Genomic DNA, 56568 nt, shown 5'->3' with positions numbered 1-56568 from the left:
ATCCAGTTCGAAGATGATATGACAATAGAAATTCACATCATAAGATTGCTGGCTGGTTGAGATCGATCCTAATCGTACTGAGCCACCGGTCGGTGAACTCGGATCTCCATAAGCCTGTGCAATCGGAACTGGAATATTAATCGGACGAAGGACAGTAAAAACTAAACTCTCTTTGCTTCTCTGAGGTTGTTTTAAGGTCTGGAAGCCTAAACTTCGTAAGTTTAGGTTTTGCTGGATCTGATCAGCGGATTGGCCCACATAAGGCTGTAAATAGTCTTGTAGTTGTACAGATCGCCATCCTGCGGTTGCACATCCTTGTAAACCTAAAATGAAAGCAGCCAGATATATTTTATAATTTGCCATTTTATTGTCCTTAATTTTTAGCCCATCTCTCTATTCTAACGATATAGACAAACAAAGACAAAAACGTACAAACTTGTCTACTTTTGGGTAATACTAAAGAGAAGCAAAATATGCTTAGATGAGCCCGAGAGTTAAGAGATGTGGAAAGTTTGATGCACAGGTTAATATTCGGATTGATGGGTAGTGTGATGGCGACACTAAGTTATGCGGATAATTGTGATAAGACACGTAATGGTTATGATGATGTTTACTGTACCAATAAAGTCTATGTGAGTGCGGATACTGATTTAAATAAAAACTATCAACTATTACGCAAATACCTGAATGAAACACAAGAAAAAATTTTAAAGAAATCCCAGTTGGCGTGGATCCGTTATCGTGATGTTGAGTGTAGTGAAGACTTGCAAAGCACGGCGAATATTCAATGTCGTTTGAACATGACCCAAGACCGTAACAACTGGCTACAAGAGCGCTTACGTGAGTGTGAAGCGGGTGCGTGTAAAACTACACGCTTAAGCGAATAAGTTCAGGTTATGTCCTGTTGGAATAAAAAAAGCCACATAAAGATGTGGCTTTTTTGCATTCACTAATCTGACTTAGCGTGCACGATAAGTGATACGACCCTTGGTTAAATCATAAGGTGTCATTTCAACTTTTACACTGTCACCTGTCAAAATACGAATATAGTGTTTACGCATTTTACCAGAAATGTGAGCAATAACTTCGTGACCGTTTTCTAAACGTACACGGAACATCGTATTAGGAAGCGTTTCGGTGACAACGCCTTCGAACTCAATGAGTTCCTCTTTATTGGCCATAGCCTACCTGATGATCAAATTGGGAAGGCGCAAATTATAGTCAATTTATTTAAAATTTACAAGATCAAGTCGCGGTAAGGCTGTCAGATATTAACCGAAAGAAACTGTCGGACAATTTGGTATTTTTTTTAACAAAATAAGCAGAATATTGTTGTCAGTTTGGTCAATCAACGTTAATCTAAAATTGTTGTTCATTGTCATAATAACGTATCTACAGGGAAGGGCACTGCGTGGGTCAGCTAACAGATGCATCAGTTGTATTGCGCTTTGGTTATCAGGCAATTCGTAAAGCAGGATTACCAACCGAAGAGATTTTAACAAAAGCCGGCGTGGCGCTAAATCAGGTTGATACCAATGCGAGAACGCCACTGAGTGCACAAAATGCCTTCTGGATTGCGGCACAGGATGTGAGTAAAGATCCGGATATTGGATTACATCTCGGCGAGCATTTGCCGTTATATCGTGGGCAAGTCATTGAACACTTATTTATCAGTAGTGAAACTTTTGGTGAAGGCTTAAAGCGCGCTTTGGCTTACCAGCGTCTGATTAGTGATGCCTTTGATGCCAAGTTGATTATTGAAGATGGTCGTTGCTATTTGACCAATGGTGAACAGTTCTGGTCGGATAATTTGGTCAATCGCCATTTTTCTGAATGTGCCATGTCTGGCATTTTACGTTTCTTTAAATTTATTACCGAAGGGCAGTTTGAGCCGATCTACATTGATTTTAATTTCAGTGAAGGCGCTGCCGATGATGAATATTTCAGAGTTTATGGTTGCCCCGTCAGCTTAGGACAAAAAGAAACCCGTCTTTATTTTGATGCTGCGGTACTGGACTATCCATTGTGGCAAGCTGAGCCAGAATTACTGCAATTGCACGAGCAACTGGCGATTGAGAAATTGCAGGAACTTGCGCGATACGATCTGGTCGGTGAAGTGCGCCGTGCGATAGGTTCAACTCTAGAAAGTGGTGAAACGACACTGGAAACGGTTGCTGCACAATTGAATATCACGCCGCGTCGTTTAAGAACGCAATTGAGTGAAGCCAATACCAGCTTCCAGCAAATTCTTTCAGACTATCGTTGTCGTCTGGCGAAAAAGCTTTTGGCCAATACCAGTGAAAGTGTGGAACGTATTGTGTATTTAACTGGTTTTTCTGAACCAAGTACTTTCTATCGTGCTTTTAAGCGCTGGACCAATGAAACGCCTGTTGAATATCGTAAGCGTAAACAGCGTTAATTGATTTCAAATGAAACAAGCCTGGTCAAATTGATCAGGCTTTTTTTATGTACTTAGTAGAGTGCATTATTCAGGTAAGTTAAGCCATTGCGGCCCTAAAGGCATCTTCGGTAATTCAAACTCATCTGGATAATAGGCCTGAATAAAATAGAGACCATCGGAAGGGGCGGTAATACCAGCAGCGGTACGGTCTTCTGCTGCAAACATGGTATCGATATGGTCGATGTCATACATGCCTTGACCGATTTCAAGCAGGCAACCCATGATGTTGCGTACCATGTGATGTAAGAAACCATCTGCCTGAATATCTAAAACTAAATAACGGCCATGCTCAAACAAGCGGCAATGTTTTACATGACGCACAGGTTGATTCGACTGACACGCCGCAGCACGGAAGGTTTCGAAATTATGCGTTCCTTCAAACTTGGATGCAGCCGCAATCATTTTCTGGACATCAAGTGTTTGATAGAGATGCGTGACTTGCTTGTATAGCAACGCAGGGCGAGTAGGGGCGTTATACACCACATAACGATAACGACGCGCTACTGCCTTAAAACGGGCATGGAAATTTTCATCCATGCATTTAATCCACTGAATGGAAATATCTTTGGGAAGTTGACTGTTGGCACCACGAATCCAGCCAAGTTCTGGACGGATCGCTTCGGTATCAAAATGCGCCACCATATTGGTTGCATGCACCCCTGCATCGGTACGACCCGCGCCATGTAACACGATGGGTTCATTGGCAATGGTACTCAACACTTTTTCTACGGTTTCCTGAACAGTGATCACGCCAGCCTGTTGGGTTTGCCAACCACGGTATTGAGTACCGCAAAATTCAATACCAATTGCATAACGTTGCATGTTCTAACCTCAATATTAGTGTTGATGCCAATGTTCGAACCATTGTTCGTGGGTCGGGTATTTTAAATACATTTGCAGGGCTTTTGCATATAAATCGGCATGGCTATGGCAATCATTGACCAAAACTTTGGCAGATTGAATCCATGAGCTGACTGCATAACGCTGATCCAACTGTCCGAAGGTGACCTGTGTACTAATAATTGGCAGACATTGCTTCTGATAAAAAGCGTCAAATAACGCAAGAATTTCATCATTGACGGCAATATTGCCTGTTCCGAAACCTTGTAAAACCAGAAAGTCAGGTGGAGCAGCCACAAGATTTTTTAACTGCATGATGAGCTGCTCTTTTGCAATCGGCTGTAACATCAGATTGAGCATGCTCAGTTGTGCTGCTTTTTCGATATGCTCATTGTGGATGACAAAAGGATCAGCCGTGGTCTTACAACTTTGCTCAGCCTTGATCCCGACAAATGCATCCAGCTCAGTTGTATGTGCTTTTAGCGTGGTTTGGGCATGGAAAATTTGTTGATGAAAGGCCAGATAAACACCGCTTGCTAAGCTCAATACCTGCTCTAGGGCCAGATATAAGTTACCGATTGCATCGGTAAACTCGCGTGTGTCATTGCCCTCAATATTCAGTAATGGATATTGGCTGCCCGTAATAATCGCATGGCAAGAATGGCCTAAGAATCGTGCCAGTGTAGCAGCAGCATAACTGAGCGTATCCGTACCGTGAATAATCACAAAATGCTGGAAGCCATTCAGTTGTAGTTGCTGGATTTGTTGGACCAGTTTGAGCCAATCGGTTGCAGTACAGGCACTGCTGTCTTTAATACTGGGTGCAGCGAAGCATTCGACCTGTAAATGTGGTGGGATCACCTTGCCAAGTAGTGGTAAAAAGTCCTGTTCTGGCATTGGCATTAACGGTTCGCCAATACAGCCAAAAGTTCCACCCATATAGATTAAAGCGATTTTTTTCATCATAAAAAAAGCAGTCTTAGAGACTGCTTATATTAGACTGATCAAATTCAGGAAGCTATTTTATTCAGTAAAATTTCTGAACGTTGTTGTTGCTCTGGATTGAATGCTGAGGTGTTTTTTAACAATTCACGGGTAGACTCATAGGCGCCCAGTTCAACATATTGTTCAGCCAGTTCTAAATTGAGCTGCGCTTCATTCAGTTGTTGCAAGTCAGGGAATGATTGCACCAGTGGATCATGACTTGCTGAAGTTTGAGATGGTGCTGGAGTAAATTCAACTTTAGGTTCAGCAACAGACGCTGGTGTTACAGCTTCAAATGAAAACTCAGTCTTTTCAATCGAGGTTTTTTCTTCAACCTGCGCTTGAGACGGTTCAAAATTGAAATCAAGGCTCGGTGCTGTTTCTGTACTTTGCTGTTTGGCTTCAGGTTGATTTGCAACAACCTCTAAATCCGCAAAGTTAAAGTCTAATTCTGGCTTGCTGTCTGCAACTTTGGTTTCTTCAGTCTTCGGTGTTGCTGAGTCCAGATTAAAAGAAAACTCAAGTGGTTGCTGTTGTTTTGCTTCAGGTGTTTCAACTGGTGCAGGAGCTGGTTCAACAGTTTCCTTTTGTTCAAATGAAAAGTTGAAATCTAAAGGCTGTACTTCAGGTGCGGGTTCTACTGTTCTGGCTTCTTCCGCAGGAGCCGTATATTCAGATTGTAAATCGTCAAAAGACTGTGCTGCTGGTGTTTGAACTAATGCATCGAAATCTGCGCTATTGTTTTGAGCGACAGGTTCTGTGGTCGTATGCATTTGATGAAAGCTTGCCGAATTAAAATCAATAGAGTCAGGCTGTTTATTCTGTAGATATTCACGATGTTTGATTTCAGCGGCTTGCGCAATATCTTCAAGTTTCAGTGCATGCACATGCTTGATCAGTTGATCAATTGCAAAATCATCTTTCTGTTTAAGATGAATCTCCAGTAAAAAAAGATAAAGCTCATGTTGAGAATTATCTTGTTTTAAAGCCTGATTGATTTGTGCTTCAGCGGCTTGGAAATTGCCACTATGTATTTGCTTTTCAAGCTGTTGGCGAAGGCTTTCAGAAATTGCAGTGCTAACTTGAGGGGCAAGTTCTTGTTCTTCACGAACTAAAGCCGTGCGTGAAGCCGTTTTGGTCGCAGATTTTTTCGGTGTTTTAGCTGTACCTTTCTTTGGTGCAGCATTGGCTTGATTACTTTCACGCTTTTTTAAAAAGATCGCAACCACCAGCACAATGACCAGTAGTACGATGATTATATTTGACATGATCTTTACCCCTTAAAGATTGAGCCGCTTTTATGCAAATTTATGAGAATCTTCTCGTAACCTAGCGTGTTGACTTTTTAGTTTCCTGCTGCACTTTTAACTGATCTTGTAGTTCGGCAAGCCGAGCATTTAACAGCTGAATACGTTGTTCCTTTTGATGCAGTGCCAGTTCTAACTGTGTTACGTTTCTTTGTAATGTAACGGTTTTTTCCCGTGCTGTCATAACTTTTAATGACAAGTCTGCACTGGTTTTTTGTTGTAATGTGTCTTTTTTGGCACTTCCCGTACTTGAATCTTGATTACTTTCAGCGACTAAGGACATTTCTGCCTGTTGTAAGCGATATTTGGCTTTAGCAGCGGCAGGGCGTTGGGTTTGAGCTGCGATTTGATTGATATTCTTATTCTGCTGCGTTGCTGTCGCGCTGAAATTAAAGTTCAAATGTGAACCTTGTCTGAGTCGATTTGCATTGCCTCCAATAAAGGCATGCTCATTTTGTGCCTTGATTTGATGCATCACCTGAGCGACAGGTTGCTGGGTTTGTCCTGCAATACGTTGTGCAATACTCCAGAGGGATTCATTGCGTTGTACAACATGTTGTTGTGCGGTTTCAGCTGATGTCGTTGGCGTATTTTGAACAGGTGCTTTTTTCTTCGCAGGGGCTGAAAGCTCTTTGGCTTGATATTGGGCTTTGGTTATCTCGCCATCTTCAACAGATTTTAATGCCGTATTTTTTAGCTCATTTGCAGGTGGAGCAGTCTCTGTTGCAGGTGTCGCTGCTTGTGCCGTTTGAATATTTTCCTGTTTAATTGCAGGAGCTTCAGTTGCTTTCTCTGCTTTGCTACTTACATTCGATGCTGTTTGTTGGAGTGATGCTGCTACAACAGAAGGTTCTACTTTTGCAGGCACAGCAACGGATATTGCGGCTGCTTCAGGTGCAGAAGATTGCTGTTTCTTTAATGCTGGCGGCAAGGCAAAGGGCGCATTTAATAGCGTTTCCTGTTTAGAGACTGCTTTGGTATTGGTATCTGCAACATTGAAACGGGTACTTTCAGGCAGGTTTAAGGCAATATCTTTTTCACTAACAATAAATTTAGGTGTGAGTGACTTTTCATTATTACTTTTTGCGCTGAGCGGTGGCTTTGCTGCCTGACGCATAGACTGTCGAATATGCTTTAAATGAGAAGCACCACCTTCTTGGATTTTGATAATGATGTTTAGTTCAGCATCCGTCATTGGACGGGAAGAGGTGATCACAATGACACCTTCTCCCTGATTGTTGCGACGTGTAAAAAAGTTCAGGTTTGAAGGGGGCTGATGTGCGGCACCAATCATCAATAAGTCTTCAGGCGTTGCTAGACTCACATCAAATTTCGAGTTGATATCAGCTTGATGGAAACTCATTTCCGCATAAAGTAACTCACCCGGAGCAGACTGAATTTGCAATGGATCAAGTGTAATTGCATAAAGATGTTGCGAAGAAATTATGGTTAAAATGGCAATTTTTAATTTGTTATAAACAGTCATCTCGATCCATGAAAAAGTGATGTTATGGTCAGAAAAAAGTATACATTACCGTGATGTAAATGAATTGTAAATTCTTCATTTTCCATCCACATAAAAAAGCCGATCAAATGTGATCGGCTTTTGATTTTTCGGGATTTTTGCTTAAGCGTTCTTGTATTCAACCAGAATACGAAGCATACGACGCAATGGTTCAGCAGCGCCCCAAAGTAACTGGTCACCAACTGTGAATGCACCTAGATATTCTTTACCCATATTCAGTTTGCGTAAACGGCCCACTGGAACAGTTAAAGTTCCTGTTACTGCAACTGGGGTAAGATCAGTCATTGATGCTTCGCGTGTATTCGGAACCACTTTTGCCCATTGGCTAGAGTTACGAATCATGTCTTCGATCTCGTCCAGCGCCACATCTTTTTTCAATTTCAATGTAATCGCTTGAGAGTGACAACGCATCGCACCGATACGGACACAGTGTCCATCGATTGGAACAATTTGCTGGTTACCGAGGATCTTGTTGGTTTCAACCTGACCTTTCCATTCTTCTTTTGATTGACCACTTTCGAGCTGTTTGTCGATATATGGAATCAATGAACCTGCCAATGGCACGCCGAAGTTTGCTTTCGGGAAACCTTCGCCACGTTGCAAGTCTGCAATTTGACGATCAATATCAAGAATCGCAGATTTAGGGTCATCCAGTAAGTCTTTGGTATTGTTATACAGATAGCCCATACCTGTGATCAGTTCACGCATGTTTTGCGCGCCTGCACCCGATGCTGCCTGATAAGTCATTGATGTAGCCCACTCAACCAGATTGTTCTGGAATAATGAACCCAAGCCCATCAACATCAGTGAAACAGTACAGTTACCGCCAACAAATGTTTTAGTGCCATTCACTAAACCATCTTTGATTACGTTCAAGTTCACTGGATCAAGTACGATGATTGCATCATCCGCCATACGCAAGGTAGAAGCTGCATCAATCCAGTAGCCATCCCAACCTTCAGCTTTGAGTTTCGGGAAAACTTCAGATGTGTAATCACCACCTTGACAGGTTAAAATGACATCCATTTGCTTCAGACTCTTAATGTCCGTTGCATCCATAAGTGCTGGGGCAGTCTTACCACCAAATGCAGGCGCTTCACCACCTGCATTACTGGTAGAGAAATAGAATGGCTCAATATGAGCAAAATCATTCTCTTCAACCATACGTTGCATAAGGACAGAACCAACCATCCCACGCCAACCGACCAGACCTACTTTCATGTCATTGTGCCTCGGTATGTAAAAAAATTAAAAGGGGTTTGAGTGTATCAAAAGCGTCCACAACTGCAAGCGTTACCTCACTAAAACAGTCTGTTTATTGAGTGGAATATCTTGTTTATATTAGATAGAAAATTGATAAAGCTACAGCTTTATTGTAAATCTATGCTATCCCAAAGAGAAAAATGAACATGATGTGGATTCAGATTTGCGCAGCAGTGGTGATATGGCTTTCATTTTGGTCTTTGATCCCTCGAGATGAGTGGTGGTTTCGGGGGGCGGATTTTCCCAGATTACAAATTTTGGCATTGGGGATTTTGACCGCTTGTGTAATGTTATTTGGTGTATCGGACTGGACTTTGAGCACGGAGCTGTTTTTTCTTGGTTTAATGGCTGCGATTGCCTATCAGCTCAAAATGGTTTTGCCCTATACGCCATTATGGAAAAAGCAGGTTCAAAAAGTAAAGAAGGCGCAGTTAAAACCTGAACAGCAAGTTTCATTACTGGTTGCGAATGTACTGACTCCAAACGATAAATATCATCTTTTGCTAGCGCATATTGAAAATCTAAAACCTGATGTGGTGCTGACCCTTGAGTCGGATGCTGCATGGCAACACGCGCTGAGCAAAATCGAAGCAGATTATCCTTTCCGTGTGCCTGTGCCTTTAGACAATCTATATGGAATGCATCTGTATAGTCGTTTGCCGTTAAATGATACCGAAGTGAAATTTATCTTAAGTGACGAGATTCCTTCGATTCACACTTGTCTGACGTTAGCGTCGGGTGTGCAGGTCAAGTTGTACTGTTTACATCCTAAACCTCCGAGTCCAACTGAGGCCAAAGACTCAACTTTAAGAGATGCCGAACTCTTGATTGTGGGTGACCAAATTAAAGACCTAGATCAGAGCTGTATCGTGATGGGAGATCTGAATGATGTGGCATGGTCGAGAACAACCCGCCTATTCCAGCGTATTAGTGGCTTGCTTGACCCACGGGTTGGGCGCTATTTCATGAATACTTTCCATGCTGATTATCCTTTACTGCGCTGGTCACTGGATCATCTGTTTCATAGTACGGATTTTGGTTTAGTCAAAATGAAACGCTTGTCGCATATTGGTTCAGATCATTTTCCGATTTATGTGGTGTTACAAACAGATCGTCTATTTGAACAACAGCAGGAATCACTGGAACAGACAGCCGAAGATGAACAGGAGGCTCAAAAGGCGATACAGGAAGGCATAGAGAAGGCTGAGGAAGAGGAGAAAGAGGTCATTGATCCTTTGGCTCAACCTCATAAATAGTGGGTTGTATAAGATTAAATTACGTGTTTTATTTAGATTTCAGTGATTTGAGGAATTGCGTGATTTTAAACTTTAGCTAATTAATGTACGTTATTTCGTACATAGATTTAAGTTTGTAACGAATAGTCCTACAGCCGCAAAAGATTTATTCTAAATACATCAGCACAAGGACGCAGGAATGGATTTCCGATTAAGGATAAGCAGCGCTGAGATGGAACAGTCATCATGGATATGATGCATGCGATGGACGCAAGATAATAAAAATAACGTGAAAGCACAACCTCATTTGCCCGAGTTTTGCAGGATGCAGGACTCGGGTTTTAATTTTTTCATGACCAGCATTATTCTGGCTTCTCACCGACAGGTAGTTCAGGAACCGTGATCGGTGGTTCTATAATTTTAGGCTCTTTAGGAATACGTTTCTTATAAATAGGCACAGTGATTTGGGCTGCGTCACATTTTTCCCATGCTGTCCCGATACTAGGCAAGTCAGTACGATAAAAAGCTTTATAGTTTACGATTAAGGGAAGTTCAGTCTCCGCAAAGCTGAGATCGAGCTCATAAGTCCGTGTTTCATAAGGGCGCAATACTTGTATTTCATCTTGATCTGTAGCGCATCTTAATGATTGTCCATGAAACATGATAGTTTCACCGATTTGGAACTCAATCGGACGGCACAGCGGTACGAGCTGATAAACATAATTTGGGGTGGTGTTGCTAATTTCAATTTGCAGGGATGATGTGGCTAAGCTCTGAAGGGAGTTTACAGCTAAAGGTTGTTTGGTTTCAGCATCGATAAAACGCATGCTGCGTTGCATCCCCATACAGCTGCTTTGGGTCTCTTGCGGGATTACGACGACATATTCATAAAATTCACCTTTATCTCCCGTAGAGGGATGCGAGCCTCCACCATTTCCCCCACCAGGTAAGGGTTTCTGGGTACCAGAACCACTGCCTCCCAAGCTGACATTGGCAGCAGAAAAATTTTCTCCACAGGCGGTTAAAGCAATCGCTGAAACTAAAATAATGCTTGGGAAAAGTATTGTTTTCATTTTTATTTATCCTTAAATATATAAGGCACTTGTAGTTTTATCTGTGTATCGTACTGATAGACCCCAAATCGAAATTGATAAGTTGCATCTGCTTTGTTCTGGTCTTGTTCGCAATGATGAATGGCAGCATTTAATAATTGTTTTGCCATATTTTGCCAAAGTTCGATACTAAGTTGTCGAAGTGCCTCAACCGACTGCGGTGTTAATTTCTCGGCATGGACTGCCTGTTCGAGATGAGTAAAAGGTTTTTCGCTAATAAAGTTATCAATTCCAGCTGCCAGATGATCTGTGAGGTTGGCAGAAAATAGGGCCTTACTTTCCTGCATTTGATTATCTGGTGTAAAGCTATTTTGCTGCAAGATAACCTGTTGTCCTTGTTGTTCAACCACGCCTAAACGTTGTAATTCAAATAGAATTGAACGGGGATGTTTTTCTGTCGAGATGTGTTTCACCAAAGCTTCAAAACTGTTTTCTTCACCAGAAACTGGAATCTGATGAGGAAGATCCAGTGCAATCCAGCGTGCAATGACACGTGCAGGAACACTAATGGCAAAGTTGGGAGTGTCGATCGTAGTTTGAGTGGCCTGTTGCCGAAAAGCACTGACATCTTTACGGTGTAATCCTGATAATAAACTCACGGCTGAATCTGTTTTATTTTGTTGAATCCGATCTAATTCTGAGAGTGCCTGTTCATAAAAAATTGGCTTCAATGCAGCAACAAAGTCGGTATAACCTACGCCAGAATGAATCAACCAGCGCGCAATGTGCTGCATCATTGGAAAAATACTTTCCAAGGTTGTTTCTGCTTCTTGAGCAATAACACCTTGCGTATCATTCGCTTTTAATTCGTTTTCGGTCATGACCTGATTTGTTGGTTTTACCATTAAAGCACCTGAAGAGTTAAAGCATGATTAATTATGGGGTGATCTGATTTTAACAATAGTTGGTTGTTGGAAATGATTCAGCACCGCCATTGTCGATATTAAAATGAGTAAATGAAACACTCATGGAAATATCCAGACTTTCGACACAATGCCACCAGCCGAGAGGAATAAATAAAGCATCACCCGGTTCGAGAATACATTCGATTTTGCTGCTCAGTGCAAAGTCTGGAAATGATTTTGCTATATCTATTTGATAAGGATCAGCAATTTTGCTAAAAACTGCGACATCATTATATAAATTTGGCACTTGTAGTGCGGGAATTAAGGTGACCTTTTTACGTCCATAGATTTGAACAAGGATGTTATTGGTCAAGTCATGATGCAGTGGCGTAAAGGCACCTTTCGGTCCAAACCAGATAAAGCTGCGATCATAGACCTGTGTATGATCTGTATAGCCATGAAAATGATCAATATCTTGAAATAATGTGGCTAAACTTGTCTGACTGGCTTTGGCATTATTTGCCGTCATATAAAAATTATTAGAGTGAGGAGTTTGTTCAATTAACTCGACAAACTCACTCATCAGCATCTTGGTTTTATGTTGAATCGAGTTGCGTTCAAACATTGGATCTTGTTCACGATTGAACTGCACCTCAACTTCCTGATTCCCGACTATTTTTTTGAAATATTGAGGTGACCATTTCTGTAAGGCAGGCCAATGGGCGACTGAATCTGTGAGAATGACAGGTAAATTTCGACTGTAATATTGTTGAATAAATTGCTCGAATGAGGGGAGTGTGATCCGGCTAATATGCTGATATTGGGGATTCAAGCGGGCAAAATAATCGAGAGTATTGAGCAACCAGTTTCTTTTCCGCACTAAAAAGTGCTGTTCTTGGGCGATTTGAAAATAAGGATGTTGTTTTAGCTGAGCCAATTCTAGTGTGATATCAATTTCACTTAAGCCTTGTTGTTGCAACGTTTGATAAATATAGGCCTGATCTGTTCCATTCAAAACGGCCTGCGCAAGCCATTTTTGCTGTTGTTGATTGAACGTAATGCTGAGCTGCACCTGTTTTTCTAGTGCAGTTTGTTCTTGTTGATGATCGTGCTGTGGTTCTAGCGGTACTTGAGCTGCGAAGTTTTGATCAAGATCAATTAAGCCTTCACGTAGCAAAATATTGACTAAATCAGTGGGACGACAGCCACGTTCTAAATTTTCTTCTAGCCAGATCTGCCATTCCTTTGGTAAGGCACTGAATTGTCTGGCTAAGTTCTCTTGTGCATCCATACATTCTGACCATGAGTAAAAATATTTTTGACCTTTCGTTATTAATTTACGCAGAAATATATTTGCACTCAAGCATAAAAGTGTTAAATTTTCACACGTAATTTATGTGAAAAAATCACACAGAGGGTAAAATAATGAAAAAAATATGGACACAACTGGCATTAAGCGTGACATGTGCTGTACTGGTCGGGTGTGGCTCGGATAATGATTCTGATTCCAAACCAACACCTACACCTACTCCAACGCCTACGCCGACTCCGACACCGACCCCAGTCGTGGCCGATCGCTTTGTCGGTTCTTGGTTAGGCGGCTTTTGCCATGAAGGGGCACGAACAAACTTAACTGTGTATAAGACTTCAGATAACAGCGTTCGTTTTACCGAAGAAACGCGTCAATTTGAAAAAGAAGATTGCACAGGCGCCATTATTAAAAATTATGCGGTTGCTTCTGATGATGCGTTGATTACTGACATTTTGCCAACTGAAACCAGTGGGACCACGACGGCAAATCGGGTGAAATATAGTGATCGATATCGCACGGGAAGTGCATGGGCCTATGCCTTTAAAGGAGATGGGATGTGTGAGGTGAATGAAAAAGCGAATATTAAAGATATTCAAGCTTATATGGATGCTATTGATCCATCGAAGACAGTAACTTGCTATACCCGTACCAATGTAGATGGTTATAGCCTATTGAAACCGACTGTAAAAAATGCAACTGCAAGTTATCGCTTGTTAGATAACCAAACCTCCTTTGAGAATTTTCTGGCGCAAGTCAATGAGCAGGGGCGTCAGGGCTTTGCTTTAGCTAGTAATTCTCTGGATGTAAAAAAAGCCAATAGTGCTTTCCCAGAACCTAAAAACTTATATGTGAAAAATAATACTTCGACGGATACTTACAGCTATAAAATTGTTGATGTCAAAACTAATGTGGTTATCAACATTTATCTGTTTTGGTTGGCTGAGATTAAAAAACAAGGTAAAGCTGGCTTTGCGTATAAGTCATCATTGGGTGAGTCACCAAGCTATACTTATAAATATTTATTTGTTAAAAATGATAAAAAACCAGCAACTTATAGTTATGACAACCGCTTCTTAACCGATACCAGTCGCGCTAATATTCTGGCAACATTTAATGAGCTGGGGGCACAGGGTTGTAAGTTAATTTTTGCTGGTAGTACTTTTACCAATAACGGCACAACCGATGGCACATTTTATGTGCCAACCTGTGTGAACAGTAGTACCCATAATGGAACCTATGCATATCGCTATTTCGAAATGCCAGAAACAGAAGCAGGATTCTATGATGATAATCCAACCAAACTAGACCTGTTACTCAAACAGCAGGCTGCGGAAGGCTATCACCTGATTGATAAGGGCAATGCACTTGGATTCTTTAATACCCAAGGCTATTTATTTGAACGTGATAGTACGAGCACAGCCAATATTGAATCGAAGGTCTTTAAAGAAGATGCGATTCACAAACTAGACCTACCAAGTGAGGTTCAAAACCGCTTACAAGATCAGGGTAATTTAGGCTGGTTTATTAATGTGAAATTAGGATCGGTTTATAGCAATAATCCAACTTATTATGATTTAAGCTCAGGCGTGATTTTCCCGAACTAATATTTATCTTTTCCTCATTGAAAAAAGAGCCGATTCATTACAATGGATCGGCTCTTTGCGTATCAATAGATTTTTTCGTAGCCTTCGGCTCTAGTTTTAAAACGGCGGTGGAACCACATCCATTGCGTCGGTGCGATACGTAATTGCGCTTCAATAATCTGATTCACTCGGATCGCATCACTCACTTCATCTTCGCTTGGCATGTTGTCCACAATCGGTTCAATCAGGACTTTGTATTGCGGATTACGCACATCTCCGTACCGATAGAAATACAACGGAATCGCGACAGCCTTCGAGATTTTTAATAAACGACGATGTGCCGTGACCGTTGCTGCAGGGACACCAAAGAAAGGGGCCATCACACCTTGTTTGAGACCGAAATCCTGATCAGGGCTATACCAGATTGCACCACCGTCTTTTAGGCGACGAATCAAACCACGCATATCATCATGATCAATCTGGTGCTGATAAATGGTTGCACGGCAACGATAAATCAGCATATCCAGCATCGGATTATTCTGCGGTCGATACACCACATCTGGCTCGAAATACTGGGCGCAGATATAACCGCCCGCATCTAGCAAGGTACTATGTGTGCCGAGTAATAAGATGCCTTTGCCTTGAGCCTTGGCCTCATGAATATGTTCTAGGCCTTCAATGCTGTGACGATCTTTAAACCATTGTGGGCAATACCATGCATTCAGGGTTTCAAAAACACCCAGCATCATATCGACAAAAACTTGTTTTGCTTGGGCTTCGACTTCCGCTGGTGACCATTCTGGAAAACACAGTTCCAGATTTTGAAGTGTGGTTTTTCGGCGTGACTTGAGCAGATGCCAGAATAATCCTGCTAAGCCATGTGCCAAGCGCCACTGAATTGCCCATGGGAGAATGGCCAATAACATAAGAAAAAAAATGGCGATCCAAATTTTCCAATATTTGGGTAATAGAAATTCCCATTGAAATTCGCCAGGTATATAAGACTGCTTTTGACTCATAAACTTAGTAGAGTGAATAATGTTGAATTTTGGAGCAGTGTAACATGAAGTGAGCCTGAGAATATGCCAACACGCTTTTGTTCGGTTGCTACTCGGCGGAAATTGAATGAGAAATTTTTTGCTTCTACTTTAGCTGTAATACAATGCAGATCACACCAGACTCAATCCAGATTGAGTTGAGGATCAATAAAACAAAAAAGGGAAGGGATGATGAATATTCAGGAAATATCACAAGGGAAGAAAATCGACGCTCAGGAAATGATCGAGTTTTATGATCAATTGGATGAGGTTGACTGTCCATTTATGTATGGTCGCTGGAAAGGATTTGAGGTGGTAACAGGTCATCCGATGAATGGTCTATTGGAGCAGGCAAACTGGTATGGGAAATTATTTATTGATCAGGAAACGGTATATCCGTTAGTGCTCCTCAATGCGAAGAAGACAGCGTTATTTTTCCTTGATCCGAAATGGTTGCCTCTAAATCTCGATTTTAGCTTTTTGAAAAATAACAGTAAGTATCTGGCTGGTGGTTTGAAACTATTAAAAACCAAAGACAGTAAAGCCCGCTTAAGAATGACTGAGTTTCGGGGAAAAATATCTGCGACGATGATTTACGATGAAAAGCCCATTCATGATGTGTTTCGAAAAATAGATGAAAATACCGTATTGGGCTGGATGGATTTAAAACAGCAAGCCCAGCCCTATTTTTTTATTCTGCAACGCGATCATCAAAGTTCGCTTGGCTTTGAATAAACTAACTCTCTGCGAGGATTTATCTGTTGCGAATTGGAACTTAGATCAAGTTGTGCGTACACTTTTAAATCTAAAAGATAAAGCGCATGCTTTTTGTCGATAGATCAATCATTATTTCGATCAGGAGATTATGGTGAAAACGATAAACATCATTCAGGGAGATATTACTCAGATTATGGCCGATGCAATTGTGAATGCTGCGAACACCTCGTTACTCGGTGGAGGCGGTGTAGATGGCGCAATTCACCGAAAAGGCGGCGCAGCGATTTTGGTAGATTGTCAAAAAATAAGAGCAAAACAGGGTGGTTGTGCTGTTGGTGAGGCGGTGGTGACGACGGCTGGAAATTTGCCTGCGAAATATGTCATTCATACCGTTGGACCCACTTGGGCCGATGGACAGCACGATGAAGTTTTATTATTGGAAAATGCTTATCGCAACAGCTTTAAACTGGCTGAAAATTTGAAACTACAAAGTGTGGCATTTCCGAATATTTCTACAGGAATTTATCGTTTTCCTAAACAGCTTGCTGCTCAAATTGCGTTAAAAACAATTGCTGAGCAATTAAAACAGAGTCAGTTTATAACGGAAGTCATTTTTGTATGTTTTGATGATGAGAATTTTAATATTTATCAGTCATTAAAAGATAATTTTAAGATTTAATCTTCGATTTGATTTTGAATAGAGCATCTATCCTCAAGAGATAGATGCTCATAGAGGATTTAATTACCTTTGCTTAGATTTTCTAGCTCATCCCAGCGCTCTAACTTTTCTAGCAATAATTCGTCAATTTCTGCGAGACGTTGGCTGGCTTGAGTCGCTGCATTGGCATCGCTGACAAACCATGAACCATCAGCCAGTTTCGCTGATAATGTGGCTTGTTCAGTTTCCAATGCTTCAATTTCAGCAGGCAGCTGTTCAAGTGCACGCTGATCTTTATAGCTCAGCTTCACTTTTTTGGGTGCAGGAGCGAGTGCAGCTGCGGCAGCCGCTTCAGCTTTTGCCTGCGCTTTTTTGACATCACTTTTTTGATCAACGACTTTCTGGTCTGGGCGTTGTTCTAGATAGTCCTGATAGCCACCGATGTATTCATCAATATTCCCTTTGCCATCAAACACCCACGTTGAGGTCACAACGTTATCCATAAAGGCACGGTCATGCGAGATGAGCAGCAAGGTCCCTTTGTATTCAGATAACATTTCTTCAAGCAACTCAAGCGTCACCATATCCAAGTCATTGGTTGGCTCATCCATTACAATCAGGTTCGATGGCTTAAGTAACAATTTTGCGAGAAGAATACGATTTCGTTCACCGCCAGAAAGCGCTTTTACTGGTGTACGCGCACGTTCTGGAGAGAATAAAAAGTCTTGTAAATAGCTATAGATATGACGGCGGTTACCATTCACATCGACAAAGTCTGAGCCTTCTGAAACGTTCGCCATTACGGTCTTTTCAAGATCGAGCGCATTACGTAACTGGTCAAAATAGGCGATTTCAAGTTGTGTACCAGTCTTGACTGAACCGCCATGCTCGATTTCGCCCAGAATAGCTTTGATCAAGGTAGTTTTACCGACACCGTTGTCACCGACCAAACCGATACGGTCACCACGCAGCACGATTGCAGAGAAATCTTTAATCAGTACTTTGCTGTCGTAGCTCACGCTTAAGTTTTCAATTTCAAACACCAGCTTACCAGAGCGATTCGCCTCTTGGGTTGCCATGCTGACCTTGCCTTGTTGTGAACGACGCGCCTTAGACTGTTCACGCAAGTCTTTCAAGGCACGGACACGACCTTCGTTACGGGTACGACGTGCTTTAATACCTTGACGAATCCATGCTTCTTCTTCAGCTAACTTTTTATCAAATAAAGCATTTTGCTTTTCTTCTGCTTCCATTTGCTGTGCTTTGAGATCGAGATAACGTGAATAGTTACCTTCGTAGCTACGCAAAATACCACGATCTAGCTCGACAATACGGGTTGCGATGCTGTCAACAAATGAACGGTCATGTGAGATGAACAGCAGGGTCAGGTTATTCTGATCCAGTAAGAATTTTTCGAGCCATTCGATACTTTCAACATCGAGATGGTTAGTTGGTTCGTCCAGTAACAGGACATCGGGTTGAGTCAGTAACGCACGCGCCAATAATACACGACGTTTACGTCCGCCTGATAAATCTGCCAGATCTGCATTCGGATCAAGTCCCATTTTACTGAGAATTGAGTTGACCTTATTTTCGAGTGCCCAACCGTCCAGTTGATCGAGTTTGTGCTGAAGCATGCCCATACGGTCACAGGCTTCCATATCGCCCAGCACGCAAGCATCGCTGGCTTCATGATATTCTTTTAAGACATTGGCTGCTTCGCCTGCACCTTCGGCAACAATATCAGCAACTTTACCAGAGTCCATTGGGACATCTTGGGCTAACATTGAAACAGTTAAACCGTTTTGAATGGAAACTTCGCCGTTATCAGGCAACAGGCTTCCCTCAATCAGTTTTAATAAAGTAGACTTACCTTCGCCATTACGACCAATTAAACAGACTCGTTCGCCACGTTCCAGGTTAAAGTTCGCGCCGTCGAGTAAGGCAGGTCCGCCAAATGCGAGATGGACATCCCTTAAAGTAATATAGGCCATAATGTTTCCTAAAAGTTCAGATGAGGTCTGAAATGACTAAACCACAAAATTTTGATGATCACGCGTCATTTTCCGCACCCATTGAAGATTTGCAAGTCCGAATTGCATTTTTAGATGATTTAGTTGAACAATTAAATCAACAACTGGCAATTCAGACGCAAGAAATTGCCGATTTAAAAAAACAGATGCAACTTTTATATCGTCGGGTTGAATCTTCTGATTTATCGGAAGGTATTGCAGCTTTTGATCCTGTGAATGATAAACCGCCGCATTATTAAGCTATTCGCCACGATAAAATAAGTCATTCATATTTACAGTCAAAACTGAGTCATGTATTTATTGTATATTTCCGACATCAATCATATTTTAAACTTGAGAATAATAAGGTTTGATGACTGCGATATATTCAAGTTTGAATGATAAATCAATGTCCTGAATATAGACTGTAAGGAAAACTTGCCTTTTTGATTCAACTTATGTAACGCTAGTAAAAGGATGTTTTGGGCAACTTTATGAGTAATATTGGAATTTGGATCACAGTTGCGATTGTACTGTTTGTACTTGGCTCGATTTTTGGCTTACGTGTTAGTCCACGAGAAAAAGCATTGGGCATGATGCGTGATCAGGCACGAAAAATGGGCTTGCATCCACGTTTAATCGCAGCGCCAGAATGGACAAAAATTCCAATGGCATCGGAAAAGCGTGCCAGTATGGTGGCCTATTATAGTGTCCTGATTCCAGATGCCCGTTTGCCGCTTATGCGTGCACGAGTGGTAGATGGCAAGCTTCAGGTGGTGCAAGGTGATCAGAAATTTAATGATTTAACCATTGCATTAAAAGGAGTTTATGCTATTGATATGCAGGCAAACTGTGTTGGGCTATATTGGGATGAAGAAACTGACTTAAAAGCCACACAGCTTGAACAGATAAAAACTTATTTACATGAATTAGCTCATCGCTAATTTATTGATTGAACACAGGAAAAACGATTTATTATGGCGAAAACTCCACGCTCTGCTTCAGAAAGCACAGCAGCTTCCGCATCTGCTGCAAAGAAACGTGCCTTAGTGATTGTGGAGTCGCCTGCAAAAGCGAAAACAATTAATAAATATTTAGGTTCACAGTTTGTAGTGAAGTCATCGGTCGGTCATGTACGTGATTTACCGACAGGAGGCGGAGCGAAGTCTACTGAAAAGAAGCCTGCAACGCGTGTCAAACTGACTGACCAGCAAAAAGCGGAAAAAGCCCAATCTGCACTGATTAACCGTATGGGTGTTGATCCAGAACATGACTGGATTGCCCATTATGAAGTGCTGCCTGGCAAAGAACATGTGGTTGCCGAACTGAAAAAACTCGCCAAAGATGCCGATGCAATCTATCTCGCAACGGATTTGGATAGAGAAGGGGAAGCGATTGCTTGGCATTTAAGAGAAGTGATTGGTGGGGATGACAGTCGTTACCACCGTGTGGTCTTTAACGAGATTACTAAAAATGCCATTCAGGAAGCGTTTAAACAGCCAACACGCCTCGATTTAAACCGTGTTAATGCGCAACAGGCACGTCGTTTCCTTGACCGTGTCGTGGGCTTTATGGTTTCACCATTGCTGTGGGAAAAAATTGCCCGTGGATTATCGGCAGGCCGTGTGCAATCGGTTGCGGTAAAACTGGTGGTCGAGCGTGAACGTGAAATCCGTGCCTTTATCCCAGAAGAATACTGGCAAGTTTTTGCAGATACCTTGTCGAAGAAAGATGACATTCGTCTTGAAGCGGTTAAACAAGCCGGTAAGACGCTTAAACTCAAGAATAAAGCTGAAACTGATGCGCTATTAAGCGTATTAAAAGATGCTGAATATAAAGTTGCATTACGTGAAGATAAGCCGACCAAGGTTAATCCAAGTGCACCGTATATCACGTCGACTCTTCAGCAAGCAGCAAGTACCCGTCTAGGTTTCTCTGTGAAGAAAACCATGATGTTGGCGCAGCGTTTGTATGAAGGTGGTTTTATTACCTATATGCGTACTGACTCAACCTTCTTGAGTGATGATGCAGTGAATATGGTACGTAATCATATTCAACAAAATTTTGGTGAAAAATATGTTCCTGCTAAGCCAAATCGTTATGGCAATAAAGCAGGTGCGCAAGAAGCCCATGAAGCGATTCGTCCATCAGATGTTGGATTGACGGGTGATAAACTTGCAGGCGTTGAGCGTGATGCTCAGCGTTTATATGATTTGATCTGGCGTCAATTTGTCGCTTGTCAAATGACACCAGCAGAATATTTATCTTCAACGTTGACTGTTGAAGCGTCAAATGTTGAGTTAAAGGCAAAAGGCCGTACTTTAGTCTTTGATGGTTTTACCCGTGTTCGTGGTGCCAACAAATCAGATGATGATGTGTTACTGCCAGCAGTGAAAGTCGGCGAAGTCCTCAAGTTAGAAAAGCTTGATCCAAGCCAGCACTTTACCAAACCACCTGCACGTTTTACCGAAGCATCTCTCGTAAAAGAACTTGAGAAAAAAGGGATTGGTCGTCCATCAACCTATGCTGCAATTATCTCAACGATTCAAGAACGTGGTTATGTGAAACTGGAGAACCGTCGTCTCTTTGCTGAGAAGATGGGGGAGATCGTGACAGATCGTCTGGATGAAAGTTTTAATAACCTGATGAATTATGCTTTCACTGCAGATTTAGAAGGTCAGTTAGACCGTGTGGCGACAGGTGAGCGTAACTGGAAAGAGTTGCTGGATACATTCTATGGCGACTTTAAAAAGCGTTTGACCAATGCACAAGGCGAAAGCGGCATGCGCCGTAACCAGCCTGTCGAAGTACCCGATGTCCCTTGTCCTGAATGTGCGCGTCCAATGCAGGTACGTACAGGAACAACAGGCGTATTCTTGGGATGTTCAGGTTATAACCTGCCTCCGAAAGAGCGTTGTAAGGGTACACTGAACCTAACCCCAGTTGAGTCTTTAGCTGCATTATCTGATGATGATGGTGCTGAAACAGCCGATTTGATGTCGAAACATCGTTGTCCTAAATGCGGTACTGCAATGGACAGCTATGTGGTTGATGGTGGTCGTAAATTGCATGTCTGTGGTAATAACCCTGATTGTGATGGCTACGAAGTCGAAGAAGGTGAATTCAAGATCAAGGGTTATGATGGCCCAACCATTCCATGTGATAAATGTGATGGTGAAATGCAGTTAAAAACAGGCCGTTTTGGTCCATATTTCGCCTGCTCAAGCTGTGATAATACCCGTAAAGTGTTGAAGAGTGGTCAGCCTGCGCCACCGCGTGTTGATCCGATCAAGATGGAACACCTGCGCTCAACCAAGCATGATGATTTCTTTGTATTGCGTGACGGTGCTGCTGGCTTATTCCTGGCTGCAAGTAAATTCCCGAAAATTCGTGAAACACGTGCGCCAAAAGTGGCTGAGTTACGTAGCGTTGCGGAACAACTTGATCCGAAATATCAATTCTTGCTGCAAGCGCCAGATGTTGATCCTGAAGGTAATCCAACCGTGGTGAAATTTAGTCGTAAGAACCAGTCACAATACGTAGGTTCTGAAACGGCAGAAGGCAAACAAACCAAGTGGAGTCTGGTTTTCCAAGACGGAAAATGGGTTGAAGCTTAAACATTCAGATTTAAAAAAATGCTAGCACTTGCTAGCATTTTTTATAGCATTAAGAAAAACAAGAAATATATTTTTATTGGGGAAATGAGATGTGGAAAAATATTCGGGTCGCGATTTTGCTGGTCGTGTTGCTGGTGGTCGCCGTAAATGCCTATCGTGATCAAAATCAGAACTGGAATCAACCGATTCATATTTTATTGCATCCGATTAATGCCGATGGTTTAGCGACTACACAGCAGTATATTCAACAATTACAGCAAGATGACTTTGCTGAGGTAAAACAGTATTTAGAGAAAAATAGCCAGCAGTATCGCGGGCAAAGCAGCTATTTCATGGTTCAGATTGGACGTGAGTTACAGCAAATACCCCCAAAGATGTCTGAACAGCCGAGTATCTTGAACAATATCTTGTGGAGCCTAAAGTTTAGATTCTATGCATGGAAACAGCATCAGTCGGTGGATGGCTCTCCGAGTTTGACCTTATATCTGAATTTCTATGATCCCAAGCAGAGCAGGGAACTGAAACATTCGACTGCGCTGGAACGTGGGCGGATTGGCTCGGTGAACTTATTTGCCTCATCCAAACAGGCCGCACAGAATAATGTCGTGTTGGTGCATGAGTTACTACACGGGTTTGGCGCGACGGACAAATATAATTTGAGTAATGGCGAGCCTATTTTCCCCATCGGTTATGCCCAAGCAGATCGGCAACCTTTATATCCTCAGACTGAAGCAGAAATTATGGGAGGAAGAATCCCATTGTCTGAACACAAAAGTAAAATGCCAAATGACCTGAATGAAACGGTGATCAGCATTTTAACGGCCAAGGAAGTGGGCTGGGTGAAGTAAATTGTGGATAAGTTCGGATTTATCCATAGCATTCAACAGAACGCTCAAAAATATGAAATAAAACACAAGTTTTCTGACATTCCGTCATTAATTTTCAACATGCCTTATACAGAATTTAGTCCTGAACAGGCCCAATATAGGCTTATAACATTGATGATAAAAGAGTAAATAATGATGAAAACAGTGGGTAACGACCTGATTCGCAATCAGCTACACGCTGATCGTAAATGGTATCTGTTATTGGGCGTTTTATTGGTTATTTTTGGCTTGGTTCTTTTAGCTGCGTTACCATTCGCCACCTTGTCTGCCGTACTTTTATTTGGCGTATTGATGATGCTAGGCGGCATTTTGCATTTTATTGCCGCATTTACCGTTTTTAAAGGCGGCACGCGCTGGTTGTGGGCATTATTTGGCGTGCTATATCTGGTGGCAGGTTATTTTGCATTTACGACACCTGTGATTACTGCGGTGGTATTAACCAGTTTTCTGGCGATTGCCCTGATTATTGCGGGGATTATCCGCACGGTGAATGCATTTATTCTGAGACCCGTTTCTGGTTGGGGCTGGGTGCTATTTTCAGGCATATTAACTTTACTCACTGGGATTCTGATCCTCTCATCGCCTGATTCACCGTTCTGGGTGCTGGGAATGTTCCTTGCGATTGATATTTTATTTCAAGGCATCAACTATCTGACTTTTGCGGGAGCGATTAAACAATTGCCGCATAGCTCGACCAGCGTATAAGTCATTATTTAGAATTTTGGAGCATGCATATCGCATGCTCTTTTTGTTTTGTAGCAAGAAACATTTGCATGGGTTTAGTCTGTTAAAATATCGATTCGTTTTTAATTGACCGATTGTATGACGCTTGCCAAGCTAATTGATGAACTGAATCCACAACAGAAACAGGCTGCCACCACGACTGCACAAAACTGTCTGGTTCTGGCAGGAGCGGGATGTGGTAAAACCAAAACAATTGTGGCGAGATCGGCATATTTAATTGATCAGGGTTTGCCTGCACAGCAGATCCAGATTCTGACCTTTACCCGTCGGGCAGCAAGTGAAATTGTCACCCGTGTCGAACAGCATATGGGTGCCCAAGCCAAAGGTTTGCGCGCATCCACCTTCCACACCTTTTGCATGTACTTGTTACGTCGTAATCCTCGCGCTTTTGGTCTGACCCAGTTCAGTATTATTGATCGTGATGATCAATTGCTGATGTTCCGTTTATTACGCGGAAAAGATAAGGGCAACGTGTTGCCTAAAGCGGCTGAGTTATGTGATTTGTATTCTTATGCTCGTAATACCAAGACCAAACTTTCAGATGCTTTGTTGGAGCAGTTGCCGCAAGCGGTTGAGTATAAGGCTCAAATTGCGGAACTGATGAAAGCGTATGAGCAACGTAAGCAAGAGCGCAATTTTCTTGATTATGATGACATCTTGTCGATTGTCGCAGTGCATTTGCAAAATTCACCTGAGTTGGTGAAATGGGTCACAGGCTTCTGTTCAGCACTGCTGGTCGACGAAATGCAGGACACCAATCCTTTGCAATGGGCTTTGCTGCAACCTTTGGTCGGCAAGGTGAAACTGTTTTGTGTCGGTGATGATGCACAATCGATTTATGGCTTCCGCGGTGCAGATTTTGAAAATATCCATCATTTTAAGGAACGTGTACCTGATGCCCAAGTGCTGACGCTGGAAATGAATTATCGTTCCACGCAAGGTATTCTGGATTTATCCAATTGGTTGCTGGATCAAAGTCCGATTGAGTATGACAAGCATCTGCAAGCATATCGTGGTAAGGGTTTAAAGCCTCAGTTGCATATCCTGAGCAATGAGTTTGAAGAAGCAAACTGGATTATTCAGGATTTAAACCGACGTCATATACAGGGCGCTGCATGGGCAGAGCATATGGTGCTGTTACGTTCTGGTTTTAGTGGACGTTATCTGGAAGGTGCCTTGATTGCAGCCAATATTCCATACCGTTTTATTGGTGGGGTGAAATTGCTCGAATCGGCACATGTTAAAGATGTATTGAGTCTGCTTCGTGTCAGTGTCAATCCGCAGGATGATCTGGCATGGATGCGTTTTCTGACGCTCTGGGATGGAGTGGGGGATGTTGGTGCCAGCAAGCTAGCTCAGGAACTGATTCAACTGCCCGATATTGAGGCACGTTGCCAGCGTTTAGAGCGTCATGGCAAAGTACCGCAACAGGCCATTCTAATTTTGATGCAGCTGGATGTGTTGCAGCAACATGTCGAAGCCTGCATTGGGCTGGCGCTAGATGCTTTGAATGAACAGCTGGAAAATAATTATAAAACCAAAGACTGGACACGCCGTGTCAAAGATTTTGACTTGGTTAAGCAACTGGCGCGTAAGCACAGTTCACTTGGAGAATTTCTGGAGGAGTATGTACTCGACCCAATTTCCGTCTCGGAAATTGATAAAACGCCAGATCAGGATTTGGTGACGTTGATTACCATCCATTCGGCTAAAGGTGCCGAGCAAAAAGTCTGTTATGTGCCCCATGTCTCTCCAACACAATATCCACATGCACGCGCACAGGGTGATTTTGATGATGTGGAGGAGGAGCGCCGTGTACTATATGTTGCCTTGACGCGTGCTGAAAATGAATTAATTCTGACGAAACAGAATTTAAATTTGTGGGCACATGATCAATATGATGAGTTAGGGCGCAAAATAGAAAGTTATTTTCTGAATGATTTACCTCAACATTTAGTTGAGACGCAGATCCATCGTGATATTCCCCGTGCTTATGGGCAAGCCAGTCGTTCGCGTTCGGCTGCAATCAATTTAGGTTTTGGGATCGATTTCGATTAAACTACCCAGATTCAATTTATTTTTGATTCACCGATTTGATGGTGAATCATGTTTTAGGTTTTAGCATGAAAATTTTAGTTCGTAATTTAGATCGTAGCGTGACCGATGCAGAAGTGCTCGACTTGTTTAAAGCCTATGGCAAAGTCGATTCTTGTGTGGTGGTTAAAGATGCTGAAACAGGAAAATCAAAAGGTTTTGGTTTTGTTGAAATGCCGAATCCACGTGAAGCGGTCAAAGCAGTGAAAGGTTTAAATACCTTGAAAGTAAAAAACTATGGCATCCGTGTGAAAATTGCGGAAGATCAAGCTTAATTCTATATGTTAAAGCAATATACCGCTTTATCGGTTGTTGCGCCTAGTGCTGAGCGGATTGTTCAAGGCCAGAAAACCTTGGAGATTCGCTCATGGCAACCTCAAACTATTCCGCTTAAAAATCTTGTTATTGTCGAAAATCAGCATTTTCTGCGGAACGAAGGAGAGCAAGAGATCGGCCGAGCTTTGGCCTTGGTGGATATTGACTCGATACATGTCTGGCAAGCTGATGAAATAGAGGCAGCCTGTGCATCATATTGGGCAGAAGGATATTTTGCCTGGACAATGAGTAACGTTCGTCCCTTTTCTCAACCTATTGCCTGTTTGGCCCAGCGAAAACTGTATACGCTTGAACTCGATCTTGAAGGATTGATATCAAACTGATTGCTCGAAAATTATTTATTTTGGCAGGGGTTGATAAAGTAGTGGTAAATGTTGGTGATTTCTTGCTGATCAATCAGGCCATTATTATTTTGGTCGAGTGATTTAAAAATTTTTATTCGTTTATGGTCTAGCGAGAAGAATTGTTTCTGCCAAGAAACGGACTGTCCTCTAAGCTCAATCAGTTTTGTCCATTCTCTTATATCAATCATTTGATCGCTGTTGATATCATAATCCGTATAAAGTTTTTCCCAGTCTAAGCCTGTGGGTTCACAGCTATAAGTTGTTGAAATTGCCATACAGCATATTAAGCTCAGGATGGCTTGTTTGATATGACGCATGGACAGGCTCAAAAGGATATTGATTTTATCATTAAAGCATTTAATCTTAAGCTATCCAAGAGAAAGGGTTTTTAAGGAAAATATTATGTCCCGTGTTGCTCGTTATCATGCAGATCGTACCAATCAGAAACTGTATTTCGCTCGTCTCGCATGTCAACAAGCCGAGCAAACAGAACATATTCAGCAGGCGCAGGCCTATCGTGAAGCCGCTGTTTTTCATTTACATGGCGCAATATTAGCGTTTTTGCAGGAGCTGGTTCGCTATTATCGTCTCAATGATTTACAACCGACCTTTAAGTCGATTGAAGAACATATGGCAGATAAAGGGCAGGTCTCTCCAGAAATTCTAGTATTACAACAACTAGCAAAAGATGGTTTTGTCGCTGAATTGAAGCGTGCATATCGCATGTGTCAGTATGCGCCTGAGCCCTCTGCGCCAGAACCGGAAAATGAAACGTCTTCTAATCTGATTATTAAGGTGACCCAAAGTCCGCAGGCATGGTTGCCTGATGCCAAAATCTTACGTGAATGGCATCGTGAATTAAGTCACTTAATTGATGGTTTTCGTAATGAAATGGTGGAGTTCTAAGTCGAAACTTTAAGGCGACTTGAAATCTACCGCATCAGCACTTATATAAATAAGACGTGAGAGCGCAAAGTGCCAAATACTTTGCCACCATGTTGAAACATGGAGAAAATTTATGTCAATGCAACAGTTAAAAGAATTATTTGGTAATCAGGAAGCAATTCTTGAATTGGTTCAACTCGAAGGTGGTGAGCTTGCTTTGCGCAATGCGGGTTCTGAAAATGAGCCTTTGGTCAAGATTCAGTTTAGTGACGAGGTGAAAGCCATTCTCGGAGACCAGACGCCAACCGTCGCACAGCATATGATTCAAGCGGCTTTGTTTGGATTGTTGGAAAAACAGATGAATCAGTGGCAAGCAGAAGTGCTGGACGAGCAACCTTCACATTTTAGCTAATCCTGAAAGATAAAAAAGCGTACCTTGAGTACGCTTTTTCGTTTTGAGAAATTTCTTAATGTGCTTCGGACTGATGGGCAAGTTCGATTTGATTCAGAATATGGTGACTCATATTCTTCGCCATTTCTTCTTTCGCATAGAACACTTCACCGATGTTTTCCTCACGGATAATCACAGCTTCTTCTTTGCTTTCTGCACAAATCAAGACCTGAATTTCAGGATTGAGCTGTTTGGAAATATCCACGATACGATGAATATCTAAAATATCCATCGGTGAAATGACCAGCAGACGGGCATGTTGGATATGTGCCTGAATCAAGACATTCGGTTCAGTCGCTTCACCACTCACTGCAGCAATGCCTTGAGTACGTAATTTTTCAACGATTTCCCGATTTTCTTCTGCGATCACCACTTTGATGTTTTGCTGCATCAGATTTTCACTAATACGACGACCCACGCCACCATAGCCGATAATCACCACCTGATCGCGCAGGTACGCCTGATCTACCTCATCTGGGAGCATTGCCAGTGGGTCACCACTACGTTCCAGTAAACGAGCTAAATGCGAGCGCTCACGAATCCAGCGTTGCACAGGTTCAATTGCGGAGAACACAAATGAGTTGAGGGTAATCGAGAATAACGCACCTGCAAGAATCAGGTTTTGTGCATCAGGTGTCAGTAAACCGAGTGATAAGCCCAGTGTTGCCAGAATGAAAGAGAACTCCCCAATCTGGGCCAAACTTGCACCTACTGTTAAAGCGGTATTAATCGGATAGCGGAAGAAAAGTACCAGAGCCATTGCAGCCAAGGTCTTACCCACCATAATGATGGCAACAACCGCTAAAATCTTTAATGGTGCTTCGACCAAGATACTTGGATCGAATAACATGCCGACTGAAACGAAGAATAAAATCGAGAAGATTTCACGTAGTGGTAGGGTCTCTTCTTCGGCACGATGACTAAAGTCAGACTCTTTAACGACCATCCCCGCAAAGAAGGCGCCAAGTGCCATTGATACGCCAAATACTGCATACGAACCATAAGCAATTGATACCGCAGCCGCAACCACAGTCAGGGTAAATAGCTCACGAGAACCTAGTCGTGCCACAAATTGCATGATCATCGGGACGAGACGTTTACCAATAATCAGCATGAAGGCAATAAAGCCCGTCACTTTAAGCAGGGTGATCCCAATAGTGATCCAAATACTTTGTGATGAATCTGTTCCCGGAAGTGCCTGTCCACCAAGTAATACTGCCGTTGCAGGGAGAAGTACCAGCGCTAACACCATCACAAGGTCTTCGACCAAGAGCCAGCCGACCGCAATTTTTCCGTTAACCGAGTCCAATAGACCTCGATCGCCTAAAGCTTTGAGTAATACAACCGTACTGGCACACGATAAACTTAAACCGAAGATTAATGCAGAACCAAAGCTCCAGCCCCAAAACATGGAGACGCCAACACCCAGTAAAGTTGCCACGGCAATCTGTAAAATCGCACCGGGCAAGGCGATGCGTCGAACTTGGAGTAAATCTTTGAGGGAGAAATGCATCCCAACGCCGAACATGAGGAACATGACGCCAAGTTCGGCCAACTGATTCGCAAGTTGGATATCACCGACGACACCGGGCGTATTGGGACTAATGATAATGCCGGCAACGAGATAGCCAATTAGAGGGGGGAGGCGTAGACGTGCTGCGATATAGCCAAAAATAAGGGCCATACCAAAACCAACAGCAAGTAATATAATTAAATCAACATCATGTGGCATCGGAGCTCCTTAATCGTTGCGGTTAAGGTAGAAATAAATGAGCATAAAACATGCCAAGAAAACAGCGAATAAATTGTAACAACTAAAATCGAATTTGTTGATGATAATTTTTTTAATTATCAAAAAAAATTATGTAAGTGATTTATTCATTTCTTTTTCTATTTATACCGCTTTTTTCGGGCAAAAAAAACGACTTCAAAAGAAGTCGTTTTTTTAAAGAACTAAAATTATTTAATTTTAGCTTCTTTGAAAATTACGTGTTGACGGATTTTTGGATCAAATTTTTTGATTTCCATTTTTTCCGGCATAGTACGTTTGTTCTTAGTAGTGGTATAGAAATAACCTGTACCAGCTGTAGAAACGAGGCGAATCTTATCACGCATTGTTCAGACTCCTTAGATCTTTTGACCTTGAGCACGGAGATCAGCAACAACTTTCTCGATACCCAATTTATCAATAATACGCATACCTTTAGTGGTTAAACGAAGACGTACAAAACGCTTTTCGCTTTCTAACCAAAAACGGTGGTGGTGCAGGTTCGGCTCGAACCGGCGTTTGGTTTTGTTGTTTGCGTGCGACACGTTGTTACCAACGATAGGACGCTTGCCGGTAACTTGGCAAACCTTAGACATGGTGAACTCCATTGCTAGTTTATACAGCACAATTTCGTGCAACTAGCCATTCAAGTAAACGGATGAAATCATTCAAGGGGCGTTTTATACCAAAAATACGATTAAAAGACAAGCGAATTTGGTAAAAACAAGGCATCATCTGGTGTGATAGATCATGCCTTAACCAAGTGAGGGTTTGTTAATATGCTAACAGCCCTTTTCTAGCGAAATAGTGTTTTTAAAAGCAGCTTGTGGGTTGCTTTATTATAAGGCGGTAGGATGAATTTTAAACTGTAAAGTTTAGGGCTGACTGGATTCGACATCATTGAGCGTTCGTGCGAGAAGCTAAAGAAACCTTCCTTGCCATGATATTTGCCCATACCTGACGCACCAATACCACCAAATGGTAAATCATCCTGCGCGACGTGAGTCAGCGTCTGGTTAATACCAAAGTGTCCTGAATGCGTGCGACCTGCGACATAATCTGCACGTGCACTATCCGTATCGAAGTAATAGAAGGCAAGTGGACGTGGGCGACTGTTAATGAACTGAAGTGCATCATCGATATGGTCGTATTCCAGAATAGGAAGAATTGGACCAAAGATCTCATGCTTCATAATTTCCATTTCGGTAGTTACGCCTGTTAATAAGGTTGGCGCAATTTTACGAACTTCGGTCAGAGATTCATTTTTGGCATTGAGTTCAACAATATTGGCACCTTGATCACGGGCATCTTCCAGATAACCTTGCAGGCGGTTGTACTGCTTGTCATTAATAATAGAAGTATAGTCATTATTATCACGCAAGCTTGGATACATGGTGGTCACAAAGTCATTGTAGTGCTTGGTGAACTCGGCAGTTTTGCCTTTAGGTAGGAACATATAGTCGGGCGCAACACAGGTTTGACCTGCATTCCAGAGTTTACCCACTGCGATACGTTGTGCCACATCACGAATATTCATGGCTGAATGAACCAGTGCAGGTGATTTGCCGCCTAATTCTAAAATCACAGGCACCAGATTTTCAGCCGCCGCTGCCATAACAGTTTTACCCACAGAGGTTGAGCCTGTGAAAATCATTTTGTCAAAAGCAAGATGACTGAATGCATCTGAAATTACACCGCCGCCATTTACCACCGCGACGAGTTCTTGAGGAAATGCTTCTGAAAGGGCATTTTCAAGTACATAACCAAAGTTTGACGATGCGCTCGAGATTTTGATCATGGCATGGTTGCCTGCTGCCAGCGCACAGATCAGTGGGCCGACCGAGAGCAGTAGTGGGTAGTTCCATGGCGCAATGATGCCGATAACACCCAATGGCTGATATTCTACCCAGCCTTTTGCTGGTTGGTGTAACATGCTGATATGGCGTTTAGATGGCTTCATCCATTCCGTCAAGTTCTTGCTATAGTATTTGATATGTTCTAGACAAGTCAGGACTTCGCCGATCTTAGTTTCCATAATGGCACGGTTGCCATAATCTTGATTAATTGCGTTAGCAAATTGATCTTGATATTTTACCAAGATACTTTTAAGTCGAGCTAAGCGTTCAAGACGTTCTTTGGCGCTTGGTACAGGATGGCGTTGGTAAGCTGCTTTTTGCTGCTCAAGCAAATCATGTAGCCGTTTCACATCAACATGAGGTGTCATAGCGGTTGTTTTTGTTTGACTGTTCATAGGAGTGGACCAAAAGAAAGCTTATTATTTTTTAATTTTTAGAGTAAATACTCTAAAGTGTCAAGTCGCTTTATAGGTTTGTTTTATAACCTATTGATAATGTTATAGATGGTTAAAATCAATGTCACACGCTAAACCGAACAAAACAAAAGATCGTATTTTGCAAATCAGTTTGCAGTTGTTTAATGAGCGTGGAGAGCGTTCGGTCACAACCAACCATATTGCGGCTGAGCTGGGGATTAGCCCAGGCAACCTGTATTACCATTTCCGTAATAAACAGGAAATTATCAAGGAACTGGCGCAGCAATATCAGGCAGAAACCTTGGAAATGCTGGCCTTACCAACGGATCGCCCATTGAATGCCAATGATAAAATTAGCTATTTCCAAGTGCTGAGTAATCAGTTGTGGGCGTATCGCTTTATTCACCGTGATGTGTATCATCTGGTTGAAAATAATGAAGACTTTAGAAAAATCTATCCGCGTTTTGCAGGGCAGGTGATGCAGCAGGGGCAAAAAATTTATCGTGCCTTTGTGGATGCGGGTCTGATGAAAATGACCGATTCTGAAATCGAGGCCTTGATTATTAACCTGTGGATTGTGCTCACCAACTGGACCAACTTCTTGTATATGTCTGGTCATATCAGTGATAACAATCGTCTAGAAGAAAAATGGGTATGGCAAGCCTTACGTCAAATGGTGTTCTTGGAAGGGCCATATTTGATGGGTGAAAGCCGCCAGACTTATGAACAATTATTGAAATCACTGGGGCCATCAGACCTATTTGCGAGCTTATCTAATCTTAAAAATGACGACGAGTGAGCCTTAGCTATTTAGTCAAGGACAAAAAAGGGTTAGAATGCTCGGCTTGATTTTAATTTGATTCGAATAAGTGATATTAACCAAATGAACACGACTACAGCCCACACAGCGCGATTACTGATTACTTGTGAAGACAAGCCGGGGATCGTGCAAGCCGTATCGAGCTTTTTGTATCATCAGGGAGCAAACATTACCGCACTTGATCAGTACGCAACAGAAGCTCAGGGCGGGCGTTACTTCATGCGTGTTGAGTTTGAACTTGATAACTTGCCATCTCGTAAAGAAGCCTTAATGCAGACTTTTGCTGCAAATGTGGCTGAACGTTATGAAATGCAATGGAAGTTGAATTTCGTTGGCGAGTTGAAAAAAGTCGGTATTCTGGTTTCGAAAGTCGACCATGCTTTATTAGAACTGTTATGGCGTCATGCGCGTGGTTCATTACCATGTGAAATTACCCAAGTGATTTCAAACCATCCAGATTTGCGTGAAGCGGTTGAAAACTTCGGTATTCCTTTCCACGTTGTGCCTGTCAATAAAGACAATAAAGTTGAAGCTTACGCTCAGATCGATGAAATGATGCAAGGCAACGATTTATTGGTCTTGGCGCGCTATATGCAGATTCTGAGCGAAGACTTTGTTGCGAAATGGGAAATGAAGATCATCAATATTCACCATTCATTCCTGCCAGCTTTCGTGGGTGCAAATCCATATAAGCAAGCCTATGAGAAAGGCGTGAAGCTGATTGGTGCAACAGCACACTATGTCACTGCTGATCTCGATCAAGGCCCAATTATTGAACAAGATGTTGAACGTGTCAGTCATGATTACAATGTTGAACAGCTACGTGAGTTAGGCGAAGACGTTGAGCGTAATGTCTTGGCACGCGCTGTGAAATGGCATTTAGAAGACCGTATTATTGTTGATGGTAACAAGACTGTGGTTTTCTAAGAAAGACTTTTGCTCTGCTGTGTAAAAAAGAACATGCCATCAGGCATGTTTTTTTATGTCTGTTTTTAAAAGCTTAGCAAATATACAAGAAAAAACGGTTGCAAATGAAAACACTTCTCATTTATTATTACGGCACTTTCATTGTTCTATCCGATGAGTGAAATCGCTTTTTTGAAAGCGCCACCATCTATTAGGTACTTAGATTCTTATGAGTCAATCTCCTGCTACATTCAACACGCCACACCCGATGAAAAAGAAAATCATCACTGCCTTAGTTGCGGTTGTGATTGGACATGTAGGAGTTCTGTGGGCGGTTAGCCACATGAAAACGATGGAGCTTAAGCCCGTCGAGAAAGAGCCGCTTAAGGTGAAGTTCGTTAAAATCAAGGAACCACCAAAGCCTGAACCGCCTAAACCGAAAGAAAAGCCAAAACCTGAACCTAAAAAAGAAGTGAAAGAGGTCAAGGTGGTTGAAAAACCAATGGCACCTCCACCGAAAAAGATTGAAAAGGTTCAACAGGTAAAAGAAGCGCCAAAACCGGTGCTGCAAAAAACTGAACCGAAAGTTGAGCCAAAAGTTGAAACGACCGTGGTCACGACAAAAGTGACCGAAAAAGTTGTGGAAAAACCACAGCCTGTACAAGAAGTTGCAAAACCTCAACCTGCTGCTGATCCAGCACCAAAACGCGTCGCGATTGGTGGTTCTGGTGTACAGTGGAGTCGTTCACCCAAATTATCTGTAACAGCGAAAGATCTGGATAACCAAACACGTTCAGTGATGGTCATGATTGAAGCTGACGAGAAAGGTAAAATTACCAATGTACGGATTACCCGTAGCAGCGGTTTGCCGAATCTCGATGAAAAAGTTTTACGTGCTGTGAGAAGTGCGAAATTTAAACCGTATATGGAAAATGGTGTTGCTTACCCGATTCGAGCAGAGCAGCCGTTTGATCTTAGTCCTTAATGAAATTTGAGTCCTTGCGACAGATTAAATCAGGAGTTCGTATATGAACTTTTCAGTTTATTGGCAACATGCAGATGCAGTAAGTAAAACACTGTATTTCATCCTATTAGCAATGTCGATTGCAACGTGGACTATTTTCATTCTGCGCATTTTAGGAACACGCCAGTTAAAACAACAAGCTTACAACCAACTGGTGCAAGCTTTGGCGGCGCTTAAGTCAAAATTACAGCCTTTATCGTTTGAACAACGTAAAGCTGTTGCTGAACAAGCATTACTTCGCCAAATCTCTGCTGAGAAATCTCAAGCAGAAAAAGGTGTATCAGTTCTTGGAACAATCGCTTCATTGGCACCGTTTGTGGGTTTATTCGGTACAGTGTGGGGGATTTTCCATGCGCTTGTTGCCGTAGGTAAAAGCGGACAGGCTGGTTTAGCCCAGGTTGCAACACCAGTAGGTGAAGCCTTGATCATGACTGGTCTTGGTCTTGCAGTGGCGATTCCCGCGGTAATGGCTTATAACATTTGTGTACGTTTCAACCGTGGTTTGGCACATGATTTACAAGATCAAGCGCACAGCCTGTTAATCGATACCATGTTGCAGCAAGAAACAGCGGCAAAAACAGAAACTAAAGCGACTCAACAAAGTTTAGTTGGAGGTCAAGCTTAAGATGGGCTTTCAATTGGGTGAAGACCACGACAGTGGCATGAATGAGATGAATCTCATTCCTCTGATCGACATTATGTTGGTATTGATGATTATCTTTTTAGTCACAGCAACGGTTGCTAACCCATCAATTCCATTAAGTTTACCAAAAACAACTGCTGAAATTGTTGATCCACCTCCAAAAGCAATCACTATCAGTATTAATAACAAAGGTGAAGTGGCTTGGGATGCGCAAATCATTAGCTTAGACGAGCTAGAGAAGCGTTTCCAGGAAGCGGGTCAGGCTCAGACAAAACCGACAGTGCAGTTACGTGCAGATAAAGAATCAAAATATGATACGGTTGCACAAGTGATGTCGCGTGCCAGTGAAGCAGGCTTAAGTGATATTGCATTTGTTAGTGAAAACTAAGACAGCGTGATCGCAATAAAAAAGCAACTCGGTGAGTTGCTTTTTTATTGCTTATTCATCTTTGAGCAGGTCAAGATACTTGGCTCGGAGTTTAGAAAGCTTAGGCGGAATACTAAAATTGCAATAACCTTGTGATGGATTACGGGCAAAGAAATTCTGGTGATATTCCTCAGCAGGGTAGAAGGTTGGTACTGGACTGAGTTCAGTCACAATATTGAGGCCTTCATCTTCTAGACTCTGAATGACCTGCTCAGCTTGCTGCTTTTGCTCATCATCGAAGTAATAAATCACAGAACGGTATTGTGTGCCAATATCATTACCCTGACGGTTTAATGTCGTTGGATCATGAGTGGTAAAGAATACATTCAACAATTGGGTATAACTGATCTGCTGCTCATCAAAATCAATCAGAATCACTTCAGCATGTTGTGTATTACCCTGACAGACTTGCTCATAGGTCGGATCTTGGGTAATCCCGCCCGCATAGCCACTCACCACTTTTTCAACGCCTTTAAGTTGTAGAAATACGGCCTCTACACACCAAAAGCATCCACCACCTAACATTGCCTGTTGCATAAAACTTCCCAATTTTTAATTTTAAGAATGCTACTAAATTAAACGAAGTGCTCAAAAAGTAAAAGCCCGTGTTTGAAACGAGCTTTTACTTTTATCATCATCGCATTAAGGCAGCGGCTGAATAACAGTTACGAAACTTACGAGTACCTGTCCTGAAGCATCAAGGAACTTCAACTCATGTCCTTTGAGTTCATAACTGGTTGTGCTTGCCAAAGCATGGCTATATTGGCGAGAAAGCGCGCTATTATCGTTGCCTAGACAAGCCATCATGGTTGAGGCAATTGGACCTAAACGTAATACGCTACCTTGGCTTTCAAAGGTTCCTTGAATCTGGTTACATCCATCTGCACCAAAGAAGCGTTTCGCTTTTGCATCAAACTGGATTGCAGGACGTTTATTCGAAAGATCATTGGTTTTGACTTCAACACCATTAATCTGAGTTGCAATCCAAGTACGGTTGTACAGATCAATGCTTTGTTTTTGAGATGCATTTGGTGAAGTCTGGAGAGATTCTGAGCTTGCACAGCCCGTCATTGCTACGGCAATTGCCAAAGTACAAGAAGTTAAAAGAGGCTTTAACATAAGATTTTAAATCCGAATCATTGTGTTTCTATAAGCGTTATTAAAATAAAAAAACGTGGAGCTGAACGGTATATTGCGTATCCTTTTGTAAATGTTCAGATACTTTTAATAAAATTAGTGGAAAAATCACTCAACTTTTGGAATGCCTGAGCGAATTACATCTGAAAAATACTTGCTACTTTTATTAGACTGCTGATCGTACTGTTCGGCACGCGGATTGATGTGCGCCAGACGATACCATTCATTCATGCTGTAATTCTGATTAAGTGCTTTCAGGTCATAAAGATAGTTGGGTAAATAACCTGAAGCCAATAAGCGATAATCTTTTGGTAATTTTTGTGGATTAATGGCCTGTACCATATCAAAAACCAGTGTCGTACAGTTACTGGTTAAGGTGTTGTACCATTTTGCTTCACTGCGGAGGTCATCAGCCTGATTCAGATATTCAATAAACAGGGCTTTACGCTCTGCCGCAGGCATTTTAACGGGGAATAAATAAACCTGTTCATGACGAATATTACTGCGAGTATACACAATATCTTTTTCGTCTGAAGCAACTAAGCTGAGTTCATATTTACGGAAGAATCCGCCAATCGCAGAAAAATCTTCGCCTTTCTCTTTGCGGATCTCAATTGAAAATACCAAAGGCTTCTGATCTGCAAAATCAAAACTCACCAGCGTATGTGCAATCTGAGGCCCCATCCAGTAGGACGTGATGACATTGATCCCTGTAATCTTGTTCAGATCAATGGTGCGATCTTCCCAGTGGATGTCATAAGTCCCATCTGCATGCCAGTCAAAGTTACGAACTTTATGTAAGGTAACCAGATCACCCTGTCTGCTATAGCTAAGCTGTTCTGCAACTTCTGGATTCCAGTCACGATCTTGTCTGGCTTCGATAGAAAAATACCAAAACAATGAGCAAGCAAAAGCAACACAATAAATAATGATATCAGTACGACGGCTGATGAGATGACCGCTGAAATATACGCCAAGCAGGCTCAGTGCAAACAAGCCCCAAAGTACAATCGCGACTCGGCTAAACAACGTACCGAGCGGCTGTTGAATCCACAACGCAAGGCAAAGCCAGACACTAGAAAGAACCACGCACAAGGTAAATAGACCGTGTAAAAGTCCAATCCCTAAAGCAATAAAAAACTCACGTGATCCAATGTTATGCATGGCAAATGCGATCCATTATTATTTTTGGTAGGTCGCAAACTCGAAAGCCACACCAGATTTTTCATCTGTATGTTGTTCTGAGTCTACTTTACGGAAATCCTCAGAGATTTCTGGGTAATGCGCATCGCCTTGAACATCAAGATCCACATGGGTTAACTCTAGGCGATCTGCAATGGCAAGTGTTTGAGTAAAAATCTCTCCACCACCAATAATAAATAAAGACGCTTTTTCAGCGTGTTGTGCATCTGTAAGTGCGCCGTTTAATGCATCTTCGATACTATGCGCGACTTTAACCCCTTCAAATTGCCATTCAGGATCACGTGTAATCACCCAATTGACACGATTAGGTAGGGCACGCCCCATAGACTCAAGGGTTTTTCGGCCCATGATCACTACGCCGCCTTGGGTGATTGCCTTAAAGTGTTTCAGATCAGCAGAGATATGCCACGGCAAAGCATTGCCTTTGCCGATACAGCGATTTTTATCCATCGCAACTACGTGAACAACTTCAGTGCCTTGCCATGCCATTTTATATTCTCTCTAATCTTTTAAACTGCGACGGGTGCTTTAATTGCTGGATGTGATTCATAGCCCACAATTTCAATATCTTCAAATTTAAACTCAAAAATATCGGTGATTTCTGGATTTAACTTTAATTCGCATAATGGCAATGGTTCGCGCGAAAGCTGTAATTGAGCCTGTTCAAAATGGTTGGCATATAAATGTGTGTCGCCACCTGTCCAGACAAAATCGCCAACGCCTAAACCGCATACTTGCGCAATCATATGAGTCAGCAGAGCATAGCTGGCAATATTAAAAGGTACGCCTAAGAAGACATCGGCACTACGTTGATAAAGTTGGCATGACAATTTGTTATCTTGTACAAAAAATTGGAACAAGGTATGGCACGGTGGTAAAGCCACTTTTCCAGCTTCATTTGGATTCCAGCCTGACACGATCAAACGACGTGAGTTTGGATTGGTCTTGATTTCATTGATCAGCCATTTGATCTGGTCAAAACCGTCTTGTTGATAGCTGCTGTCTGCATTTTGAGTCGCGCCAAAGTTACGCCATTGGTGACCATAAACAGGGCCAAGTTCGCCTTCTGGACGGCCAAAGCGCGCGGTTTGCTCAGCCGTTGCCCATTCATCCCAGATCGTAACTTTATTGTCTTTAAGATACTGAACGTTGGTGTCGCCTTTCAGGAACCAGAGCAGCTCGATCACGATTGAACGGAAATGCACCTTTTTCGTGGTCAGTAACGGAAAACCTTTAGAAAGATCAAAGCGCATCTGATGACCGAATACTGAACGTGTTCCTGTTCCTGTACGGTCACCTTTGTCGCCGCCATTGTCGAGGATATGTTGTAAAAGGTCTAAATATGTACGCATCGTCATTCCTATCGCAGATTTTGCTCGGGCTAATCTTATCAGAATTTATGTGATAAATAATGGGTCAATTGAGCGTCATTAATTGTCGTAGTACAGACTTTGCTCTCTATTTTAATTTAGCTGCTTGTTTTATATTAAGTTCTATAAATAACGACATGGACAAGCAACATAATGAATCTTCAAGCTGAGAATTTACCGAATACTTTACATCCATACCTAGAAAAAATTTCAGCAACGATTTTGCCGACTGTCTCTATGCAGCTAACAGCAAGTGATGACTTGGCATTATGGCAAAGTAAAATTGGGGGACAGCCTTACTTACCGCTAGAGGTCGCCTATCCGGTTGACTCGGATGGCAATCCATTGGTTTTATTGGCACAGTTCAATTTTGCTGAAATTCCAGATTTACCTCATTTTCCAGACACGGGTATTTTGCAGTTCTATATTGCTGCCGATGATTTGTATGGCATGAACTTTGATGATCAACAGCTGCAATCGGGATTTAAGGTTTTATATTTTGATCAGGTGATTGAAGATCTTACGCAGTTAAAACAGGATTTTTCAGAGCTTGAGTTCGATGAAGAGGCATATTTACCTTTTAGTGGACAGTATTCAATTGAATTTCAGCGTGCTGAGCAAGTCATTAGTCTGGAAGATTTTGCTTTTGGAAAGAAGATTCTTAATGTTGATGAGCTTTATGATTTTGAAGATCAATTTGAGGGTGGCGATTTCGAAAATGATTTTATTGAGCCTTATCATGAATTGCTTTCTGCAAGCGGGCATCGTTTAGGCGGGTATCCATTTTTTACCCAAACCGATCCACGTCAGTATAATGAAAAAATTCAAGACTATATTTTACTTTTCCAGCTAGATACTGATGATGCTGAAAACGATATTATGTGGGGAGATTCGGGTGTTGGTAATTTCTTTATTCACCCAGAAGATTTAAAGAAACGAGATTTTTCTAAAGTTGTCTATAACTGGGATTGTTATTAAATAAAAAAAGCGGATGAAAATTCATCCGCTTTTTTTCTGGATTTTTAATCTTATTCAGTGACAAAAGTAACTTTGCCATCTGTTAAAGACTTCACACGTGCAAGTGATTCAACACGGTAGCCTTTTTCAAGCAACACATCACGGCCTGGCTGGAATGATTTTTCAATCACGATACCCACACCAACCACTTCAGCTTTGGCTTGGTGAATCAAGTCGATTAAACCGAGTGCTGCTTGACCATTTGCAAGGAAGTCATCAATCACAAGCGCTTTGTCGCTTGAGCTGATGTGCTTGTTTGAAATCGCAATGGTGCTTTCAGTCTGTTTGGTAAACGAGAACACTTTAGAACGGTAAAGGTCGTCTTTGAGTGTTAATGACTGGTATTTACGAGCAAAAATAACAGGAACGCCAAGTTCTAAACCTGCCATGATTGCAGGTGCAATACCTGAAGCTTCGATGGTAATAATTTTAGTAATACCTGCATCTTTAAAACGAGCGGCAAACTCTTTACCAATCAGCTGCATTAACACAGGATCGATTTGGTGGTTTAAGAAAGCATCAACTTTCAAAACCTGATCAGATAGAACGATACCTTCATTTAAGATTTTCTGTTCTAAAGCGTACACGGGAGAATCCTCTAAACGGATGCTTATTCAAGCAAAGGCATATTTTAAAAAGCATCAAAAAAAATGCAAGCCAAAATTGACCAGTTGCTTAGTTTGTTTTGCCCGAATAGCCAGTTAATAACAATCCGTATGACGATTTTCCATCATTATGCGCCATTTTTACTGGCAGATAGTCGAGTTTAGGTGCTAACCAGAACACGGTATTACGTTCAGGTTTATCGTGCTGCATGACCACTTTAATGGCATTAAATGTGCCATAAGGTGTTTTGACACTTTCGGTTCCTTGCTTCACAAAACGGCGTTCATCCAGTGCTTTAGCATCCGCGATCAAATATTTACTTTTCAGAGAGTTATTTTTCAAATCTTCACGGATTTGCAACTCGGCATTGAGCTCATCCAGCGCGCCTGCCTGCCATGCAAATGAACGGGTCTGATCATCCTTCTTGGTATTCACAACTTTACTGCTTGGATTAAAATTAATACTCATCGTATTGCTGTGAATCAGGATCTTGCTGCTACGGCTAAAGTTTTGTGAGGTAATTTTGTTATTGGCAAAATTAAACTGACTTGTTTCAGAGGCTGATGCAATCGCACCCGCTTTGGCACTGAATTTATACGTCCAGTTATTGCCTTGTTGAGAAAGGGTACGCGTTGCAGAACCTAAATTCTTGTTGTTGTAGCTAAATTGATAGCTGGCCTGAAAAGGAGCCATTGCCAATGCATGACTAGATAAGCTTGCACTTAGAATGGCCGCAGAGGTAATACCCGCTACTTTCAATAATTTCTTGGTCATAACATTCTATCCTCTGAGTGACCTTGATAAGTCAATCACTCAATTATCACTACGATTTAAGACTATTATGCTTGTAGATTGTGAAGAAAAGATCAGGCTTTTTACTAAGCGCTTGTTAATTTTTCGTATAAATCATGAAGTTGTGTATATGCGTGGTATGCGTTATGGTGCAACATACCACCGAGCAATCGATTTGCTATTTGTTTGGGGCTTTTTGTTGAATTGGAGTGACTTCAGTATCTTCCAGACTGTCTTCATCAAAGTCATCGTCGTTTGACGGTGACAGAATTGCGGCCAGATTGACATTGCCCCACACAATAAGTTCTGCTGGGCGAACACGGGCACGATTCACATGCACTTTGCTCAGTGTTTCGATAATACTTGCTTTCTTGCCTAGCCAACGGTTGAGGTCCAGATAAAGTAAGTCATCTTTAACCTTTACGATGTCAAAATGTTCCAGAATTTTACCTAATGGATCTTCTTCACGGAATTTCTGGTAATACCAGATGGCAATGTAAAAGCCCCATTTTTGAAAGATATTCTTAAATTTTGCTTCAATCACCTGAGTATTGCTGATCTGCTCAAACACCATCAGTTGTACGTTCTGATTCATTTCCATCTGAATCAGTTTCAAGTCGACTGAAAGCGTGGTATGTAAGCCTTTCACATCCAGTGTGGTATATAAGCGTAACCAGCCATCATATAAATCGGCATGCAGGTCTTGCATCATGTCGACATTTTCGGTGACATAACGTTCCATGGTTGCATTCACAAAAACTTGTGAAAGCGAAAATTCTCTTTCTTCTTCGATGAATTCTTCTGCTTTTTGGTAAACTTTACGTAGACGTTTAAAAACGGATGAGATTAGCGTTTGCATAAAAGTTGTTCCAGAAAGTGAATTGATAGGTCATGCAATGCCACGATCTTTGTATTAACTAAAAAATAAAAATAAATTTCTAACTTGCAGTGTAGCAAAATTAATTGCTACATTTTCATAAAATGATGGTATGGAAACACTGTAACTATAAGTGGATCACATTTTTGTAAAATTTTGAATATTGTTTTGGTTTTTATACGGTTATCACCGTTGGGGATGGGACATTTTTTGTCGCTTTAATACCATGTGGAATAAAATAAATTTTCGTTCAGCGTTGTCTCCTTATTGGTGGCAAGATCCAGTTTTTGTGGGTGCAGTTGCTTTGGCAATGCTGCTGCATGGAGCTGTGTTGGCTATTCATTTTACTATGCCATCTCCTTCAGACACCTCAACCAAAGAAATTGCAGTCACTGTGCGTCCAAGTACGGATAAAGTTAAAGATGCTGATTTTCTCGCACAGGCAGATCAACACGGTTCGGGGGATTTCCGTCAAGCGCATCGTATGGCGAGCGATATGCCCGCGCCCATGCAAGCAGATGCGACAACAGGGGAGGCTGAGCTAGAAAGTCTGGAAAAAGTTCAGCAAAAACGTGAGCTCAAGTTTGAAGAAAAAGTGTTGATGACCGTTTTAAGCTGGCAAAAACAGGCGGAACAAAGCGAACGGAAAAAGACTCTAGATGATTTGCAAAGCCAGTTTCAGGCCAAAGCCGCAATGGTGGCCAGTTTAGAGGCGCAATATTTACAACGTCAGCAAAATTTTAGCCGTAAACAACGCATTAAAACAGTAGATGGTATTCAGGCCAAACAAGATGCATCTGCGGCTTATCTGGATAAGTTCCGTCAGAAAGTCGAATTGTATGGCAACCGTTATTATCCTGATGAAGCAAAACAGCAGCGTTTAGCGGGGGAAGTCCGTTTAATGGTGATTCTGAACGCAGAGGGCGGGATTCGGGCGATTCGTTTAATCGAAAGTTCGGGGCATTCCATTTTGGATGAAGCTGCTAAAGCGTCAGTGCGCCGTGGTGCACCATTTGGAGCATTTGATGCAGCGATGAAAAAGGATATTTCGGAGTTGCGAATTATACGGACTTGGCGTTTTGATCCCGTCGATGCAGAGTTTGAAGTGCATTAATGATCTTTAGATGAATAACATACTGAATAAAATGTTATTTCTTGTCTCCGGTAAGGGAATAAATAATAAAAAAACGGCTAGATTTAGCCGTTTTTTTATGCGGTTTGTGGATAAGTTTGTATTTATTCACAATTCCTTTTGATTGGAATAGGCACGTTCAACCTTACAGATTTCAACGCTAAAGTCCTGATACCATTTTTCTTTACCCAAGCGCTGAGCCACTTGATGCTCTGCATCTTGTTGCCAACGTTGAATATCTTCAAGGCTATGCCAATAAGACAGGGCAATTTCAAAACCATTTTCACTACAAGCTTCAAACTTGGCACAGTTAAATTGGCTCAAGGCTTTATTTCTGAGCATTTGTGCCATTTCTGAATAAGTTGTATCGAGTGCTTTGATTGTGGCTTTAAAAATAACGATATACATAGGACTTTGGACTAGCTTTCATCAGCTTGGTAAGGATTGGCGATACCCAGTTTTTTCAGAATCTCAATTTCCAAAGCTTCCATCTCTTCAGCTTCGGCTTCACTGGTCTCATGGTCATAACCGAGTAAATGTAAAACGCCGTGAACCAGTAAATGAGTAAAATGATCGCTTGGCGTTTTTTGCTGTTCAGCAGCTTCTTGTAAAACCACAGGAATACAAATCACTAAATCACCGAGTGGCTCTGCATCAAGTAAGCTGAGCATTTCCTCAGGAATGTCACTTGGGAAAGACAAGACATTGGTGGGTTTGTCTTTTTCACGATATTGCAAATTGAGTTCATGGCTTTCTGCGAGATCAACACAGGCAATCCCAATTTCACAATTGACATCGAAACCGACATGACGCAGTGCCGTTTCGATAGTTTTTTTGATTTGACCACGTTTGAGTGGTAATTCAGCAGCTTGAAAGTCTTGTTGAAGACTTAAATTGATTTTCAAAATAGATCCTTAAAATCATCCACCTGAGATGCGACTAAAGCACCGCAGGTGGATTGGAGATTTTGCTAAGAGTGTTGCGCATCTGCCGCAGAATCATTTTCTGCAATCAGTGCTTCTTGTTTTGCTTTGCGTTCGGCGCGGGCTTCTGCTGACAAGCGTTGCTGTTCGCTGTCCCAGCCTTCGTAAGCTTCAACAATTCTTTGTACCAGTTGATGACGAACCACATCTCGCGAGTGGAAACGGGTGATATGAATTTCATGTACATTTTCAAGTACACGTAATGCATGAGCCAAACCAGATTGCTGACCGCGTGGTAAATCAACCTGAGTAACGTCACCTGTAATCACGGCACGAGAACCAAAACCTAAACGGGTGAGGAACATTTTCATCTGTTCAGGCGTGGTATTTTGCGCTTCATCCAAAATGACGAAAGAGTGATTGAGCGTTCGTCCACGCATATAAGCGAGGGGAGCAACTTCAATCACTTGGCGTTCAATCAGTTTAGCCACTTTTTCAAAGCCCAGCATTTCATACAGGGCATCGTAAAGTGGGCGCAAGTAAGGGTCGATTTTCTGGGTGAGATCGCCCGGTAAGAAACCGAGCTTTTCACCTGCTTCAACTGCTGGGCGAACCAGCAGGATCCGCTGAATTTCATTACGTTCCAGCATATCAACCGCAGCAGCGACCGCCAGATAAGTTTTACCTGTCCCTGCGGGGCCAATACCGAATGAAATATCACTTTGTAGAATACGTTGTACGTAGCGTTTTTGATTGGCGCCACGTGGGTTGATGCGCCCTTTGCGGGTCTGCAACCAAACACTGTCAAGGCCAGTATGCTCTTGTTCTGAATCATCCATGAGTTCACGGTCGGTCTGTGAACCCTGAATCATCAAATGAATCACATCGGCACTGATTTGTGAGGAAATTTCTGATTCTTGATAGAGCCGTTGCAATAGTGCTTCGGCTCTTTCGACTGCTTCCATATCACCATCGAGATAAAAGGCATCGCCGCGGTGAGTAATTTTGACATCTAAACGTTGTTCGATTTGTTTTAAATGCCCGTTATACGCACCGAGCATGCTTTTCAATCGTTCCAATGGAATTTCAGGGAACGTTACTGTACGTCGAATCGCTGCAGTCAAGATAAACCCTTTTTGTTGCTTTGTAGGAATAACCCTTACATTACGCCACGTCAGGTTCAAGATTCAAGAGTTCTCCGTAAACTAAATTTAAAGTTTTAATTTCAGTGATCTCAATCTCTGCAAAACGTCCAACCCACGTTGCATCACCGATAAATGTCACTAAACGTGTATTGTCCGCCGTACCGATTAAAACATTTGGATCTTTATCAGATACTTTTTCAATCAAGACACGCTCAATTTTACCTAGCATGGCATCCGTTTTATCGATACTTGATTTCTTAATCACTTCTTGTACTTGTGCAAGACGATCTTTTTTCACTTGCTCAGGTGTACTGTCTGGTAAGTCTGATGCAGGTGTTCCCGGACGTTTTGAATAAACGAAACTATAAGAATGATCGAAATCTAAATCTTTAATGAATTGCAAGGTTTCAGCAAAGTGTTCATCAGTTTCACCCGGGAAACCGATAATGAAGTCACTTGATAAATGCATATCTGGACGTACTTTGCGTAGCTTGGCAATTTTATCAATGTAAACATCAATGGTGTGGTTGCGTTTCATCGCTTGTAGTACATCGTTCGAACCACTTTGTACTGGCAAATGTAGATGCGAAACCATTTGCGGTAAATCACGGTAGCACTGAATCAGATCATCTGAAAATTCAAGCGGATGAGAAGTGGTATAGCGTAGACGACCAATTCCCGGAATTTCTGCAACTAAACGCAATAATTCAGGGAAGGTATAGATGCCACCTTCGAAGGTTTCACCGCGATAACCATTCACGTTTTGACCGAGCAAGCTGATCTCACGTACGCCTTTTTCAGCTAAGCCTGCAATTTCAGCCAACACATCATCAAGTGGACGCGAAACTTCTTCACCGCGTGTATAAGGAACTACACAGAAAGAGCAGTATTTAGAACAGCCTTCCATGATAGAGACAAAGGCTTTAAAGCCTTCTACGCGTGGTTCAGGTAGGAAGTCGAACTTTTCGATATCCGGGAAAGAAATATCAACCAGTTTGATTTTTTCTTTCTTTGGCTTTTCCACTTGCTCATTATGCTGATCCAGCATTTGGGGCAAACGGTGCAAGGTTTGCGGACCAAAAACCATATCGACATAAGGTGCGCGTTTTTGAATGTTGTCACCTTCTTGAGAGGCAACACAACCACCGACACCAATCACCAGATCAGGATTTTTTTCTTTAAGTATACGCCAGCGCCCTAAACCACTGAAAACCTTCTCTTGCGCTTTCTCACGAATCGAGCAGGTATTCATGAGCAGAATATCAGCATCATTAGGATTGTCAGTGAGCACATAACCATGCGAATCACCTAACAAATCTGCCATACGATGACTGTCATACTCATTCATCTGACACCCTTGCGTTTCAATATATAACTTCTTAATTGAAACATCAGCGGTGTGCATTGGCTGGGTAACAGTGTTTTCTGAGGCAGCTTTTACAGCACTGGGAATGAATGTTTGAACCGTCATGCAGGCTCCTAAACAAGGTGGATTTAAATAAACCGCGGATTATAGCAGTATTTTTAGTTGTGCGCAGAGAATAAAAAACTGACAAAAATGGACAGTTTGTGAATAAAATTGTGTGAATTTTAATGAATATGAATCAGTAATTTACATAACACAACAATAGTGAGAAGCTAGACTTATTACACTATGTAAGCAGGCAAAATTGGGCATAGATATTGATGAAGATGAAAAAGCAGTGTGATTTAATAACAACAGGAAGACGTAAATCGAATAATAAGAACAGTTTCCGTCGTTTTATTGCCATGAGTGGAATGATTGCCTGCTCATCGGTCTATGCTTTGGATGAACAATTCAATGATGCTCTACGTGCTGCCAATTCAGGTAACACGGCTCTGCTCGACCAATATCAATATGAAATGCAGAATGATGCATTGGGTTATTATCCAGAATACTGGAAACTTAATACTAATCTCGGCTTTCAGCCTGCCACATCCATTATCAGTTTTGCTCAGCGTTATCCGCAATCAGCGATGGCTGAAAAACTTGCGGCCGATTATGTCGAAGAAAAAGTCAAACAGGCCAGCTTTGCCGATGCCAAGCCTGTATTGAGCTATGTCACCAATCCAGATCAGGAAGAAAGTTGTGCGGTGGCACAAGTGCGTGCCAAGACGGGCGATAGTCTGGTTTTTGCTGAATATAAAGACATCTGGTTAACCACCAATACTCAACCTGAATCATGTAATGGCTTAGGTCGCTTGATGCTGTCTAGCCCACTCATGACGTCACAGGATCGTCAGCAACGTTTGTGGGGACAATTACGTGCAGGCCAGTCTGGTCAGGCCGTTGCAACCGCCCAAACCATGGGTTTAAATCTTTCACTGGCTCAGTTTAACCAGATTCAGGCCAATCCATTGGGCTATTTGTGGAGTGCACCTAAGTCCAATGATGCTGATTATGCCTATCTGATTTTTGCTTTAGGCCGTGTGGCAGATAGTGACCTAACCAATGCGTTAGGAAATGTGCAACGCGTTGTTCAGGATGTGCCTCAACCTGTACAGAAATATCTATACCGTACCATTGGTTATGTGGGCGGTACGACCGTGATGAAAAATGGTTTTAACCGTGAAGTACTCAATGCTTTCGATCAAAGTTATGGTTATCCGTTTAGCCCGGAAGAAGCTGAAATTTATGCGCGTCAAGCGATTCGTTTCGGGGCTTGGGAAAATCTGATTCGCGCCATTGATGCGATGTCGGTGACGCAAAAGCAGGAAGATCGTTGGCAGTACTGGTTAGCGCGTGCATCTGAGCAACGTTCAGATGGTGGCTCAAAGCAGGCTGCTCAACAGATTTATCGTAAGCTCGCACAAGGTGGCGATGATTATCATAATTTGTTAGCCAAAGACCGTATCGGCGAACGCTATAACCATCAGCCTTATAATGAACAGCCGAGTGCCCAAGATACTCAGCGCCTCAATCAAAATATTCATTTTAGACGTGCCTTTGCGCTAAGAAATGTTAATGCACCTGCAACGTATACCAACCGTGAGTGGAACTGGGCTGTTCGACAGGCTTATTTGCAACACGATGATGGCTTGTTACTTGCGGCTGCAAAACGTGCACATGACATGGGTTGGTATGATCGTGCCATTTATGCGGCTGACCGCACCACCTCTCGTCATAACGACACCTATCGTTATGCAACACCGCATCGCAGTAATGTCACCAGCCATAGTTACAATGCTGGTATTGATCCCGCTTGGGCGTATGGTTTAATGCGCCAAGAAAGTCGTTTTGTGACTTCTGCTCGTTCGCATGTGGGTGCAGGTGGCTTAATGCAGATTATGCCAAACACCGCAAAACTGATTGCACGACAAATGGGTGAAACCTATAACCCTGCGGCATTAAGTGAAATGAATACCAATATTCGTTACGGTACTTATTACCTTTCAATGATCCAGAGTCAATTGAGTGGTAGCTCGGTATTGGCAACTGCTGGCTATAACGCAGGTCCGAATCGTGCACGCCGTTGGCAGCCTGATATCCAGACCATGGCGGCAGATCAGTACACCGAAACCATTCCATTACTGGAAACACGTGACTATGTGAAACATGTCATGACCAATGCGACACATTATGGTGTCGTGCTGGGGCAGGGTGCACAGTCGTTAGAAAAACGGATGAGTACAATTCCTGTGCGCAATAGTCCTTAAACACACGAAGATGTTTAATTGAGATAATGAAGTTTTTGCATTTGATGAAAGCAGTCGACTTATTTAAAGGGCAGTGGAAAAGAGCTATACAGGCATTGATCTGTTATCTGGCTCTATCATTCGCTGCACCATTATATGCAGCTGATAAACAGGATGTTGCAGGTTATGTCATGCATGTGCAAATGACACCTGCTGCTTGTTCCTTTGATTCATCAAGACAAAAACAACGTAAATGTCTGGAAGGTTATTCACTGACCATTGCCAGTTTACTGCCCGAAGTGCCTCCAAATCGGGATTGTTCCACTAAAACATCTGCAAGACTATCTCCTTTGCAAGCGAAAGTAGTTGCACGGGTAATGCCTGATGAAAATGCACGGGTGCAATTGTGGCAAGATGTTGGCGGTTGTATGCCAATGAATGCCAGTCAATATTTTAGAACGATTATTAATTTTGCTGAACGCTTGAAAATACCTGCTGATTTGACCAGTCCAAAAACCATTGAAGTACAAAAAGAAAGTCTTAGACAGCAATTTACCAAGCTCAATCCAGCGATACCGCCAAATGGTATTCGTTTTACCTGCCAATCTTCAAAATTTAATTCGGTTTTGACTGAAATTCGCGTCTGTTATCAGAAAAATGGTCAATATAAACAATGTGCTAGCCATATTGTGACAGGCTGCCCAAGTGAGTTTACGATTAAAGGCAGTTATTAGACTTTTACCTAGCTTGATTTGTATTTTCTATTAGACTTTTGTTGAAATTCATTCTCTTTTACATGCATATGCATTCGCTTTAGAGTACAATCTTTGCCGTTTATGATAATTCGATTGAATAACAATAACGTTCAATCGTGCTAACGCATCTCATTGGAGAATATCACATGAAGCAACCCGTTCGTGTTGCCGTTACAGGCGCTGCTGGTCAAATTGGTTATAGCTTATTATTCCGTATCGCAAGCGGTGAAATGCTAGGTAAAGATCAACCAGTCATTTTACAATTGCTTGAAGTTCCTTTTGAGAAAGCTCAACAAGCGCTTAAAGGCGTGATGATGGAACTTGATGACTGTGCTTTCCCATTATTGGCTGGCATGATCGGGACTGATGATCCTAAAGTTGCATTTAAAGATGCTGACTATGCGTTATTAGTTGGTTCTCGTCCACGTGGTCCAGGTATGGAACGTGCTGACTTATTAAAAGTAAATGGCGAAATCTTTATTGGCCAAGGTCAAGCATTAAACGAAGTTGCGAGCCGTGACGTTAAAGTATTGGTTGTTGGTAACCCGGCAAATACAAATGCTTATATCGCAATGAAATCTGCTCCAGATCTTCCAGCGAAAAACTTCACAGCAATGTTACGTCTTGACCACAACCGTGCGTTGACTCAACTTGCTCAAAAAGCAGGTGTTGCAGTTTCTGACATCGAAGATATGACGGTTTGGGGTAACCACTCTCCAACAATGTATGCTGACTACCGTTTTGCAACTGCAAATGGCGTAAGCTTAAAAGACAAAATCAACGATGCGGCTTGGAACAAAGATGTGTTCCTTCCAACTGTTGGTAAACGTGGTGCTGCGATTATCGAAGCGCGTGGTTTGTCTTCAGCTGCTTCAGCTGCGAATGCTGCAATTGACCATATGCGTGACTGGGCGCTTGGTACAAACGGCAAATGGGTAACTATGGGTATTCCATCTGATGGTTCTTATGGTATTCCTGAAGGCGTAATGTTCGGTTTCCCTGTAACCACTGAAAACGGTGAATACAAAATCGTTCAAGGTTTAGAAATTGACGAATTCAGCCGTGAGCGTATCAACTTCACGCTGAATGAGCTTGAAGAAGAACGTGCAGCAATTGCTGACATGGTAAAATAATTTATCAGTTTGATAAATTGAAAAAGCACTCTCCCTGAGAGTGCTTTTTTTATACATAGCACACAAAAAACAACAAGAAAATATAGACATACCTAAGCATGTCCGATGCATTTGCTGATAAATTATTTTGATCGGAAGCACTGTATGGAGAATAACAATGTTTGAACAGCAACCCACATTAGAACTTTTATTTGAGCAACTTGGGCTTGGGGCAGATGAAGCAGCAATTGAAAGTTTTGTGAAAGCACATCAGCTTAGTGCGGATCAGAAATTACATGAGGCTGAATTCTGGAGCGCGGGTCAGCGAGATTTTCTAAAAAGTCATTGGGACAAAGATGATGAATGGGCCATTGTGATTGATGAACTGAATCAACAATTGCATGTAGACAGTACCAAGTAATGATTCAATAAAAATAAAGCTCACATCAGTGAGCTTTATTTTTTATAAGGGCTGCAAACCAGTCTTCTTGACGTGCTTGATTAAAAGCAGGATGGAGCTGTAATAACTCTAAATCATGATCCAAGCAAGATACGTATTTCATTAGCCAATGTCGTGTTAATGCGAGTTCTTGCTTAGAGGCCGAAGCGTAAGCCAAGAAGAAATAAATATCTAAGTGTTCTGTATATGCCAAAGGCTTTAAGATCTGCTGAGTAATGAGGGCAAAACGTTGCTCTTTGGTCAGCTCGAAATAAATCATATAGGCTTTGGCCAAATATAACGACAGATTGAGATACAGGCTTAATGGCATTTCGTCATATTCAATTCGTGCTTGTTCCAGCAGTACGATTGCTTCCTGTAAGAAGTGTAATTGTTCCTGACGTACATGACTGAGTACGACCAGCTGTAAACGCAGGTCAGCACGCTCTAAAGCAAGTTCAGGGCTATTATTCTCTAAAAAGAGTTGGTCAGTTTCACCAATTCGTGCAATGACTTGTTTAGTTTCGTTCGACATGTATTGATCCAGAATCGTCAGTTATGCCTAGGTATATAAGGCTGTTTTCAGGAATTTAAAGGGCTTAGCCCTGATTCCAGATAGAGCCTCCACTGCGTAACCATGCAGTAATCGACAAGCGCTGTTGTTTTGAGCGTAGAACCTCATGCAATAAATCGCTCTGGAAAATCGCCAGACGATTAGGTGAGGGCTGGATAATATGCCATTGACCATTTTTATCCTGCAAACGTAATTGACCGCCCCAATCTTCTTGCCAGCTTTCATGCACATAGAATACGGTGGAAATTATCCGGTCATTTTTTTGTTGAGGATTATCACGATGTAAAGCATAAAATTCACCCGCATTGTAGCAGGCAAAATGTGCTTCCACTTCTTTGATCCCAAGATAAAACGCCTGATTTAACGCTTGTGAAAACTCTTCTAAAGCTTTGATATGCTGTTGAGCAATCGGTAACTGACCATCAATCCAGAGAATATGGTCACTACGAATATGACTGACAACGCCGTTTTGTACTCCAGCTGCTCTGAATTCAGCAAGATGAGAGGTGCATTCATGAACAAGAGATTGTACATATTCATTTGAATAGACATCATCAACTAAGGCAAAGCCAAATTCATTTAAATCATCCAGAATTTGGTCTAGATTCCATGATTCAGCAAGAGAGGTTCGTTGCATAGAACTCCAGTTCTGTTGGTTAGATTGCAGTATGATTTTAGATGATCACATCAACGCTAAAGAATACTTTTTTCTTTCATGTTAAACTATCCTTTGAATTGAGGAATAATTGTCAACATGAATTACCGTCACCATTTCCATGCAGGTAACTTTGCCGATGTTATGAAGCATGTACTTTTGCTTCAACTGCTTGCTCGCTTAAATGCTAAAGATAAACCTTATCGTTATATAGATACCCATGGTGGTGCTGGTAAATATGATTTATCGACTTCTGAAGCACAAAAATCAGGTGAATTCTTAACGGGTATCCATCGTTTGGTTAAACTTGACGATTCGATTAAACGTAATGCGCCTGAAGGTGTAAAGCAATATCTTAAAATTGTTGAAGATATGCGTGCGGGCTCGGGCAAAGGTGCTTATCCTGGTTCACCGTGGTTTGCCCTTGAAGGCATGCGTGAAATGGATAAAGCGACTGTGTTTGAAATGCAGCGTGATGTGTTTCAACAATTATATTTTAATATTCGAGATAAACGTGCGGGCTTGCATGAGCGTGATTTCTATGAAGGCCTGATGGGTGTCATTCCGCCTAAAGAAAAGCGTGGATTGGTCATGATTGACCCACCTTATGAAATCGAGCGTAAAGATTTCCCGCAGTTGGTTGAATTACTGCAAACAGCACATAAAAAATGGCCAACAGGTATATTCGCTGTTTGGTATCCAATCAAAGATCGCGCGATGATTGATCGTTTTGAAAAGAAAATGTTTAAAACTGGTATCCGCCGTCAATTGATTTGTGAAATTTGCGTATGGCCAGATGACACACCAGTTGGTTTGAATGGTTGTGGCTTATTGGTAATTAATCCACCTTGGAAATTCTCGGAAGATGCGGATCAAGCATTACAATGGTTATTTCCACATTTACGCATGAGTGAAAATGGTGGACATGCTGCAGTGCGTTGGTTGGTGGGTGAATAACCCATCAACGTCCAAAGATTCTCGAGGAATTGAAAATAATGACAAATTCTCTTAAACCTGATTCTGATTTAAATAAAGATGCTCATTCTTTTGATGGCATCACTTTTGAAGTAGAAGAAGAAGAGCATACGCACGAAGGACAAAAAGTGAAACGTCGTGGCATTTATTTGTGGCCTAATTTAATTACAACAGCTGCACTTCTTTCTGGTTTCTACTCAATTATTGCGAGCATGAATGGCAATTTTAACCAAGCGATCTATGCAATTTTCTTGGCTGCATTGCTGGATGGTTTAGATGGTCGAGTTGCACGTGCAATTGGTGCACAAAGTGCATTTGGCGAACAATATGATTCACTTTCTGATTTATTGGCCTTTGGTGTCGCGCCTGCAATCTTGATGTATAGCTGGAGTCTGCACGATCTCGGGCGTATTGGTTTGGCGTGTTGCTTTATTTATACCGCTTGTGCTGCATTCCGCTTGGCTCGCTTCAACGTACAGATTGGTGTTGTAGATAAGCGTTACTTTATTGGAATTGCCAGCCCGCTTGCGGCTGTCACCGTGATTTCATTGGTGTGGGTCGGTCGTGATTTCCCATTTATCTTTGATTTAAGAGATATTGTGATTCAGGTCATCAATGCTGTTGTGATGGTTGCCGTTGGTTTATTGATGATTTCAAACATCAAATACTATTCATTTAAACAAATGGATCGTAAACGTGTACCTTTCGTCGTGATGTTGCCTGTAGTCTTGATTTTTGCTGCAATCACGTACAACATTCCTGTAGGGATCCTGATTGTATGTATTCTCTATGTACTCTCTGGATTTGTAACGACCTTGTTTGCCAAAAAGAATGATGAAAAAATAACAACTTAAAATTCAGGAGGTTCAGTATGCCAATATTGATGAGTAATAATCAATTAAAGCAGCTGAACCTCAATAAGTCAGATGCTTTAACTTTTCACCCGCCTAAAGGCCTTTTTAAAATTGTTTATCAGGCCTTGATCCTGCCAAATTTGCCTGAGCCTTTTCACTATTTCAATTTTATTAGCCTGATTGGACAGCCTCGTATTCCGATTTGCTATAACGCCAGTGCCATTACCACAACTGCGATTGATACTGCCACGGTTTTGGTTAGTAGCAGCGCATCAACTGTGGGGCATCTCAAAAGTTATAGTGCAAAAGAACAATGTCAATTAGAAGTAGATCGCTATCAGTTTCTTGATGTCGATCATATTCAGGCCGATTTTCCCAACTATTATTTTAAGCGTGATGATGAAGAACTCAGTTGCCAACTCAAAGTGAAAATCTGCACCGACATTGAAAATCATTCGGCTCTGCAATGGGGAATAGCCGACTACTGGTATGTTTCTTGCCAGTGCGAAGGTGAAATCATTTATAAAAAACAAAAATACCAAATCGAAGCATCAGGCGTTTTAAAACACGCCAGAGCAATTTATTTCCCATTCATTGCTTTCCATTTCTTCACTTACCAAATTATTCAGATCAACGCTGACTTGCAAATTATTTTGTCTGAGCTCAGGAATCAATGGAATAACATCATTTTTTCACGGATAGAAATACAAACAAAAGCGGCTGCTATTCTCTATGAGCAGCAAGTTGTTCTGGATATCACACGGGTTTATCCGAAAGTCAAAACACCGAATGGACGTGAAATGTATTTGCCACGAGAGTTCATTTGGCTGTATCAAGAAAAAGGTGAAATGATTTTTCAGTTACAAGCCAAAAGTAGGGGCGATTATAAATTTGGTCTCGCTGCAGGCTATGTAGGCAGTTTTAATTATCGACTTTTATGGAAAAATAAAAACTATGAGGGCTCTGGATACTGTGAATATATCGATTGTCGACCATTACACTGGCAAGAAAAGAATAAAACTGAGCAAATAATCGACCAAATTCCGCATTTTCAGCCTTATTTGTGTAAAAAATAGACGCTTGGTGAGATAATTTAAATAAATTTAAAAAAGGGTGTTGCATTGGATTGGGAATGCTGTAGAATGCACATCCATCGGCGGTGATGCAGATAAAAACTTGTTGAGAAACAAGGATTTGGCTAAATAGGTTGGATTCTTGGGTTGGTTGATAAGTTTT

Annotated in this window: 61 protein-coding genes (1 of these 61 only partly in view); 30 read left to right on the top strand and 31 right to left on the bottom strand. The window is 41.9% G+C overall.

Features of this window, described 5'->3' with window-relative positions:
• Positions 1-363 carry the 5' portion of a hypothetical protein gene (locus tag IEV36_RS13225; RefSeq protein ID WP_005255342.1) on the bottom strand. 48 nt of this gene lie to the left of the window's left edge, so only the first 363 of its 411 coding nucleotides appear in the window; the start codon lies at positions 361-363; its stop codon lies off the left edge, out of view.
• 152 nt (positions 364-515) lie between these two features.
• Here IEV36_RS13225 and IEV36_RS13220 point away from each other — a divergent pair, with 152 nt between their 5' ends.
• A complete protein-coding gene (locus IEV36_RS13220; protein WP_005255340.1) occupies positions 516-887 on the top strand; it encodes a lysozyme inhibitor LprI family protein in 372 nt (123 codons plus the stop codon).
• A gap of 72 nt (positions 888-959) precedes the next feature.
• On the opposite strand, the gene infA is transcribed toward IEV36_RS13220, so the two are convergent.
• Complete coding sequence (infA, locus tag IEV36_RS13215; protein WP_001284370.1) at positions 960-1181, bottom strand: translation initiation factor IF-1; 222 nt, start codon at positions 1179-1181, stop codon at positions 960-962.
• Between the two features lie 230 nt (positions 1182-1411).
• Here infA and IEV36_RS13210 point away from each other — a divergent pair, with 230 nt between their 5' ends.
• Positions 1412-2419 (top strand): AraC family transcriptional regulator, encoded by a 1008-nt coding sequence (locus tag IEV36_RS13210; RefSeq protein WP_004774248.1) that lies wholly within the window; start codon positions 1412-1414, stop codon positions 2417-2419.
• Between the two features lie 66 nt (positions 2420-2485).
• Here the strand turns inward: IEV36_RS13210 and truA are convergent, their stop codons facing one another.
• From truA to asd, 5 genes are all read right to left on the bottom strand, one after another.
• Positions 2486-3283, bottom strand: a complete 798-nt coding sequence (truA, locus tag IEV36_RS13205) for a tRNA pseudouridine(38-40) synthase TruA (RefSeq protein WP_004774249.1) — start codon at positions 3281-3283, stop codon at positions 2486-2488.
• A 15-nt stretch (positions 3284-3298) separates the two neighbouring features.
• Entirely contained in the window at positions 3299-4267 is a 969-nt protein-coding gene (locus tag IEV36_RS13200; protein ID WP_005255336.1) for an asparaginase domain-containing protein, read from the bottom strand.
• 44 nt (positions 4268-4311) lie between these two features.
• Positions 4312-5553, bottom strand: a complete 1242-nt coding sequence (fimV, locus tag IEV36_RS13195; RefSeq protein ID WP_005255334.1) for a T4P machinery localization factor FimV — start codon at positions 5551-5553, stop codon at positions 4312-4314.
• Positions 5554-5614: 61 nt separating this feature from the next.
• A complete protein-coding gene (locus IEV36_RS13190; protein ID WP_005255332.1) occupies positions 5615-7078 on the bottom strand; it encodes a type IV pilus assembly protein FimV in 1464 nt (487 codons plus the stop codon).
• A 141-nt stretch (positions 7079-7219) separates the two neighbouring features.
• Entirely contained in the window at positions 7220-8338 is a 1119-nt protein-coding gene (gene asd / locus IEV36_RS13185; protein WP_004774257.1) for an aspartate-semialdehyde dehydrogenase, read from the bottom strand.
• A gap of 188 nt (positions 8339-8526) precedes the next feature.
• Here asd and IEV36_RS13180 point away from each other — a divergent pair, with 188 nt between their 5' ends.
• On the top strand, positions 8527-9636 hold the full coding sequence (locus tag IEV36_RS13180; RefSeq protein WP_005255331.1) for an endonuclease/exonuclease/phosphatase family protein: 1110 nt from the start codon (positions 8527-8529) through the stop codon (positions 9634-9636).
• Between the two features lie 341 nt (positions 9637-9977).
• Here the strand turns inward: IEV36_RS13180 and IEV36_RS13175 are convergent, their stop codons facing one another.
• The 3 genes from IEV36_RS13175 to IEV36_RS13165 are packed head-to-tail and all read right to left on the bottom strand — an operon-like array spanning position 9978 to position 12863.
• On the bottom strand, positions 9978-10688 hold the full coding sequence (locus IEV36_RS13175) for a hypothetical protein (protein ID WP_005255329.1): 711 nt from the start codon (positions 10686-10688) through the stop codon (positions 9978-9980).
• Between the two features lie 2 nt (positions 10689-10690).
• Positions 10691-11572, bottom strand: a complete 882-nt coding sequence (locus IEV36_RS13170; RefSeq protein ID WP_005255328.1) for a DUF6502 family protein — start codon at positions 11570-11572, stop codon at positions 10691-10693.
• Positions 11573-11621: 49 nt separating this feature from the next.
• Complete coding sequence (locus tag IEV36_RS13165) at positions 11622-12863, bottom strand: cupin-like domain-containing protein (protein WP_005255327.1); 1242 nt, start codon at positions 12861-12863, stop codon at positions 11622-11624.
• A gap of 134 nt (positions 12864-12997) precedes the next feature.
• On the opposite strand from IEV36_RS13165, the gene IEV36_RS13160 reads away from it, so the two are divergent.
• On the top strand, positions 12998-14488 hold the full coding sequence (locus IEV36_RS13160; RefSeq protein ID WP_005255326.1) for a PT dipeptide repeat lipoprotein: 1491 nt from the start codon (positions 12998-13000) through the stop codon (positions 14486-14488).
• 62 nt (positions 14489-14550) lie between these two features.
• Here IEV36_RS13160 and IEV36_RS13155 read toward each other — a convergent pair whose 3' ends face one another.
• A complete protein-coding gene (locus tag IEV36_RS13155) occupies positions 14551-15486 on the bottom strand; it encodes an LpxL/LpxP family acyltransferase (protein WP_005255325.1) in 936 nt (311 codons plus the stop codon).
• Positions 15487-15696: 210 nt separating this feature from the next.
• On the opposite strand from IEV36_RS13155, the gene IEV36_RS13150 reads away from it, so the two are divergent.
• Both IEV36_RS13150 and IEV36_RS13145 read left to right on the top strand, forming a co-directional pair.
• Positions 15697-16239: a DUF4334 domain-containing protein gene (locus tag IEV36_RS13150; protein ID WP_005255324.1), complete on the top strand. Its 543-nt coding sequence runs from the start codon at positions 15697-15699 to the stop codon at positions 16237-16239.
• A gap of 133 nt (positions 16240-16372) precedes the next feature.
• A complete protein-coding gene (locus IEV36_RS13145; RefSeq protein ID WP_032863808.1) occupies positions 16373-16900 on the top strand; it encodes an O-acetyl-ADP-ribose deacetylase in 528 nt (175 codons plus the stop codon).
• Positions 16901-16959: 59 nt separating this feature from the next.
• On the opposite strand, the gene IEV36_RS13140 is transcribed toward IEV36_RS13145, so the two are convergent.
• Positions 16960-18873: an ATP-binding cassette domain-containing protein gene (locus IEV36_RS13140; RefSeq protein ID WP_005255322.1), complete on the bottom strand. Its 1914-nt coding sequence runs from the start codon at positions 18871-18873 to the stop codon at positions 16960-16962.
• Between the two features lie 32 nt (positions 18874-18905).
• Here IEV36_RS13140 and IEV36_RS13135 point away from each other — a divergent pair, with 32 nt between their 5' ends.
• The 8 genes from IEV36_RS13135 (at position 18906) to IEV36_RS13100 (ending at position 26892) form a co-directional block, all read left to right on the top strand.
• Positions 18906-19151, top strand: a complete 246-nt coding sequence (locus tag IEV36_RS13135) for a SlyX family protein (protein ID WP_004774270.1) — start codon at positions 18906-18908, stop codon at positions 19149-19151.
• A gap of 234 nt (positions 19152-19385) precedes the next feature.
• Positions 19386-19835: a hypothetical protein gene (locus IEV36_RS13130; protein WP_005255321.1), complete on the top strand. Its 450-nt coding sequence runs from the start codon at positions 19386-19388 to the stop codon at positions 19833-19835.
• 33 nt (positions 19836-19868) lie between these two features.
• Positions 19869-22508, top strand: coding sequence for a type I DNA topoisomerase (topA, locus tag IEV36_RS13125; RefSeq protein WP_005255320.1), 2640 nt, complete (start codon positions 19869-19871; stop codon positions 22506-22508).
• An 89-nt stretch (positions 22509-22597) separates the two neighbouring features.
• Complete coding sequence (locus IEV36_RS13120) at positions 22598-23356, top strand: hypothetical protein (RefSeq protein ID WP_005255319.1); 759 nt, start codon at positions 22598-22600, stop codon at positions 23354-23356.
• A gap of 171 nt (positions 23357-23527) precedes the next feature.
• Positions 23528-24100: an HdeD family acid-resistance protein gene (locus IEV36_RS13115; RefSeq protein WP_004774274.1), complete on the top strand. Its 573-nt coding sequence runs from the start codon at positions 23528-23530 to the stop codon at positions 24098-24100.
• 117 nt (positions 24101-24217) lie between these two features.
• On the top strand, positions 24218-26197 hold the full coding sequence (locus tag IEV36_RS13110) for an ATP-dependent helicase (protein WP_005255318.1): 1980 nt from the start codon (positions 24218-24220) through the stop codon (positions 26195-26197).
• Positions 26198-26262: 65 nt separating this feature from the next.
• Complete coding sequence (locus IEV36_RS13105) at positions 26263-26508, top strand: RNA recognition motif domain-containing protein (RefSeq protein ID WP_032810903.1); 246 nt, start codon at positions 26263-26265, stop codon at positions 26506-26508.
• A 6-nt stretch (positions 26509-26514) separates the two neighbouring features.
• Positions 26515-26892: an ASCH domain-containing protein gene (locus IEV36_RS13100; protein WP_005255317.1), complete on the top strand. Its 378-nt coding sequence runs from the start codon at positions 26515-26517 to the stop codon at positions 26890-26892.
• 11 nt (positions 26893-26903) lie between these two features.
• Here the strand turns inward: IEV36_RS13100 and IEV36_RS13095 are convergent, their stop codons facing one another.
• Positions 26904-27230, bottom strand: a complete 327-nt coding sequence (locus IEV36_RS13095) for an EF-hand domain-containing protein (RefSeq protein ID WP_004774278.1) — start codon at positions 27228-27230, stop codon at positions 26904-26906.
• 85 nt (positions 27231-27315) lie between these two features.
• On the opposite strand from IEV36_RS13095, the gene IEV36_RS13090 reads away from it, so the two are divergent.
• Both IEV36_RS13090 and IEV36_RS13085 read left to right on the top strand, forming a co-directional pair.
• A complete protein-coding gene (locus IEV36_RS13090; protein WP_004774279.1) occupies positions 27316-27819 on the top strand; it encodes a DUF6586 family protein in 504 nt (167 codons plus the stop codon).
• Between the two features lie 112 nt (positions 27820-27931).
• Positions 27932-28210, top strand: coding sequence for a hypothetical protein (locus IEV36_RS13085; protein ID WP_004774280.1), 279 nt, complete (start codon positions 27932-27934; stop codon positions 28208-28210).
• Positions 28211-28265: 55 nt separating this feature from the next.
• On the opposite strand, the gene IEV36_RS13080 is transcribed toward IEV36_RS13085, so the two are convergent.
• The 4 genes from IEV36_RS13080 to IEV36_RS13065 all read right to left on the bottom strand — a co-directional run bounded on the left by IEV36_RS13080 (position 28266) and on the right by IEV36_RS13065 (position 32268).
• Complete coding sequence (locus tag IEV36_RS13080) at positions 28266-29981, bottom strand: cation:proton antiporter (protein WP_005255316.1); 1716 nt, start codon at positions 29979-29981, stop codon at positions 28266-28268.
• Between the two features lie 227 nt (positions 29982-30208).
• A complete protein-coding gene (rpmG, locus tag IEV36_RS13075) occupies positions 30209-30364 on the bottom strand; it encodes a 50S ribosomal protein L33 (protein ID WP_003654787.1) in 156 nt (51 codons plus the stop codon).
• A gap of 12 nt (positions 30365-30376) precedes the next feature.
• Positions 30377-30613 (bottom strand): 50S ribosomal protein L28, encoded by a 237-nt coding sequence (gene rpmB / locus IEV36_RS13070; protein WP_004649871.1) that lies wholly within the window; start codon positions 30611-30613, stop codon positions 30377-30379.
• 200 nt (positions 30614-30813) lie between these two features.
• Entirely contained in the window at positions 30814-32268 is a 1455-nt protein-coding gene (locus IEV36_RS13065) for a coniferyl aldehyde dehydrogenase (protein ID WP_004774283.1), read from the bottom strand.
• Positions 32269-32389: 121 nt separating this feature from the next.
• Between IEV36_RS13065 and IEV36_RS13060 the strand changes: the two genes are divergently transcribed.
• The 5 genes from IEV36_RS13060 to IEV36_RS13040 all read left to right on the top strand — a co-directional run bounded on the left by IEV36_RS13060 (position 32390) and on the right by IEV36_RS13040 (position 36070).
• Positions 32390-33088 (top strand): TetR/AcrR family transcriptional regulator, encoded by a 699-nt coding sequence (locus IEV36_RS13060; protein WP_004655980.1) that lies wholly within the window; start codon positions 32390-32392, stop codon positions 33086-33088.
• Positions 33089-33172: 84 nt separating this feature from the next.
• On the top strand, positions 33173-34036 hold the full coding sequence (gene purU, locus IEV36_RS13055) for a formyltetrahydrofolate deformylase (protein WP_004774285.1): 864 nt from the start codon (positions 33173-33175) through the stop codon (positions 34034-34036).
• Between the two features lie 208 nt (positions 34037-34244).
• Positions 34245-35000, top strand: coding sequence for an energy transducer TonB (locus IEV36_RS13050; protein ID WP_004774286.1), 756 nt, complete (start codon positions 34245-34247; stop codon positions 34998-35000).
• Positions 35001-35043: 43 nt separating this feature from the next.
• The gene (locus tag IEV36_RS13045; protein ID WP_004774288.1) at positions 35044-35664 is read left to right on the top strand and encodes a MotA/TolQ/ExbB proton channel family protein; all 621 of its coding nucleotides are present in this window, start codon (positions 35044-35046) and stop codon (positions 35662-35664) included.
• 1 nt (position 35665) lies between these two features.
• Positions 35666-36070 (top strand): ExbD/TolR family protein, encoded by a 405-nt coding sequence (locus tag IEV36_RS13040; protein ID WP_004774290.1) that lies wholly within the window; start codon positions 35666-35668, stop codon positions 36068-36070.
• Between the two features lie 51 nt (positions 36071-36121).
• Here the strand turns inward: IEV36_RS13040 and msrA are convergent, their stop codons facing one another.
• The 5 genes from msrA to thyA all read right to left on the bottom strand — a co-directional run bounded on the left by msrA (position 36122) and on the right by thyA (position 39801).
• On the bottom strand, positions 36122-36646 hold the full coding sequence (gene msrA / locus IEV36_RS13035) for a peptide-methionine (S)-S-oxide reductase MsrA (RefSeq protein WP_005255315.1): 525 nt from the start codon (positions 36644-36646) through the stop codon (positions 36122-36124).
• Positions 36647-36751: 105 nt separating this feature from the next.
• Positions 36752-37228, bottom strand: coding sequence for an META domain-containing protein (locus tag IEV36_RS13030; protein WP_005255311.1), 477 nt, complete (start codon positions 37226-37228; stop codon positions 36752-36754).
• 126 nt (positions 37229-37354) lie between these two features.
• Positions 37355-38410 carry an Lnb N-terminal periplasmic domain-containing protein gene (locus tag IEV36_RS13025; protein WP_005255309.1) on the bottom strand — a complete coding sequence of 352 codons (1056 nt, stop codon included), beginning with the start codon at positions 38408-38410 and terminating at the stop codon, positions 37355-37357.
• 18 nt (positions 38411-38428) lie between these two features.
• Positions 38429-38938 carry a dihydrofolate reductase gene (locus tag IEV36_RS13020; RefSeq protein ID WP_005255307.1) on the bottom strand — a complete coding sequence of 170 codons (510 nt, stop codon included), beginning with the start codon at positions 38936-38938 and terminating at the stop codon, positions 38429-38431.
• A 20-nt stretch (positions 38939-38958) separates the two neighbouring features.
• Entirely contained in the window at positions 38959-39801 is an 843-nt protein-coding gene (thyA, locus tag IEV36_RS13015; RefSeq protein ID WP_005255305.1) for a thymidylate synthase, read from the bottom strand.
• Between the two features lie 171 nt (positions 39802-39972).
• Here thyA and IEV36_RS13010 point away from each other — a divergent pair, with 171 nt between their 5' ends.
• On the top strand, positions 39973-40797 hold the full coding sequence (locus IEV36_RS13010) for a YwqG family protein (protein ID WP_005255303.1): 825 nt from the start codon (positions 39973-39975) through the stop codon (positions 40795-40797).
• Positions 40798-40847: 50 nt separating this feature from the next.
• On the opposite strand, the gene IEV36_RS13005 is transcribed toward IEV36_RS13010, so the two are convergent.
• The 3 genes from IEV36_RS13005 to IEV36_RS12995 form a co-directional block, all read right to left on the bottom strand.
• Positions 40848-41423 (bottom strand): xanthine phosphoribosyltransferase, encoded by a 576-nt coding sequence (locus IEV36_RS13005; protein ID WP_004774302.1) that lies wholly within the window; start codon positions 41421-41423, stop codon positions 40848-40850.
• A gap of 88 nt (positions 41424-41511) precedes the next feature.
• Positions 41512-42216, bottom strand: coding sequence for a DUF3108 domain-containing protein (locus IEV36_RS13000; RefSeq protein WP_005255301.1), 705 nt, complete (start codon positions 42214-42216; stop codon positions 41512-41514).
• Between the two features lie 196 nt (positions 42217-42412).
• A complete protein-coding gene (locus IEV36_RS12995; RefSeq protein ID WP_005255299.1) occupies positions 42413-43093 on the bottom strand; it encodes a hypothetical protein in 681 nt (226 codons plus the stop codon).
• A gap of 244 nt (positions 43094-43337) precedes the next feature.
• Between IEV36_RS12995 and IEV36_RS12990 the strand changes: the two genes are divergently transcribed.
• Positions 43338-44225 carry an energy transducer TonB gene (locus tag IEV36_RS12990; protein WP_005255297.1) on the top strand — a complete coding sequence of 296 codons (888 nt, stop codon included), beginning with the start codon at positions 43338-43340 and terminating at the stop codon, positions 44223-44225.
• A gap of 126 nt (positions 44226-44351) precedes the next feature.
• Here the strand turns inward: IEV36_RS12990 and IEV36_RS12985 are convergent, their stop codons facing one another.
• The 4 genes from IEV36_RS12985 to miaB all read right to left on the bottom strand — a co-directional run bounded on the left by IEV36_RS12985 (position 44352) and on the right by miaB (position 47782).
• Entirely contained in the window at positions 44352-44651 is a 300-nt protein-coding gene (locus IEV36_RS12985) for an antibiotic biosynthesis monooxygenase family protein (protein ID WP_005255295.1), read from the bottom strand.
• 11 nt (positions 44652-44662) lie between these two features.
• Complete coding sequence (gene ybeY / locus IEV36_RS12980; RefSeq protein WP_005255288.1) at positions 44663-45148, bottom strand: rRNA maturation RNase YbeY; 486 nt, start codon at positions 45146-45148, stop codon at positions 44663-44665.
• Between the two features lie 65 nt (positions 45149-45213).
• Complete coding sequence (locus tag IEV36_RS12975; protein ID WP_032863741.1) at positions 45214-46290, bottom strand: PhoH family protein; 1077 nt, start codon at positions 46288-46290, stop codon at positions 45214-45216.
• Between the two features lie 40 nt (positions 46291-46330).
• Positions 46331-47782, bottom strand: a complete 1452-nt coding sequence (miaB, locus tag IEV36_RS12970; protein WP_005255284.1) for a tRNA (N6-isopentenyl adenosine(37)-C2)-methylthiotransferase MiaB — start codon at positions 47780-47782, stop codon at positions 46331-46333.
• Positions 47783-48081: 299 nt separating this feature from the next.
• Here miaB and IEV36_RS12965 point away from each other — a divergent pair, with 299 nt between their 5' ends.
• The 4 genes from IEV36_RS12965 to IEV36_RS12950 all read left to right on the top strand — a co-directional run bounded on the left by IEV36_RS12965 (position 48082) and on the right by IEV36_RS12950 (position 52256).
• Entirely contained in the window at positions 48082-49989 is a 1908-nt protein-coding gene (locus tag IEV36_RS12965; RefSeq protein WP_171067970.1) for a lytic transglycosylase domain-containing protein, read from the top strand.
• Between the two features lie 26 nt (positions 49990-50015).
• Complete coding sequence (locus IEV36_RS12960) at positions 50016-50702, top strand: ribonuclease T2 family protein (RefSeq protein ID WP_032863738.1); 687 nt, start codon at positions 50016-50018, stop codon at positions 50700-50702.
• Between the two features lie 167 nt (positions 50703-50869).
• Positions 50870-51856 (top strand): malate dehydrogenase, encoded by a 987-nt coding sequence (locus IEV36_RS12955; RefSeq protein WP_004655942.1) that lies wholly within the window; start codon positions 50870-50872, stop codon positions 51854-51856.
• Positions 51857-52013: 157 nt separating this feature from the next.
• The gene (locus IEV36_RS12950; RefSeq protein ID WP_005255278.1) at positions 52014-52256 is read left to right on the top strand and encodes a DUF2789 family protein; all 243 of its coding nucleotides are present in this window, start codon (positions 52014-52016) and stop codon (positions 52254-52256) included.
• A 25-nt stretch (positions 52257-52281) separates the two neighbouring features.
• Here the strand turns inward: IEV36_RS12950 and IEV36_RS12945 are convergent, their stop codons facing one another.
• Positions 52282-52809, bottom strand: a complete 528-nt coding sequence (locus IEV36_RS12945; RefSeq protein ID WP_005255276.1) for a hypothetical protein — start codon at positions 52807-52809, stop codon at positions 52282-52284.
• 64 nt (positions 52810-52873) lie between these two features.
• Positions 52874-53485 (bottom strand): 2OG-Fe(II) oxygenase, encoded by a 612-nt coding sequence (locus IEV36_RS12940; protein ID WP_005255268.1) that lies wholly within the window; start codon positions 53483-53485, stop codon positions 52874-52876.
• Positions 53486-53602: 117 nt separating this feature from the next.
• On the opposite strand from IEV36_RS12940, the gene IEV36_RS12935 reads away from it, so the two are divergent.
• From IEV36_RS12935 to IEV36_RS12925, 3 genes are read left to right on the top strand one after another with little or no spacing between them, the layout of a single operon-like run.
• Entirely contained in the window at positions 53603-54460 is an 858-nt protein-coding gene (locus IEV36_RS12935; RefSeq protein WP_005255266.1) for a 23S rRNA (adenine(2030)-N(6))-methyltransferase RlmJ, read from the top strand.
• A gap of 38 nt (positions 54461-54498) precedes the next feature.
• On the top strand, positions 54499-55332 hold the full coding sequence (pssA, locus tag IEV36_RS12930) for a CDP-diacylglycerol--serine O-phosphatidyltransferase (protein WP_004774322.1): 834 nt from the start codon (positions 54499-54501) through the stop codon (positions 55330-55332).
• 17 nt (positions 55333-55349) lie between these two features.
• On the top strand, positions 55350-56408 hold the full coding sequence (locus IEV36_RS12925; RefSeq protein ID WP_005255264.1) for a DUF6670 family protein: 1059 nt from the start codon (positions 55350-55352) through the stop codon (positions 56406-56408).
• Positions 56409-56568: the final 160 nt, after the last annotated feature.

The organism is Acinetobacter vivianii (assembly GCF_014635885.1).
Lineage (GTDB): Bacteria > Pseudomonadota > Gammaproteobacteria > Pseudomonadales > Moraxellaceae > Acinetobacter > Acinetobacter vivianii.
The sequence above is the reverse complement of the archived record's forward strand: the minus strand, read 5'-3'. Positions and strand labels throughout refer to the sequence as shown.

What these genes read in the sequence shown, in the direction of transcription:
- IEV36_RS12985 (WP_005255295.1), bottom strand. Translation starts at nt 44,651, where the DNA reads ATGTATATCGTTATTTTTAAAGCCACAATCAAAGCACTCGATACAACT.
- IEV36_RS12935 (WP_005255266.1), top strand. Translation starts at nt 53,603, where the DNA reads ATGAATTACCGTCACCATTTCCATGCAGGTAACTTTGCCGATGTTATG.
- msrA (WP_005255315.1), bottom strand. Translation starts at nt 36,646, where the DNA reads ATGCAACAGGCAATGTTAGGTGGTGGATGCTTTTGGTGTGTAGAGGCC.
- IEV36_RS12950 (WP_005255278.1), top strand. Translation starts at nt 52,014, where the DNA reads ATGTTTGAACAGCAACCCACATTAGAACTTTTATTTGAGCAACTTGGG.
- IEV36_RS13100 (WP_005255317.1), top strand. Translation starts at nt 26,515, where the DNA reads ATGTTAAAGCAATATACCGCTTTATCGGTTGTTGCGCCTAGTGCTGAG.
- IEV36_RS13165 (WP_005255327.1), bottom strand. Translation starts at nt 12,863, where the DNA reads ATGGATGCACAAGAGAACTTAGCCAGACAATTCAGTGCCTTACCAAAG.
- IEV36_RS13170 (WP_005255328.1), bottom strand. Translation starts at nt 11,572, where the DNA reads ATGGTAAAACCAACAAATCAGGTCATGACCGAAAACGAATTAAAAGCG.
- IEV36_RS13045 (WP_004774288.1), top strand. Translation starts at nt 35,044, where the DNA reads ATGAACTTTTCAGTTTATTGGCAACATGCAGATGCAGTAAGTAAAACA.
- IEV36_RS12925 (WP_005255264.1), top strand. Translation starts at nt 55,350, where the DNA reads ATGCCAATATTGATGAGTAATAATCAATTAAAGCAGCTGAACCTCAAT.
- topA (WP_005255320.1), top strand. Translation starts at nt 19,869, where the DNA reads ATGGCGAAAACTCCACGCTCTGCTTCAGAAAGCACAGCAGCTTCCGCA.
- fimV (WP_005255334.1), bottom strand. Translation starts at nt 5,553, where the DNA reads ATGTCAAATATAATCATCGTACTACTGGTCATTGTGCTGGTGGTTGCG.
- IEV36_RS13120 (WP_005255319.1), top strand. Translation starts at nt 22,598, where the DNA reads ATGTGGAAAAATATTCGGGTCGCGATTTTGCTGGTCGTGTTGCTGGTG.
- IEV36_RS13010 (WP_005255303.1), top strand. Translation starts at nt 39,973, where the DNA reads ATGAATCTTCAAGCTGAGAATTTACCGAATACTTTACATCCATACCTA.
- IEV36_RS13080 (WP_005255316.1), bottom strand. Translation starts at nt 29,981, where the DNA reads ATGCCACATGATGTTGATTTAATTATATTACTTGCTGTTGGTTTTGGT.
- rpmG (WP_003654787.1), bottom strand. Translation starts at nt 30,364, where the DNA reads ATGCGTGATAAGATTCGCCTCGTTTCTACAGCTGGTACAGGTTATTTC.
- IEV36_RS12960 (WP_032863738.1), top strand. Translation starts at nt 50,016, where the DNA reads ATGAAGTTTTTGCATTTGATGAAAGCAGTCGACTTATTTAAAGGGCAG.
- thyA (WP_005255305.1), bottom strand. Translation starts at nt 39,801, where the DNA reads ATGCGTACATATTTAGACCTTTTACAACATATCCTCGACAATGGCGGC.
- IEV36_RS12990 (WP_005255297.1), top strand. Translation starts at nt 43,338, where the DNA reads ATGTGGAATAAAATAAATTTTCGTTCAGCGTTGTCTCCTTATTGGTGG.
- IEV36_RS12940 (WP_005255268.1), bottom strand. Translation starts at nt 53,485, where the DNA reads ATGCAACGAACCTCTCTTGCTGAATCATGGAATCTAGACCAAATTCTG.
- IEV36_RS13085 (WP_004774280.1), top strand. Translation starts at nt 27,932, where the DNA reads ATGTCAATGCAACAGTTAAAAGAATTATTTGGTAATCAGGAAGCAATT.
- miaB (WP_005255284.1), bottom strand. Translation starts at nt 47,782, where the DNA reads ATGACGGTTCAAACATTCATTCCCAGTGCTGTAAAAGCTGCCTCAGAA.
- IEV36_RS13130 (WP_005255321.1), top strand. Translation starts at nt 19,386, where the DNA reads ATGAGTAATATTGGAATTTGGATCACAGTTGCGATTGTACTGTTTGTA.
- IEV36_RS13065 (WP_004774283.1), bottom strand. Translation starts at nt 32,268, where the DNA reads ATGAACAGTCAAACAAAAACAACCGCTATGACACCTCATGTTGATGTG.
- IEV36_RS13000 (WP_005255301.1), bottom strand. Translation starts at nt 42,216, where the DNA reads ATGACCAAGAAATTATTGAAAGTAGCGGGTATTACCTCTGCGGCCATT.
- IEV36_RS13060 (WP_004655980.1), top strand. Translation starts at nt 32,390, where the DNA reads ATGTCACACGCTAAACCGAACAAAACAAAAGATCGTATTTTGCAAATC.
- IEV36_RS13030 (WP_005255311.1), bottom strand. Translation starts at nt 37,228, where the DNA reads ATGTTAAAGCCTCTTTTAACTTCTTGTACTTTGGCAATTGCCGTAGCA.
- rpmB (WP_004649871.1), bottom strand. Translation starts at nt 30,613, where the DNA reads ATGTCTAAGGTTTGCCAAGTTACCGGCAAGCGTCCTATCGTTGGTAAC.
- IEV36_RS13020 (WP_005255307.1), bottom strand. Translation starts at nt 38,938, where the DNA reads ATGGCATGGCAAGGCACTGAAGTTGTTCACGTAGTTGCGATGGATAAA.
- IEV36_RS13025 (WP_005255309.1), bottom strand. Translation starts at nt 38,410, where the DNA reads ATGCATAACATTGGATCACGTGAGTTTTTTATTGCTTTAGGGATTGGA.
- IEV36_RS13180 (WP_005255331.1), top strand. Translation starts at nt 8,527, where the DNA reads ATGATGTGGATTCAGATTTGCGCAGCAGTGGTGATATGGCTTTCATTT.
- IEV36_RS13115 (WP_004774274.1), top strand. Translation starts at nt 23,528, where the DNA reads ATGATGAAAACAGTGGGTAACGACCTGATTCGCAATCAGCTACACGCT.
- IEV36_RS13190 (WP_005255332.1), bottom strand. Translation starts at nt 7,078, where the DNA reads ATGACTGTTTATAACAAATTAAAAATTGCCATTTTAACCATAATTTCT.
- IEV36_RS12945 (WP_005255276.1), bottom strand. Translation starts at nt 52,809, where the DNA reads ATGTCGAACGAAACTAAACAAGTCATTGCACGAATTGGTGAAACTGAC.
- IEV36_RS12955 (WP_004655942.1), top strand. Translation starts at nt 50,870, where the DNA reads ATGAAGCAACCCGTTCGTGTTGCCGTTACAGGCGCTGCTGGTCAAATT.
- asd (WP_004774257.1), bottom strand. Translation starts at nt 8,338, where the DNA reads ATGAAAGTAGGTCTGGTCGGTTGGCGTGGGATGGTTGGTTCTGTCCTT.
- IEV36_RS13140 (WP_005255322.1), bottom strand. Translation starts at nt 18,873, where the DNA reads ATGGCCTATATTACTTTAAGGGATGTCCATCTCGCATTTGGCGGACCT.
- IEV36_RS13090 (WP_004774279.1), top strand. Translation starts at nt 27,316, where the DNA reads ATGTCCCGTGTTGCTCGTTATCATGCAGATCGTACCAATCAGAAACTG.
- IEV36_RS13150 (WP_005255324.1), top strand. Translation starts at nt 15,697, where the DNA reads ATGAATATTCAGGAAATATCACAAGGGAAGAAAATCGACGCTCAGGAA.
- IEV36_RS13135 (WP_004774270.1), top strand. Translation starts at nt 18,906, where the DNA reads ATGACTAAACCACAAAATTTTGATGATCACGCGTCATTTTCCGCACCC.
- IEV36_RS13040 (WP_004774290.1), top strand. Translation starts at nt 35,666, where the DNA reads ATGGGCTTTCAATTGGGTGAAGACCACGACAGTGGCATGAATGAGATG.
- IEV36_RS13110 (WP_005255318.1), top strand. Translation starts at nt 24,218, where the DNA reads ATGACGCTTGCCAAGCTAATTGATGAACTGAATCCACAACAGAAACAG.
- infA (WP_001284370.1), bottom strand. Translation starts at nt 1,181, where the DNA reads ATGGCCAATAAAGAGGAACTCATTGAGTTCGAAGGCGTTGTCACCGAA.
- IEV36_RS13155 (WP_005255325.1), bottom strand. Translation starts at nt 15,486, where the DNA reads ATGAGTCAAAAGCAGTCTTATATACCTGGCGAATTTCAATGGGAATTT.
- IEV36_RS12995 (WP_005255299.1), bottom strand. Translation starts at nt 43,093, where the DNA reads ATGCAAACGCTAATCTCATCCGTTTTTAAACGTCTACGTAAAGTTTAC.
- IEV36_RS13220 (WP_005255340.1), top strand. Translation starts at nt 516, where the DNA reads ATGCACAGGTTAATATTCGGATTGATGGGTAGTGTGATGGCGACACTA.
- IEV36_RS13200 (WP_005255336.1), bottom strand. Translation starts at nt 4,267, where the DNA reads ATGATGAAAAAAATCGCTTTAATCTATATGGGTGGAACTTTTGGCTGT.
- pssA (WP_004774322.1), top strand. Translation starts at nt 54,499, where the DNA reads ATGACAAATTCTCTTAAACCTGATTCTGATTTAAATAAAGATGCTCAT.
- IEV36_RS13095 (WP_004774278.1), bottom strand. Translation starts at nt 27,230, where the DNA reads ATGCGTCATATCAAACAAGCCATCCTGAGCTTAATATGCTGTATGGCA.
- purU (WP_004774285.1), top strand. Translation starts at nt 33,173, where the DNA reads ATGAACACGACTACAGCCCACACAGCGCGATTACTGATTACTTGTGAA.
- IEV36_RS12965 (WP_171067970.1), top strand. Translation starts at nt 48,082, where the DNA reads ATGAGTGGAATGATTGCCTGCTCATCGGTCTATGCTTTGGATGAACAA.
- IEV36_RS13175 (WP_005255329.1), bottom strand. Translation starts at nt 10,688, where the DNA reads ATGAAAACAATACTTTTCCCAAGCATTATTTTAGTTTCAGCGATTGCT.
- IEV36_RS13050 (WP_004774286.1), top strand. Translation starts at nt 34,245, where the DNA reads ATGAGTCAATCTCCTGCTACATTCAACACGCCACACCCGATGAAAAAG.
- truA (WP_004774249.1), bottom strand. Translation starts at nt 3,283, where the DNA reads ATGCAACGTTATGCAATTGGTATTGAATTTTGCGGTACTCAATACCGT.
- IEV36_RS13105 (WP_032810903.1), top strand. Translation starts at nt 26,263, where the DNA reads ATGAAAATTTTAGTTCGTAATTTAGATCGTAGCGTGACCGATGCAGAA.
- IEV36_RS13160 (WP_005255326.1), top strand. Translation starts at nt 12,998, where the DNA reads ATGAAAAAAATATGGACACAACTGGCATTAAGCGTGACATGTGCTGTA.